46 protein-coding genes and 2 pseudogenes (1 of these 48 cut by a window edge) are annotated in these 47,474 nt (G+C 71.4%); 23 read left to right on the top strand and 25 right to left on the bottom strand.

Features of this window, described 5'->3' with window-relative positions; translation table 11 throughout:
- Window positions 1–85: 85 nt before the first annotated feature.
- The 6 genes and pseudogenes from ABZ490_RS03650 to ABZ490_RS03625 all read right to left on the bottom strand — a co-directional run bounded on the left by ABZ490_RS03650 (window position 86) and on the right by ABZ490_RS03625 (window position 5,530).
- Window positions 86–679 carry a hypothetical protein gene (locus ABZ490_RS03650; protein WP_358983586.1) on the bottom strand — a complete coding sequence of 198 codons (594 nt, stop codon included), beginning with the start codon at window positions 677–679 and terminating at the stop codon, window positions 86–88.
- A gap of 103 nt (window positions 680–782) precedes the next feature.
- Window positions 783–1,769, bottom strand: a complete 987-nt coding sequence (locus ABZ490_RS03645) for an ATP-binding protein (RefSeq protein ID WP_358983584.1) — start codon at window positions 1,767–1,769, stop codon at window positions 783–785.
- A gap of 127 nt (window positions 1,770–1,896) precedes the next feature.
- Window positions 1,897–2,238 (bottom strand): hypothetical protein, encoded by a 342-nt coding sequence (locus tag ABZ490_RS03640; RefSeq protein WP_358983583.1) that lies wholly within the window; start codon window positions 2,236–2,238, stop codon window positions 1,897–1,899.
- 775 nt (window positions 2,239–3,013) lie between these two features.
- Window positions 3,014–3,217, bottom strand: a complete 204-nt coding sequence (locus tag ABZ490_RS03635) for a hypothetical protein (protein ID WP_358983581.1) — start codon at window positions 3,215–3,217, stop codon at window positions 3,014–3,016.
- Between the two features lie 106 nt (window positions 3,218–3,323).
- Window positions 3,324–4,088 (bottom strand): annotated as a pseudogene (locus tag ABZ490_RS03630) (solute carrier family 23 protein); the annotation flags it as partial.
- Between the two features lie 50 nt (window positions 4,089–4,138).
- Window positions 4,139–5,530 carry an FAD-dependent oxidoreductase gene (locus tag ABZ490_RS03625; protein WP_358983579.1) on the bottom strand — a complete coding sequence of 464 codons (1,392 nt, stop codon included), beginning with the start codon at window positions 5,528–5,530 and terminating at the stop codon, window positions 4,139–4,141.
- Window positions 5,531–5,740: 210 nt separating this feature from the next.
- On the opposite strand from ABZ490_RS03625, the gene ABZ490_RS03620 reads away from it, so the two are divergent.
- Complete coding sequence (locus ABZ490_RS03620; protein WP_358983577.1) at window positions 5,741–6,226, top strand: DUF6214 family protein; 486 nt, start codon at window positions 5,741–5,743, stop codon at window positions 6,224–6,226.
- A gap of 26 nt (window positions 6,227–6,252) precedes the next feature.
- On the opposite strand, the gene ABZ490_RS03615 is transcribed toward ABZ490_RS03620, so the two are convergent.
- A complete protein-coding gene (locus ABZ490_RS03615) occupies window positions 6,253–6,891 on the bottom strand; it encodes a DUF305 domain-containing protein (RefSeq protein WP_358983575.1) in 639 nt (212 codons plus the stop codon).
- A 200-nt stretch (window positions 6,892–7,091) separates the two neighbouring features.
- Between ABZ490_RS03615 and ABZ490_RS03610 the strand changes: the two genes are divergently transcribed.
- The gene (locus tag ABZ490_RS03610; RefSeq protein WP_358983572.1) at window positions 7,092–8,594 is read left to right on the top strand and encodes a hypothetical protein; all 1,503 of its coding nucleotides are present in this window, start codon (window positions 7,092–7,094) and stop codon (window positions 8,592–8,594) included.
- On the opposite strand, the gene ABZ490_RS03605 is transcribed toward ABZ490_RS03610, so the two are convergent.
- The 6 genes from ABZ490_RS03605 to ABZ490_RS03580 all read right to left on the bottom strand — a co-directional run bounded on the left by ABZ490_RS03605 (window position 8,582) and on the right by ABZ490_RS03580 (window position 14,012).
- Window positions 8,582–9,256, bottom strand: a complete 675-nt coding sequence (locus tag ABZ490_RS03605; protein ID WP_358983569.1) for a helix-turn-helix domain-containing protein — start codon at window positions 9,254–9,256, stop codon at window positions 8,582–8,584. The two genes, ABZ490_RS03610 and ABZ490_RS03605, sit on opposite strands and share 13 nt — an antisense overlap.
- Before the next feature lie 982 nt (window positions 9,257–10,238).
- Window positions 10,239–10,952, bottom strand: a complete 714-nt coding sequence (locus ABZ490_RS03600) for an HAD-IA family hydrolase (protein ID WP_358983567.1) — start codon at window positions 10,950–10,952, stop codon at window positions 10,239–10,241.
- Between the two features lie 10 nt (window positions 10,953–10,962).
- Window positions 10,963–11,478: a hypothetical protein gene (locus tag ABZ490_RS03595; protein WP_358983565.1), complete on the bottom strand. Its 516-nt coding sequence runs from the start codon at window positions 11,476–11,478 to the stop codon at window positions 10,963–10,965.
- Entirely contained in the window at window positions 11,475–12,146 is a 672-nt protein-coding gene (locus ABZ490_RS03590; RefSeq protein ID WP_358983563.1) for a phosphatase PAP2 family protein, read from the bottom strand. The genes ABZ490_RS03595 and ABZ490_RS03590 overlap by 4 nt, the downstream gene beginning before the upstream one ends.
- 243 nt (window positions 12,147–12,389) lie before the next feature.
- Entirely contained in the window at window positions 12,390–13,325 is a 936-nt protein-coding gene (locus ABZ490_RS03585; protein ID WP_358983561.1) for a M56 family metallopeptidase, read from the bottom strand.
- Window positions 13,326–13,418: 93 nt separating this feature from the next.
- Entirely contained in the window at window positions 13,419–14,012 is a 594-nt protein-coding gene (locus ABZ490_RS03580) for a DUF5134 domain-containing protein (RefSeq protein WP_358983559.1), read from the bottom strand.
- 176 nt (window positions 14,013–14,188) lie between these two features.
- Here ABZ490_RS03580 and ABZ490_RS03575 point away from each other — a divergent pair, with 176 nt between their 5' ends.
- Both ABZ490_RS03575 and ABZ490_RS03570 read left to right on the top strand, forming a co-directional pair.
- Complete coding sequence (locus ABZ490_RS03575) at window positions 14,189–16,096, top strand: FUSC family protein (RefSeq protein WP_358983557.1); 1,908 nt, start codon at window positions 14,189–14,191, stop codon at window positions 16,094–16,096.
- Window positions 16,093–16,638, top strand: a complete 546-nt coding sequence (locus tag ABZ490_RS03570; RefSeq protein WP_358983555.1) for a MarR family transcriptional regulator — start codon at window positions 16,093–16,095, stop codon at window positions 16,636–16,638. Before ABZ490_RS03575 ends, ABZ490_RS03570 begins: the two co-directional genes overlap by 4 nt.
- 30 nt (window positions 16,639–16,668) lie before the next feature.
- Here the strand turns inward: ABZ490_RS03570 and ABZ490_RS03565 are convergent, their stop codons facing one another.
- Window positions 16,669–17,433: a VOC family protein gene (locus ABZ490_RS03565; RefSeq protein ID WP_358983553.1), complete on the bottom strand. Its 765-nt coding sequence runs from the start codon at window positions 17,431–17,433 to the stop codon at window positions 16,669–16,671.
- Window positions 17,434–17,534: 101 nt separating this feature from the next.
- Window positions 17,535–17,927: a VOC family protein gene (locus tag ABZ490_RS03560; protein WP_358983551.1), complete on the bottom strand. Its 393-nt coding sequence runs from the start codon at window positions 17,925–17,927 to the stop codon at window positions 17,535–17,537.
- Between the two features lie 110 nt (window positions 17,928–18,037).
- Here ABZ490_RS03560 and ABZ490_RS03555 point away from each other — a divergent pair, with 110 nt between their 5' ends.
- A complete protein-coding gene (locus tag ABZ490_RS03555; RefSeq protein ID WP_358983549.1) occupies window positions 18,038–18,586 on the top strand; it encodes a GNAT family N-acetyltransferase in 549 nt (182 codons plus the stop codon).
- Window positions 18,587–18,631: 45 nt separating this feature from the next.
- Here ABZ490_RS03555 and ABZ490_RS03550 read toward each other — a convergent pair whose 3' ends face one another.
- A complete protein-coding gene (locus ABZ490_RS03550) occupies window positions 18,632–19,315 on the bottom strand; it encodes a glycerophosphodiester phosphodiesterase family protein (protein ID WP_358983547.1) in 684 nt (227 codons plus the stop codon).
- A 259-nt stretch (window positions 19,316–19,574) separates the two neighbouring features.
- Between ABZ490_RS03550 and ABZ490_RS03545 the strand changes: the two genes are divergently transcribed.
- The 4 genes from ABZ490_RS03545 to ABZ490_RS03530 all read left to right on the top strand — a co-directional run bounded on the left by ABZ490_RS03545 (window position 19,575) and on the right by ABZ490_RS03530 (window position 23,506).
- A complete protein-coding gene (locus tag ABZ490_RS03545; RefSeq protein ID WP_358983545.1) occupies window positions 19,575–20,972 on the top strand; it encodes a DUF6421 family protein in 1,398 nt (465 codons plus the stop codon).
- Window positions 20,973–21,007: 35 nt separating this feature from the next.
- Window positions 21,008–21,754: an SDR family NAD(P)-dependent oxidoreductase gene (locus ABZ490_RS03540; RefSeq protein WP_358983543.1), complete on the top strand. Its 747-nt coding sequence runs from the start codon at window positions 21,008–21,010 to the stop codon at window positions 21,752–21,754.
- Window positions 21,751–22,821 carry a low specificity L-threonine aldolase gene (locus ABZ490_RS03535; protein WP_358983541.1) on the top strand — a complete coding sequence of 357 codons (1,071 nt, stop codon included), beginning with the start codon at window positions 21,751–21,753 and terminating at the stop codon, window positions 22,819–22,821. The genes ABZ490_RS03540 and ABZ490_RS03535 overlap by 4 nt, the downstream gene beginning before the upstream one ends.
- Before the next feature lie 88 nt (window positions 22,822–22,909).
- Window positions 22,910–23,506, top strand: a complete 597-nt coding sequence (locus ABZ490_RS03530; RefSeq protein ID WP_358983539.1) for a transglutaminase family protein — start codon at window positions 22,910–22,912, stop codon at window positions 23,504–23,506.
- 18 nt (window positions 23,507–23,524) lie between these two features.
- On the opposite strand, the gene ABZ490_RS03525 is transcribed toward ABZ490_RS03530, so the two are convergent.
- Together ABZ490_RS03525 and ABZ490_RS03520 are read right to left on the bottom strand one after the other, a co-directional pair.
- A complete protein-coding gene (locus tag ABZ490_RS03525) occupies window positions 23,525–24,253 on the bottom strand; it encodes a lysophospholipid acyltransferase family protein (protein ID WP_358983537.1) in 729 nt (242 codons plus the stop codon).
- 185 nt (window positions 24,254–24,438) lie between these two features.
- Window positions 24,439–24,855: a DUF4395 domain-containing protein gene (locus ABZ490_RS03520; protein WP_358983535.1), complete on the bottom strand. Its 417-nt coding sequence runs from the start codon at window positions 24,853–24,855 to the stop codon at window positions 24,439–24,441.
- A 75-nt stretch (window positions 24,856–24,930) separates the two neighbouring features.
- Here ABZ490_RS03520 and ABZ490_RS03515 point away from each other — a divergent pair, with 75 nt between their 5' ends.
- The 4 genes from ABZ490_RS03515 (at window position 24,931) to ABZ490_RS03500 (ending at window position 28,087) form a co-directional block, all read left to right on the top strand.
- Complete coding sequence (locus ABZ490_RS03515; protein ID WP_358983533.1) at window positions 24,931–25,344, top strand: thioredoxin family protein; 414 nt, start codon at window positions 24,931–24,933, stop codon at window positions 25,342–25,344.
- Between the two features lie 211 nt (window positions 25,345–25,555).
- Window positions 25,556–26,065 (top strand): flavin reductase family protein, encoded by a 510-nt coding sequence (locus ABZ490_RS03510; RefSeq protein ID WP_358983531.1) that lies wholly within the window; start codon window positions 25,556–25,558, stop codon window positions 26,063–26,065.
- Window positions 26,066–26,283: 218 nt separating this feature from the next.
- Complete coding sequence (locus tag ABZ490_RS03505) at window positions 26,284–27,072, top strand: electron transfer flavoprotein subunit beta/FixA family protein (RefSeq protein WP_358983529.1); 789 nt, start codon at window positions 26,284–26,286, stop codon at window positions 27,070–27,072.
- 52 nt (window positions 27,073–27,124) lie between these two features.
- Window positions 27,125–28,087, top strand: coding sequence for an electron transfer flavoprotein subunit alpha/FixB family protein (locus ABZ490_RS03500; RefSeq protein ID WP_358983527.1), 963 nt, complete (start codon window positions 27,125–27,127; stop codon window positions 28,085–28,087).
- A gap of 64 nt (window positions 28,088–28,151) precedes the next feature.
- Here ABZ490_RS03500 and ABZ490_RS03495 read toward each other — a convergent pair whose 3' ends face one another.
- The gene (locus ABZ490_RS03495) at window positions 28,152–29,069 is read right to left on the bottom strand and encodes an endonuclease/exonuclease/phosphatase family protein (protein ID WP_358983525.1); all 918 of its coding nucleotides are present in this window, start codon (window positions 29,067–29,069) and stop codon (window positions 28,152–28,154) included.
- Window positions 29,070–29,322: 253 nt separating this feature from the next.
- Between ABZ490_RS03495 and ABZ490_RS03490 the strand changes: the two genes are divergently transcribed.
- Window positions 29,323–30,627 (top strand): aldolase/citrate lyase family protein, encoded by a 1,305-nt coding sequence (locus ABZ490_RS03490; RefSeq protein ID WP_358983523.1) that lies wholly within the window; start codon window positions 29,323–29,325, stop codon window positions 30,625–30,627.
- A 25-nt stretch (window positions 30,628–30,652) separates the two neighbouring features.
- Here ABZ490_RS03490 and ABZ490_RS03485 read toward each other — a convergent pair.
- The 4 genes and pseudogenes from ABZ490_RS03485 to ABZ490_RS03470 all read right to left on the bottom strand — a co-directional run.
- Window positions 30,653–30,946 (bottom strand): annotated as a pseudogene (locus ABZ490_RS03485) (VOC family protein); the annotation flags it as partial.
- Between the two features lie 112 nt (window positions 30,947–31,058).
- Window positions 31,059–32,453: an FG-GAP and VCBS repeat-containing protein gene (locus ABZ490_RS03480; RefSeq protein ID WP_358983521.1), complete on the bottom strand. Its 1,395-nt coding sequence runs from the start codon at window positions 32,451–32,453 to the stop codon at window positions 31,059–31,061.
- A gap of 110 nt (window positions 32,454–32,563) precedes the next feature.
- A complete protein-coding gene (locus ABZ490_RS03475; protein WP_358983519.1) occupies window positions 32,564–33,301 on the bottom strand; it encodes a hypothetical protein in 738 nt (245 codons plus the stop codon).
- Window positions 33,302–33,317: 16 nt separating this feature from the next.
- Complete coding sequence (locus ABZ490_RS03470) at window positions 33,318–34,355, bottom strand: LacI family DNA-binding transcriptional regulator (protein WP_358983517.1); 1,038 nt, start codon at window positions 34,353–34,355, stop codon at window positions 33,318–33,320.
- A gap of 236 nt (window positions 34,356–34,591) precedes the next feature.
- On the opposite strand from ABZ490_RS03470, the gene ABZ490_RS03465 reads away from it, so the two are divergent.
- The 8 genes from ABZ490_RS03465 to ABZ490_RS03430 all read left to right on the top strand — a co-directional run bounded on the left by ABZ490_RS03465 (window position 34,592) and on the right by ABZ490_RS03430 (window position 43,760).
- The gene (locus ABZ490_RS03465; protein WP_358983515.1) at window positions 34,592–35,536 is read left to right on the top strand and encodes an ROK family protein; all 945 of its coding nucleotides are present in this window, start codon (window positions 34,592–34,594) and stop codon (window positions 35,534–35,536) included.
- Between the two features lie 526 nt (window positions 35,537–36,062).
- Complete coding sequence (locus tag ABZ490_RS03460) at window positions 36,063–36,257, top strand: hypothetical protein (protein ID WP_358983513.1); 195 nt, start codon at window positions 36,063–36,065, stop codon at window positions 36,255–36,257.
- 157 nt (window positions 36,258–36,414) lie between these two features.
- A complete protein-coding gene (locus ABZ490_RS03455) occupies window positions 36,415–37,458 on the top strand; it encodes an NUDIX domain-containing protein (protein ID WP_358983511.1) in 1,044 nt (347 codons plus the stop codon).
- Window positions 37,459–37,696: 238 nt separating this feature from the next.
- Window positions 37,697–39,514, top strand: a complete 1,818-nt coding sequence (locus ABZ490_RS03450; RefSeq protein ID WP_358983509.1) for an ABC transporter family substrate-binding protein — start codon at window positions 37,697–37,699, stop codon at window positions 39,512–39,514.
- Window positions 39,515–39,597: 83 nt separating this feature from the next.
- Window positions 39,598–40,584 (top strand): ABC transporter permease, encoded by a 987-nt coding sequence (locus tag ABZ490_RS03445; RefSeq protein ID WP_358983507.1) that lies wholly within the window; start codon window positions 39,598–39,600, stop codon window positions 40,582–40,584.
- Window positions 40,577–41,497: an ABC transporter permease gene (locus tag ABZ490_RS03440; protein WP_358983505.1), complete on the top strand. Its 921-nt coding sequence runs from the start codon at window positions 40,577–40,579 to the stop codon at window positions 41,495–41,497. The genes ABZ490_RS03445 and ABZ490_RS03440 overlap by 8 nt, the downstream gene beginning before the upstream one ends.
- Window positions 41,494–42,690 (top strand): ABC transporter ATP-binding protein, encoded by a 1,197-nt coding sequence (locus ABZ490_RS03435; protein WP_358983503.1) that lies wholly within the window; start codon window positions 41,494–41,496, stop codon window positions 42,688–42,690. The genes ABZ490_RS03440 and ABZ490_RS03435 overlap by 4 nt, the downstream gene beginning before the upstream one ends.
- Window positions 42,687–43,760 carry an oligopeptide/dipeptide ABC transporter ATP-binding protein gene (locus ABZ490_RS03430; protein WP_358983501.1) on the top strand — a complete coding sequence of 358 codons (1,074 nt, stop codon included), beginning with the start codon at window positions 42,687–42,689 and terminating at the stop codon, window positions 43,758–43,760. The genes ABZ490_RS03435 and ABZ490_RS03430 overlap by 4 nt, the downstream gene beginning before the upstream one ends.
- Here ABZ490_RS03430 and ABZ490_RS03425 read toward each other — a convergent pair.
- Together ABZ490_RS03425 and ABZ490_RS03420 are read right to left on the bottom strand one after the other, a co-directional pair.
- A complete protein-coding gene (locus ABZ490_RS03425) occupies window positions 43,733–44,785 on the bottom strand; it encodes a protein kinase family protein (protein WP_358983498.1) in 1,053 nt (350 codons plus the stop codon). The genes ABZ490_RS03430 and ABZ490_RS03425 overlap by 28 nt on opposite strands.
- A 75-nt stretch (window positions 44,786–44,860) precedes the next feature.
- Window positions 44,861–46,216 carry a dipeptidase gene (locus tag ABZ490_RS03420; RefSeq protein ID WP_358983496.1) on the bottom strand — a complete coding sequence of 452 codons (1,356 nt, stop codon included), beginning with the start codon at window positions 46,214–46,216 and terminating at the stop codon, window positions 44,861–44,863.
- Window positions 46,217–46,420: 204 nt separating this feature from the next.
- Here ABZ490_RS03420 and ABZ490_RS03415 point away from each other — a divergent pair, with 204 nt between their 5' ends.
- Window positions 46,421–47,474, top strand: the 5' portion of a protein-coding gene (locus ABZ490_RS03415; RefSeq protein WP_340384220.1) for a geranylgeranyl reductase family protein. Its footprint extends 197 nt past the window's final position; only the first 1,054 of its 1,251 coding nucleotides appear in the window; its start codon is at window positions 46,421–46,423; its stop codon lies off the right edge, out of view.

Here is a 47,474-nt window from a genome sequence, read left to right as displayed (position 1 = left end):
TCGCCGCCCTCGGCCTCGACATCACCGTCACCCCGCGAGAAGAGACCGCTTGACCTCTACCAACGCGCATCAACTCAGGCCATTTTCAAGAGAGCAGGGCGGTCAGCTGCTGCCCGGTCGCCGCGACATGCGCGACAAGGCGTTCACCTACTTGGATCGCCCGCCCGCTGATCCGCCACTGCCGCTCCTGGGCCACGGCCCGCAAAGTGATGAGAGGATCTGTCGGTGAGATCCGCGGGTCGAACCACAGCTCCCACCACCGCTCCTCATCCAGCGACGGGAACTCCTGCTGCTCCTGCCACAGATTCTCCAGCACCGCCCGGTGGATCTGCTCCATGTTGGCGACCAGCGCGGCCTGCTGGGGATGGCCCCCTTCTGTGTCCTCGGTGAAGGCGGCAATCCGCTCCGTGAACGAGGCAACCTTGTCGAAGGGCACCCATACCAACGCATCCTGCGGCTCGTCTTCCGTTTGCGGGTGGCTGCTCATCAGCGTCAGACCCGCCCCGTCGAGACGTTCGAGCAAAAGCGGGTGATCACGCGCAGCCTTGATCCGCACGGCGAAACCATCGGGCTGGAGGGCCGCGGCTGTCTCCTGGACGAGCTGCGCCGATTCCTGCTCAGCCGTTTCCAAGCCGGTCACCAGAGCGGTTGAGTGGCCGAGCCGGTCCTCACGGTTCACCAGTTCTGGTCCGCCTCCGCCCGAGGGCTCGGGCCGTGGGATCAGCGTTTCGGCCCGCCACGGGACCACCAGGTGGGGAGTCGACCTCCCGGGCACGGATCTGTCAGGCATGGTGGGATGCGTGCCGCTCGGTCAGCGCTTCCAGCAGCAGCTCTTCGTCGACCGCATCGCGCTCGGTCAGAATGGCTTGCTTGGCTGCTGCTTCCGCCGCTTTGACCAGCTCGGCGTGACTCAATCCAGATGCACTATCTGTCACGGTGCCCCACCGTACTGTGCTGGTGTCCATCCCAGCTAGCCGTCTGCGCATTACCTGAATGGCCTGGTCCGGAGTGGGAGGACCGTATGTGGCGATCATGTCGAAGCGGCGGAACAGTGCACGGTCCAGGAGCTGATGGTGGTTCGTGCCGGCCACGACCAAGCTTTCCGAGGGGGCTTCGTCCAGGAACAGCAGGAACGAATTCAAGATCCTTCGAGCCTCGCCGACATCGTTGCCCGCAGCCCGCTCGGCACCCAGCGCATCGAACTCATCGAACAGATAGACCGCTCTCGTCTGAGCCACGGCATCGAAGACCAAGCGGAGCTTCGCAGCCGTCTCGCCCATGAAACGGCTGATCAGACCATCCAGGCGGATGGTGAACAACGGCAGTTTCAGCTCTCCCGCCAACGCGGCGGCCGTCATACTCTTGCCCGTGCCAGGAGGTCCCGACAACAGGATGCGATGCACCGGAGTGAACCCGAACCGTTCCAGCCGGGCTCGCTGACGCTGTTCGTGAAGCACCCGGTCGAGCGATGCCCGCAGCCCTGCGTCCAGCGTCATGTCGTCCAGCTGGGTATCGGGATATCCGGCGGTCAGCAGATTCGACAGCTCACCGCGAGGTTGCACTACCGGCGTCGCAGACCGCTGGCCGCCGGCGGTGCCCTGTTTGCGCCGTACGGTCTCGACCAGTTCTCGCAGCTCTAGAGCGAACTTTCCCTGCCCCTGCCGGGCAGACTTCGCGGCAACCTGCAGAGCCACGCTGTAGAAGCGATCGTCATCGGCTTCGGCGTGCGCGCGCACCAGGGCTTTCAGGTGCTCGGCGTTCGCTGTCATACGCCTTTCACCCTTCCGATGCCCGCTTGGCAGTACTTAGATCTGCCCCGATCTCTGACTGGGAGCCTATGAGCACCCTGCCGGTGCATCGTACGGCTCTCCGCAGTGTGCTGCCGCCCGTACGGCATCACTTCGGGCCCTCTTGCGTGAGTTCTGGTGGGTAGCCCTGGGCTCGCAGAAAGACGTCGAGGGCGAGGGCGGTGATGTCACCGTGTTGGAGGCTGCTGTCTGCGTTGTAGCGGTGGATGCGGTGTTGCAGTTGCAGGTCCTCGGGAACGGCGTAGTTGAGCTGGCCGCGCGTTGTATGGCGGTAGTCGGGAACTTGGGGAAACGGGACCCAGGCCAAGGGCGGCTCCGCGTCGAGCAGGCCGCTCGGCGTAGCGGTATGTGCGGTGAAGGCGGCGATCGCCCCGTCGCGATGGGGCCGCATCGCTGGCGGCGGCCGGGAAGCAGTCGGTGACTGCGCCAAGGCGGAAGGCCCCTGAGGTGGCCATCACGCCCGCGAGGCGCCACGCAGCAGCACGTCCAGGCCCGTCAGGTCGCCGACGACGCAGCGTTTCAGTCGCTCGGCATCGGGCTCTCGGTGGCACCGATAGAAGGCTGGGTGGAGATCCGCCCAGCCTCCGGTGCCTCGACGGGCAAGCCACCCGGCCGGCCGGAGTTCTGCGCAGGGCCGGTCGGAGCGGGGCGTTCCACCGCACCGGCGACCTGCCAGGATTCAGCGCGACCAGGTAGCTCTTCGTCTCACCTCGTCTCACGCATTTCTCACAGACGAGAGCACACGGGAGCACACGGGAGTCCCTGACCTGGGCATTTGATGTCGGGCACTGACCACGGTGGACGAGGTAGACGCGCCGTATGCTCGGGTCAGCGAGCTGGAGCATGAACCGGCCCCGGCCAGTGCCGCTCTTGGTGTCCCAGGCGAGGTGCTGGACGGCCTCTCGGGCTTGCGTGAACGGCTGCGCCAGAGCGGCTCTGAAGCGATCTTCGTCGCTGACTTCAGTGGGGCGTGGAAAAACCCCAGGGTGACCGTATGGGTCGGTTCCTGGGGCCGGAAGCCGACCACGGCTCGGGAGTGCCTTCTTGAGGCGCTTGATCGGATCCGCCAATGCGGCACCCCGTTCATGACGAAGGCCGCCACGAGGGCGGCCAGGATGATCACCTTGTGTGTGATCGGCAGGTCCACGGCCTCCTCCGGGGAGGACGGATGCAGGGATAGGCCCTCTTGCAGAACGGGCAGACCATCAGCCCTCCTCCGTCGTCGTGCGGCGGGCGGCGTAGCCGGACTGGCTGCGCCCGGCCATGAGGCCGCGCTGGTAGGCGGCCTCATTGTGGACCAGGACGAGATCCATCCCGGCCTCGGTGAGGCTGGCGCCGCTGACCGCGGCTCGCTCGGTGACGGCCTCCAAGGTTCCGCGCAGATCGGCCGTCCAGGTGGCCTCGGACATGGTTTCTCCCATGACGAAGCCCTCCGCCGGGGGCAGGGGCCTTGAAGTTCGCGCTGGTCAGGCGGCAAGCGGATGATTTTTAGGGATCATGGTGTAACCGAACACACATGGTCACCAGCGCCACCACCAGCATCGACACGATCGCCGAGACCTCGAAGGAGGGCGCCCCGAAATGGAACGGCGTGCTGATCCCCAGCCAGTCGGCGTCCCGTACCCCGCCGAAGTCGGTGAAGCCGAACGGCACCGCGACCGCGAGCCCCACCACGATGCCGATCAGCACCGCGATCCGGCTCAGGAAGGCGGGTGCGAACCGCTGCACCCCCAGCACCACGGCGAGGACGAACGCGGCCAGCGCGAGGTTCTTCGGCTCCCCGAAATCCTGTGAACCGACGCCGCCCGCCGCCCAGTTGCCGGCCACCGGCAGCAGCGAGAGACCGATGATCAGGATCACCGTGCCGGTGACCAGGGGAGGGAAGAACCGCAGCAGCCGGCCGAACACCGGGGCCAGCAGGACGATCGCGAGCCCCGCGACGATCACCGAGCCGTAGATCGCGGGCAGTCCGCCGCCCGTCGTCCCGATCAGCACCATCGGCGACACGGCGGCGAACGTACAGCCCTGCATGATCGGCAGCCGTACGCCGAAGCGCCAGAACCCGACGCACTGGATCAGCGTGGCGATGCCGCACACCAGCAGATCGGCCGTGATCAGATACGCCAGATCGGCGGGCGACATCTTCATCGCCCCGCCCACGATCAGCGGCACGGCCACCGCGCCGGCGTACATCGCGAGCACATGCTGAAGTCCGAAGGCGGCCAACTGCCGTACGGGGGGCACCTCGTCGACGGGGTGAACGGGTGCGGTCGTGGCCATGGGCACTCCTGAGCGGGGCGACATCCGAACAGCACGGGACGGTACGGGGATTAAACAGATTGTTGATTTCCGAGGTGTTGCCGCTGCGTGTAATCGTCAGCGATCTCTGCCCGGCCCGCGGCCGTCCGCAACGCCGCCCAGTCCGGCAGTTTCACCACGCCCCGCCCCAGCGAGGCCCCCAGCTCCGCCTCGGCCCGCTCGATCGCCAGCCACCCCCGCCACCCGACCGGCTCGGCCCCCGCCGCCCGCAGCGACGGCAGCACATCCTCCGGCACCGGCTTCCGTACGAGCAGCGAGGCGTCCGCCAGCAGCGAGGTCACCGTCTCCTTCGCGCACGGCCGGTTGGTGCCGATGACCCCGGTCGGCCCCCGCTTGATCCAGCCCGCCACGTACTCGCCCGGCGCCGCCGCGCCCGCGCGCACCACCCGCCCGGCCGCATGCGGCACCGTGCCCCGCGCGCCGTCGAACGGCAGCCCTTCCAGCGGCACCCCGCGATAGCCCACCGACCGCAGCACCAACTGCGCCTCGACCACCTCGTGGCGGCCGGTGCCCGTCACCCCGCCCCGGCCGTCGGGCACGGTCCGCTCGAACCGCACCCCGCCCACCCGGCCCCCGACGGCCAGCAGTTCGACCGGCCGCAGGAAGAAGCGGAGCCGGATCCGCCGCCGTGCCTCCCGTGGGGGCAGGGCCGTCCAGCCGCGCAGCACCTCCACATTGCGGCGCTGTGCCGCGGGCAGCCCGGACGGGTCGCCGTACGCCGGGTCGAGCGCCAGCTCCGCCGAGTCCACCAGTACGTCCGTGTCCGGCAGTGCGCCGAGTTCCCTCAGCTCCTTGGTGGTGAAGCGGGCCTGGGAGGGGCCGCGCCGGCCCACCGTGTGGATGTCCGTGACCCCGCTCGCGGCCAACGCGGTCAGCGCGGCCTCGGGCATGTCGGTGGGGCTCAGCTCGGCCGCGCCGCGCGCCAGGATCCGGGTGACGTCCACCGCGACGTTCCCCACACCCACCACGACCGCGGAGCGGACACCCCGCAGAAAGCCCTCGCCCGCCGCGTCCGGATGCGCGCTGTACCAGGAGACGAACTCCGTCGCCGACCAGCTGCCCGGCAGCTCCTCGCCCGGGATGCCCAGCCGGCGGTCGGCCGCCGCGCCCACGCAGTACACCACCGCGTGGTACAGCTCGCGCAGCCGGGATACCGGTACCCCGCCCGCGCCGACCTCGACCCCGCCGAGGAACCGCACCCGCTCGTGCTCCAGCACCGTGCGCAGGTTCCGCTGGAGCGACTTGATCTTCTCGTGGTCGGGCGCCACGCCGTACCGCACCAGGCCGTACGGGCAGGGCAGCCGGTCCAGCACGTCGACCCGCACCTCGGGATCCTGCTGGACGAGGCTCTGGGCGGTGTAGACCCCGCTCGGCCCGGAACCGACCACGGCGACACGCAGCACGGCGTGACCCCTTACCCGCACGACACCCGTGCGACGGAGGAGAGCGCTGGTGCCTCCAGCATCGCACCGCGGATGCTCCGCTGACAGGGTGCCGTCACCGCGAGCCGCGCGCGTGTCCGTTCGTATGGAAAGTGATCATGCGGTTACGTTGCGTGTGTGCTAGAAGCATCTTTCCTTAATCTTTCTGATCGTTCCGCCGAGGACGGGACCGTGTCCGTGCGGCCGGCGTGGGAGCTGCGGGAGAACGGCGACCCCGCCGTGACCTGGTTCGACGTCCGGCTCGCCTTCGCCGACGGGGCCGGGGTGGACCTGCTGGCCGTGGTGTCCGGGGGCTGTGTGTCCTTCGAGGACGTCCATGCCCGGCCGCCCCTGTCCCTCGTCGACCTGACGGAGCTCGCGGACTGGATCGAGGGCCCGCTCCTCGACGGCTGCGCGGGAGGTACCGGGGCGGAGAGCGGGGAGGACGGGGAGGGCGCCGCATCGCCGGGCGGCGCCCGACGCGCCCGCCCGGCCTGGCCGCGCGGGAGCGAGGGGCGCCGGCTCGTCGCCCAGGAGTACCGTGCGGCCCAGTGGCAGGGCGTGGACCCCGTCCTCGCGGTGATGTCCGCGACGGGGCACAGCCGCCGCGGGTCCCTGCGCCTGATCGCCCAGGCGCGGGACGCGGGCTATCTGACACCACGTCACGCGAAACGCTGAGCGGGGACCGGGAGGTCCTCTCCCGGTCAGCCCATCTGCCGCATCCGGGTGATCTCGCTCGTCTGCTGCGCCACGACGTCGTCCGCCATCTCCTCGATCCGCAGGTTGTTGCCCTGCGCCTTGACCTCGGTGGCCATGGTGATCGCACCCTCGTGATGCGTGATCATCAGGCTGAGGAAGAGGGTGTCGAAGGCCTTCCCGTGCGCCGCGCGCAGCTTCTTCAGCTGGGCCTCGCTCGCCATGCCGGGCATGGCGGCGTGGTCGTGCGGACTGCCGGTCTCGGCCTTGTCGTACGACCCGAGCCAGGCCTTCATCGCCTCGATCTCCGGCCCCTGTGCGGCCGCGATCCGCAGCGCGAGGCGCTCGACATCGGCCGACTCGGCCCGCTCCGGGACGAGTTCGGTCATCTCCAGGGCCTGGGCGTGGTGCCGGATCATCATCCGGGCGTACGACACGTCCGCCGAGTTGGGGGAGTCGTCCTCGGCCCGCTGCTCGGCCGCCTCCTGGGCGGAGAGCGTCCGGTTGCCCTCGCCCGGCTTGCCCGGCGCGATCACCGCAGGGCCGCTCGCCGCGCTCGACGTGTCCTGCGTGCCGGAGTCGCAGCCCGCGAGGGCGAGCACGAGCAGCGCGGCCGCGGCGGCGAGGGATGCGCGGCGGTGGGGCACAACGACCTCCTGGGGCAGGCGGGTTGGGGACCTGGACCGTCCACCTCGGGCTCCGGCGGGACGCGTCCTTCGGATCTTCGCACTACTGACCGGAAAGATTCATGACGAGTACGTTGCCAGCCTTTGATATGTGCATGATGAAGACGATACTTCAGGGAACCGTGATCCGTTCCACAGGAACGGCAACGAGGGAGGACGCAGTGACCCTGTCGAACGATCCCCGAACGCGGCGCAGACGGCTGGGCGTCGCCGCCGCCTGTACCGGGCTCCTGGCCGCGCTGCTCACGGCGGTCCCGGCCGCCGCCACCCCCGACCCGGGGGACGCACCGGCCGCGGAGCGCGAGATCTCCCGAAGCGCCCAGGCCGGAGCCGCCGCCGCGATCGCGGACGGCGAGATACCCGGACAGGACGAGATCGTCCACTCCGACAACATCGAGCACCTCACCAACATCCCCAAGGGCGCGCTGTCCGGAACCAATTCGGACCTCGCCTTCCAGGGCAAGTACGCCTTCGCCGGCAACTACGACGGCTTCCGCATCTTCGACATCAGCAACCCGAAGTCCCCGAAGACCGTCTCCCAGGTGCTCTGCCCCGGCTCGCAGAACGACATCTCCGTCTCCGGGGACCTGCTCTTCCTCTCCACCGACTCCTCGCGCAGCGACAGCAGTTGCAACAGCACCACCCAGCCCGCGACCGAGAAGTCCTCCTGGGAGGGCATGAAGGTCTTCGACATCAGCGACAAGAAGAACCCCAAGTACGTCGCCGCCGTCGAGACCGCCTGCGGCTCGCACACCCACTCCCTGGTGCCCGAGCGCAAGAACGTGTACATCTACGTCTCCTCGTACTCGCCGAGCGCCACCTACCCCGACTGCCAGCCCCCGCACGACGGCATCTCCGTCATCAAGGTGCCGCGCAAGGCGCCCGAGACGGCGGCGGTCGTGAACTTCCCCGTCCTCTTCCCGGGCGAGGGCCCGGACGGCGGCGGCAACCCCGGCTCGCCCACCAACCCGGGCGTCTCCAAGACCACCGGCTGCCACGACATCACGGTGCTCCCGGAGAAGGACCTCGCGGCCGGCGCCTGCATGGGCGACGGCATCCTCTTCTCCATCAAGGACCCGGAGAACCCCAAGGTCATTGATCAGGTCCAGGACAACGTGAACTTCGCGTTCTGGCACTCGGCGACCTTCAACCAGAAGGCGAACAAGGTCGTCTTCACCGACGAGCTGGGCGGCGGCGGAGCGGCCACCTGCAACGCGGCGATCGGCCCGAACCGCGGCGCCGACGGCATCTACGACATCGTCGGCAAGGGCGACAAGCGCAAGCTCGTCTTCCGCAGCTACTACAAGATCCCGCGCCACCAGGCGGACACGGAGAACTGTGTCGCCCACAACGGCTCGCTGATCCCGGTCAAGGGCAAGGACATCATGGTCCAGGCCTGGTACCAGGGCGGCGTCTCCGTCTGGGACTTCACCGACTCCTCCGCCCCGAAGGAGATCGCCTGGTTCGAGCGCGGCCCGCTGAGCACGACGGCGCTGTCGGTGGGCGGCGCGTGGTCGGCGTACTACTACAACGGCTACATCTACTCCAACGACATCGCCAAGGGCTTCGACGTGCTGAAGCTCAGTGACCGGCGTACGGATCCGGCCAAGCGGATCCACCTGCGGGAGCTCAACGTCCAGACCCAGCCGGACTACTTCGACTGATCCCCCGCGGACGGCTCCGTCGCGAAGAAGCGCGACAGATCCGCCGCACACCTCCCGCCGGGCGCCTCGGCGCCCGGCGGGACCCCCGACTCCCAGTCCAGCCGGTAGCGTTCGAACAGCTCGGCACGCAACGTGGCCAGCGGCAAAGGCACGTTGGGCAGCACGAGCGCGTACACGGCGCCCATGAGCTGCGAACGCAGCATCGGATAGTCGTGGTCGACGTCCTGCGAGCCGTGCCGGAGGGACGTCTCCCGCAGCAGCTCGGCCAGCCGCTGCTGCTCAGGGCACTGCACGAACCCCTCGGCCTGGAGCAGGCCGGCCATGTGCTGGCGCATCAGCACCGTACGGTCCCGGGCCAGTCCGAGGATCGCGTCGATGGCCCGCGCCATCCGCTCCCGGCCGTCCTCGGTGCACGGCTCCCGCTCCAGGGCCTCCTCGAGCGTACGGTGCATCAGCCGGTGCACCGCCGACTGGACCAACTGCCGCTTGCCGGGGAAGTAGTAGGACACCAGACCGCGCGCCGAACCCGCCCGGTCCGCGATGTCGCCGAGCGTCGTCGCCTCGTACCCGCGCTCGCCCACCAGCTCCAGGGCCGCCTGCAACAGCCGCTCCCGCGAACGCCGCCGCAATTCTTCATTGACCGAGGCGCTGCGCGGGGACATCCTGTAACTCCTGCGTTGACTGGCTATCAGCCAACTATACTCAGGGCATCCCGGACGACTCCGCACGGAGCGGTTCCGGGCTGCGGCCCGCTCTGGGCGACGCGGGGGATCGTCCAGAGTGGGCGCGCCTCCGCCCCGATGGTGGCCTCGGGCTACCGACCTGTGGGGGTGCGGGGGGTCGGCCGCGGTTCTCCGGCCCTGCCGACGCGGGCCCGCGCGGCCGCCGACCCGGCCACGGCCTCCGGACCTCGGGCCCACGCCAACGGCACCCAGCCGGCCACCGTCACCCGGTCCGGCCACCGTCACGCGGTCCGGCCACCATCGCCTGACCTGGCTATCGCAGCTTGGGTCGGCTTCTGCTTTCCGGCCTGGCTTGCGCCTTCCGGCCCGGCTTGCGCCCGTCCGGCCTGACTTCCGTGTCCGGCCGGGCTGCCTGCCGCCTGGCCCGGCTCGCCGCCACCGGTCCGGGTTCCGCCACCCAACCGGCCACCGTCGCCCAACTGACCATTGTCGCCCGGTCCGGCCCGGCTTCCGCCACCCTGTCCGGCCACCGCCTCCGGCCGGGCTTCCCTCCTCGGTCCGGCCCCCCGCCACCCGACCTGGTTCCGCAGTCCGGCCCGGCTACTAGCCGCCTGGCTCGGCCACGCGCCCCTCTGTCCGGGCGCCCGCCAACGGCCTGGCTTCCGCTGTCTGGCCGGGCTGCCTGCCGCTTTGCCCGGCCCCCGCCACCGGCCCGGCTTCCGCCACCCGGTCCGGCCTCCGTCAACGGCTTGGCTTCCGTGTCCGGGCCGGCTGACTGGCGCTCGGCCCAGCTCGCCGCCATCGGTCCGGCTTCCGCCGCCCGGTTCGGCCGCCGCCGTCCGGCCTGGCTTCCGCCACCCGGCCCGGCTACTTGGCGCCTGGCTCGGCCACGCGCCGGTCGGCGTGGCTGGCCGCTGCTCGGCCCGGCTGGCCGCCGGCCGGGCCGGTTGGTGCCCAGCGGCTACCGCCCACCCGCTTTCCCGCCGTGGCCCACCAGGTCCAGGACCGGGCGTAGTCCGTCCGGGCGTTCGGCCGCCGGGAGATGGTCCACGAAGTGCACCGCGCAGCCCAGCGCCGCCGCCCCGCCGTCCGCCCGCCGGTCGTCCCCGACCATCAGGGCCGCGCGCGGATCGACCCCGAGCGCCTCGCAGGCCAGCGCGAACAGCCGGGGGTCCGGCTTCTGCACGCCGTGCTCGTACGACAGCACATACGCGTCGACGAACCGGTCCAGCCCGTGCGCACGGAACACCGGCCGCAGATCCCAGCCGATGTTGCTGACCACGCCCACCCCGATCCCCGACTCCCGCAGCCCGCTCAGCACATCGAGGGCGTCGGGGTACGGCGCCCAGGCCGCCGGGGTCATGTGCCGCTCGTACAGCGCGTCGTGCAGCTCCGGGTCCGGCAGCACCACCTGACGGGAGAGCCCGGTGTACGCCGCCCGGTGCGCCGCGGCGCTCTCGTCCCGCACCCGCCACACCCCGGCCACCTCCTCGGGCACCCGCCCCGGAGCCGCCCCGCCCGGCAGCGCCCCGGCCAGCTCCAGCGCCCGCGCCGTGGCCGTCACTTCTCCCTCCGGCAGTCCGGTCCCGGCCTCCTCCAGCACGGCACGAAACCAGGCCTCGGCGGACTCGATCCGGAAGAGGGTCCCGGAGAAGTCGAACAGAACGGCAGTCATGCGTCCGATCCTAGGAACCCGGACGATCTCGCGGGGTGACGTTCCACAAGAGGGGCAGCTCCTCGTCGCAGAACACACAGACGTACACCCCTTCCCGCACCACGTTGATCTCCCGGCACCGCTCGCACCTCCGGAACACCAGGGCGTACGTGAACCCGGCGGGCCGCGCGACCCCCGACCGGTCCAGGGCGGCCGCGACCGCCGGCCAGCAGTCGGGGTCGGGGCAGTAGCCGGTGGACTGGTTGCTGACCTCGTGGACCTCCCAGCCGCCGCGCCCGGTGCGCCGGAACGAGATCTCCCCCGCGCCGAGCACGGCACCACCGCCCGCACAGGCCACGTGCTCGCTGCGCCGAGGTGCCAGGCGCAGCCATCCGTCGAGTCCGACGACGTACGTGTACGGCTCCCCGTCCTCCGCCCCGAACGCGGTCAGGCCGGCGAGGTCGCGCACCACGTACCCCTCGGTGCCCGGTACGACGGCCCGCAGGATGTCCTCGGGCCCGGCGTAGGGGTACGGCGGCACGATCACGGGCGCCAGTGCCGGTGCGCCATGATGGCCAGCGTCACCAGCAGGGCGCCCAGCAGCCAGCCGCCGAGGACGTCCGAGGGCCAGTGGACGCCCAGCCAGATCCGGGTCAGGCCGACGCCGGCCACGGAGGCGACGGCCACCGTCACGGCCGTACGCCAGACCGGGCGGCTCACGCCGTGACGGTGCAGGAGCCACAGGAGGAGGCCCAGCACCACCGTGGCGGTCAGGGCGTGGCCGGAGGGATATGCCTGGTAGTGGGCGGAGTCGACGGGGTCGGGCCAGACCGGGCGGTCCCGGTCCACCGCCGCCTTCAGGCCCTGCTGGACCAGGGTCCCCACCGCCGACGTGACCACCAGCCAGCCCGCTGTCCACCACGCCGCGTGCCGCCACACCAGCCACACCGCCACTGAGGCCCCCAGCAGCCGCATCGTCACCGGATCCCACACCCAGTCCGAGAGGATGCGGCAGACATGCGTCAGGCCGGGCTCGGCCACGGCCCAGCGGTGGGTGGTGCGGGAGACGCCGCCGTCGACCGACATCAGCGGGTGCCACTCGGCCGCGACCAGGACGAGCAGGACGACCGAGCACAGACCGAGGACCGCGGCGAGGCGGGCGGCCGTGCGCCGGGCCGGTGGACGGGGCGGGGAGTCGACGGACCGGGTGTGCATGATGCGATCCTCGCCGACCCGTGGGGCCGGAGGCGAACCCGGGGTGTCGTGGAGCAGGCCCTGAGGGTTTCCCCGGGGCGGCATCGAGGTGATCGAGGTGATCGGGGTGATCGAGGTGTACGGGCCGACGCGCGCCGTCCGTGTCTCGCGCCGCCCCGCCCGCGCCCGCCCTCGGTCCGTCGCCCCGCCCCCGCCCGCGCCCGCCCTCGGTCCGCCGCCCCGCCCGCGCCCGCGGCCCCGCCCTCAGCCCATTGCCCTCAGCCCCGGCACCAGCGCCACCAGCACCGGGATCACCGGCACCAGCGAGGCCGCCGCCGTCAGACGCAGTCTGCGGGCGGGGGAGAGCCGGTCCGCCGGGGTGAGGAGCCGGTGCACCCGCTGCGGGACATGGGCCTGCGGGGTGGGGGAGGGGCCGAACACCCCGCGGTCCTCGTTGAGTTCGACCAGCGCCAGCGCGGTGGTCAGCCGGCCGAACCGCCGGGACGCCATGTCGTCGGCGGCCAGTTCCACCAGCCGGTGCATCTCGTCGCGGAACGCCGCGAACACCGGCACCTGCGGAAACCCGGTGGCCAGCGCGGACGACGAGTGCAGCAGCCAGTGGTGCCGGGCCTGCGCGTGCCCCTGCTCGTGGGCGAGCAGAGCGTCCAGCTGACGCCCCTTCAGGCGCTGCAACGCGGCCGTGGTGACGACGAGTCGGGGCGCCGCACCCGGCAGCCACCAGGCGTCGGGCCGCTCGCCCTCCAGGACGACGAGACGTCCCGCCGCCGGTTCCTCGCCCGGCAACAGCGGTGCGCGCAACCGCAGTTCGGCCCGGCGTGCCCGGCTGCGGGCCCGGGCGCGCGCCACCTCCCGTACGAGCATCGCCCCGCTCCACAGGCCTGCGCAGGCCAGCGCCACCGCGGTGGCCGCCGCCCAAGGGCCGGTCGAACCGAGGGCGTAGGCATCCACGACCGCCCGTGGCGCCGGCGCGAAGACATGACCGCGTACCGCCTGCCAGGCCGCCGCCGCACTGAGCGTCATCGACAGCGCACAGCACAGCAGGACCGCCGCCACCACACACTGCCACGCCCACAGCGCGACCACCGGTTCGCGGTCCGGCCAGTCGGCCCGGGCGAGCAGCCGGGGCGCTCCGACCGCGGTCAGGGCGCCGAGCAGCAGCAGGACCGCGGGGACCATCATGGACAGCACCCTATGAGCGGCGCACCGCTCAGGGGTACGGCTTGTCCCGGCAAAGTGACGCAGGCCACGGCCGAGTTGGGGTTCGGCACGGCCTCACATGGCCAGAAGCATCGCCAGCATGCCGATGCCCATCGACAGCCGGCACGCCCGCGCCAGCTCGGGACGGTCGCTCCAGCCGACGGCACCCCCGGCGGACGCGGAGGCCCGACCCGCCCCACCGGTCCCGCCGGCCACGGCCGTCCCCGTCAGCGGCAGCAGCCGCACCCCCGAGAGGAGGACGTACCCGGCGAAGTACAGCAGCAGCACGCCCGTGAGGAACGGGACGCCCGAGGCGGCCGCGCCGTGGGCGTGCGCGTGGGGCGGCGACAGGGCCATCGCGACCGCCATGTAGACCATCGCCGAGGTGCCGACCAGATGATGCAGATGGTGGGTGTGCGCCCGCGCCGCCCACAGGGCCCGCAACGCGGCCGCGCCGAACACCGCCGCGTAGGCGGGCCAGGCCCACGGGGGCGGGGTGAACACCGACGGCGGCACCGCCATCACCGCCATCCCGAACCCCATGAGCGCCTCGCCCCCGGCGGCTCTGCGCTGCTCCTCCACACGGCTGCGCATCCGCAGCAGACAGTAGGCACCGGTCGCCGCACACAGCGTGACCAGCAGCCAGCCGGGCGAAGTCGGTCCGTGCACGCGCACCTCCCCGCTCGTCGGTCGCGTCGAGAGATGCGATGCCCACGGCACGCGGCGCGCACGCGGCGCAACGATGTACACGGGGAGCATTCGAGGGAGCACACCGGGTGAGCGCTTGCCCGCCGCATATGGCGCATAAGTCGTTCACGAGTAAAACACATGCTAAATTGATGAGCATGCCCGGATCCCGCCTCCCGCTGGCCGGCGTGCTGCGCCTCGGCCGTCCCTCCGACATCTGGTTCAAGCCCGCCCTGAGCGTCGTCGCCGCGGTCGCCCCGCCGAACCTGATCCTGCTGGCGCTCGGCCGGCTCGACCTGGCGGCCTACACGATGGCGGGCTCCCTGTGCGCCCTCTACGCCCACAACCGCCCCTACGCCGCCCGCGCCCGGGTCCTCGCCCTGGTCGTCCTGGGCATGACCGGCGGCCTGGCCCTGGCGCTCCTGGCGGCCTCGCTCACCGCGGACCCGGTCCTGCTGGTCACCGTCGGCGCGCTGCTGGCCGCCGCCCAGAAGGCGCTCTGCGACGCGACCCGCCTCGGACCGCCCGCCAACGTCGTCCTCACCTTCGTCAGCTCCGCCGCGCTGTTCACCCCGCAGACCCTCGGCCAGGTCCCCGGCCATCTCGGCCTGGCACTGGCCGCGGGCGCCTGGGCCTGGCTGATCGGCATGGCGCCGGGCCTGCTGCGCCCGCACGGCCCGGAACGCCGGGCCACCGCCCACGCCCTGCGCACGACCGCCACATACGTCGCCGCCCACACGACCGCGTCCCAGACGACCGGCTCCCACACGACCGCGTCCTACAAGACCGGCTCCCACACGACCGCGTCCCACACGACCGCGTCCTACAAGACCGGCTCCCACAGGACCGGCTCCCACACGACCGCATCCCACGGCACCGCGCCCGACGCGACCGGCTCCCGTACGGCCGGTGCGCAGACGGCGGGTACGTACACCGTGGGAGCGCAAGCCGTGGGGACCCGCGCCGCGCCGCCGCCCGGCTCCGCCGAGAGCCGCGCCCGCGCCACCGCTGCCGCCGCCGTCCAAGCGGCCTGGCAGACCCTGCTCGCCGCCCGCACCCCGGGCCCGAGGCCCGCCGGCCGCCGCCGGGACGCCCACCGCGCCCTGGAACGGCTCCTCGTCCGGGCCGAGACCGCCCTCGCCGCGCCCGCCGACACCGACCCGGAACGCCTGCGGACCTGGGCCGGCGCCCTGCGCGGAACCGGCCCCGTCCCACGCCCCGACGACCTCCCCGACGACGACGAACTCCTCGGCATCGACGCCGAACTCGCCTCCGGCCCACCGTCGTCGTGGCGAAGGCTGGGCCCGCTCGCCCCCCTCGCGGCCCGCACCGCCCTCGGCTGCGCCCTCGCCGGATACGCCTCCCTCGCCCTCGGCGTCGGCCGCCCCTACTGGGCCCTCGTCACCGCCGCCTCCCTCTACCAGGCGAACGTCACCCTCACCTGGAACCGCGCCGTCCAGCGCGTCGTCGGCAATCTCGCCGGCGTCCTCGCCTTCGCCGTGCTCGTCCCCCTCGCCCACCTCCACCAGGCGGCCCTGGTCCTGGTCTGCCTCGCCCTGAACTTCGGCGCGGAGGCGCTGATCAGCCGCAACTACTGGCTCGGCAGCGTCTGCGTGACCCCGATGGCCCTGCTCATCACCGAGTTCGCCCACTACCAGGACGCGGGCCGGCTGATCACCGAGCGGCTGGTGGACACCCTCGTCGGCGCGGCCGTCGGCTTCGTCGCCGCGGTCGCCGTCACCAACCGCCGCTCCGGCGACCGCCTGGAGCAGTCGCTGACGGCCGTGTCGGAGGCCCGTGACCGCGCCGCACACCTCCTGGCACAGCCGCAGCCCGCCCCCGCCGCGTCCCTGGAATCCGCCCGCCGCGCCCTCGCCGCCGCGCTGGTGGACCTGCGGGCCACCGCCGACACCGCGTCCGGCGAGTGGCGGCGACGCGCCCTGCCCGAGGACCGGGTGATGGCGGCCGAGCGGTCCGGACACCGTACGCTCGCCGCGACGGTACGGCACCGGGGCCTGCCCCCGGGCCGGGACGCGACCACGAGAGCGGAGGGCGTACGGCGATGACGGCGACGCGGGGACCAGCGGCGGCCGGGGACGGGGCGGGGAGGGACACCGTCGCGGCGGTGGTGGGGCAGTGGCAGGCGGTGCGGCCCGACCTCGACACCGGACCCATGGAGATCATCGGCCGCGTCAACCGCTGCGCCGCCCTGCTCCAGCAGGCCGAGGACGCGCCCCTGCGCCGGGCGGGCCTGAGCCGCCCCGAGTTCGACCTGCTCGGCGCACTGCGCCGCACCGGCCATGAACTGACCCCCGGCGACCTGGCCCGCGAGACCTTCTCCTCCGGGGCGGCCGTCACCAAACGCCTCAAGCAGCTCACCGAACGCGGCCTGGTGGAACGCCGGGGCGACACCCGCGACCGCCGCGTCGCCCACCTGAGCCTCACCGACGCCGGCCGCGACCTCGTCGACGCCGTCCTCCCCGAGCAACTCGCCTACGAGCGGGCCGTACTGTCCGCCCTCGACGACGACCGCCAGGGCGAACTGGCCGGGCTGCTCGGTGAGTTGCTGAGCCGTCTGGAAGGGCACATGAGGACGGTCCGGGCCTGAGACGTCAACGGGGCTGGCGGATGACGGAGTTCACCTCTCGTCCCCGGCCCGGTACACCCCGAACACCGCGCCCTGCGGATCCCGCAGTACGGCGATCCGCGGACCGTCGGGCACCGACGTGGGCTCCATCAGCGCGGTGCCGCCCGCCGCCGTCGCCGTGGCGGCGGAGGCGTCCACGTCGGCCACCGCGAAGTACGGCAGCCAGTGCGGCGGCACCTCGGGCGGGAACTTCTCGTCCATCCTGATCATGCCGCCGAAGTCGGCGCCGCCGACCCCCCACTGCAGATAGTTCTCCGACGAGCTCACGGTCCAGCCGAAGACGGTGGTGTAGAAGGTCTCCGCCCGGTCCGGGTCGCGGGTCAGCAGCTCGACCCAGCCGAGCGAACCGGGCGCGTTGAACAGCCCGGCCCCCGGGAAGGCCCGCGCCTGCCAGAGCTGGAACGCGGCCCCGCCCGGATCGAGGGCGACCACGAAACGGCCCACGTCGAAGACGTCCATCGGGCCGACCAGCACCTTGCCGCCGGCCTCGGTGACCAGCCGGGCGCTGACATCGGCGTCGGTCACCGCGAACGACACGTTCCAGGCGCACGGCTGCGCCTTCTGGTAGAGGGGGGTCAGTGCGGCGACGGCCGCCTCGCCGAGGTGCGCGACGGTGTAGCCGCCGGCCTCCTGCCGGGGATCCGTCTCCGCCCGCCAGCCGAACAGCTCCGCGTAGAACCGCTTCGCCGCCTCCGGATCACTGGTCCCCAGCTCGGCCCAGCAGGGCCCGCCGGGCACCGGCGCGTCGAGCTTCATGACGTTCCCTCCAGAAAACTTCCAGAAACCAGAAACCAGAAAAGGGGACCCCTCCAGCACGCTAAGCCCGCCCTGCCCGCCCGGCATCCGCTCACCGGCCCTCAGATCCCGGGCCGGTACCTGATCGGATGATCCGCCGGCACCTCCACCACCACGATCGGGGTCCCGTCCGGATCCTCGATCCACATCTCCACCAGCCCCCACGGCTCCTTCACCGGCGCCCGCACGACAGCGACCCCCTTCGCCCGCAGTTCCTCGTACGCCGCCGTCACGTCCGCGACCTGCAACCACAGCCGTACGGCGGGGTCCGGCGGTGTCTGCGAGCGCCCCGAGAGCTCCAGGAAACCGCCGCCGAGGAAGTAGACGACGCCGCGCTCCGGCCCCGTACCGAACTCGCGGTAGACCCCGAGGCCGAGCTGCTCGCCGTAGAAGACACGCGAGCGCTCGGGGTCGGTGGGGCGGAGGAGGACCCTACTGCTGAGTACATGCACCATGCGTCGGGAGCCTAGTGTCAGGTCGCCCGCCGAGCGGCCGGACGGGCCCGGGACGGGTGGGGATACCCTCGTCCGAGTCCCAGCCGTGCCACACACCGGAGACCGCCCGCATGGACACCGCCGCCACCGCCGCCACCGCCCCCACCTTCCGTGACGCCACCGACGCCGACGTGGACGAGCTGGTCGCGCTGGTCGAGTCGGCCTACCGCGGGGAGTCCAGCCGGGCGGGCTGGACCACGGAGGCGGACATCCTCCAGGGACAGCGCACCGACCCCCAGGGGGTCCTGGAGATCATCGGGTCGGCCGGCGGGCGGGTGCTCACGGTCGAGCAGGACGGCCGGATCGTCGCCTGCTGCCAGCTCGAACACCGCGGCGAGCACGCCTACTTCGGCATGTTCGCGGTCAGCCCCACGGCCCAGGGCGGCGGCCTCGGCCGGCTCGTCCTCGCCGAGGCCGAGCGGCAGGCCCGCGAGATCTGGGGCGCCACCGAGATGCACATGACGGTGATCTCCGTACGCGACGACCTCATCGCCTGGTACGAGCGCCGCGGCTACCGCCGCACCGGACGGATGACGCCCTTCCCCTACGGCGACGAGCGCTTCGGCATCCCGCAGCGCGACGACCTCCAGTTCGAGCTGCTCGTCAAGCCGCTGTCCTGACGCCCCCAAGCGGCGAAGGCGCCCGTCACGCGGTGAGGACACCCGTCACGCCGTGAAGCGCCCCGTGCGCCTGATCTCCGGGTAGTCGGTGGTCGCGCCGTCCAGCTCGAGCGCGCGCACCAGCCGCAGCTGGTACTGGGTGTTGACGACCCAGCCGATGATCCGCAGATCCCGTCTGCGGGCCTCCTCGACGATCTCCAGGGTGAGGCGTCGCAGATTCAGGCACACGGTCGCGGCCCCGGCGTCCGCGGCCCGGGAAACGATGTCGAGGCCGAAGCGGCTGCCGATCAGAGCGGTGCGCACTCCGGGCACCAGCCGGGCCATCTCGGCCACCGCCTCGTCGTGGAACGAGGACACCTCCACCCGGCCCACCAGATCCCGCTCGCGGAGCACCTCGGCCAGCGCCCGCGCCGCCTGCACGTCCTTGATCTCGGCCTGGAGCGGCAGCGTCACGGCGTCCAGGACCTCCTCGAACACCGGCACCCGTTCCCCGCGCCCCGCGTCCAGGGTCTTCAGCTCCGCGAGCGTCTGATCGGCGATGGGGCCCGTCCCGTCGGTCGTACGGTCCACGTCCGGATCGTGCATGACCACCAGGGCGCCGTCCTTGCTCAGATGCAGATCGAGTTCGATCGCATCGAGGCCGGCCTCCTCGGCGGCGACGAACGAGCGGAGGGTGTTCTCGGGCTCGACCCCCATGACACCGCGATGACCGATGGTGACGAAGTTCAAGACGGGACTCGCTTCCGTCGACGAGCGGGTGCGCAGATCCGCAGCCTAGTGGCCCGGGCTCGTCATGGACACGTGTAGACGCGGGTGATCGTCCTGTCTACCCACTCTGAGCGGAACCAAGCACTCCTCCGGTGTTGGACAGGAAAAACTCACGTGAAACTGCGAGTGCGCAGGATAATTTCCGGTGACCCCACTTGCTGAGGTAAACCTCGTATGCATACGGTGTCCATACGCGAGGTTCTCCCGTGGAGGATGGGATATGACGGAAATTCTTGTGCAGGCGGCGACGGGGGAGCGGGTTCCTCCCGGCACCAGGGTGGTGGAGCACCCGGCGTGGCCCGTGCTCAAGGATGCCGTGGAGCGGATCCGCCCCTGGCAGTCCAAGGACGGATCGATCGATTTCACGGCCGTCGACGCCCCCGAGCGCCCCGAGGCCGAGCGGGCCGTGCGGGACGTGATCGACGCGGTCGAGAAGCTGTCCCCGCTGCTCCCGCACGACGCCGACTACCACCGGGCCCTGATGAAGGACCTGCACCGCTGGGCCGAGGGCGGCTTCGAGGTGCCGGACTTCCTCGACTCGCTGCTGGCCTTCCAGCCCGCCGCGAACCGCGCCGACGGCCTCCAGCACCTGGTCGTCTTCCCGATGTACACGCAGAACGGCAACCCGGACCGCAACCTCGAGGCGGTCGTGCTGCGCATGGTCTGGCCCGACTGGCTGGCCGAGCTGGAGCGCACCCGCTACGACAACCCGCTGTTCTGCGGCATCAAGTTCGAGGACTTCACCTCCGGCTACGACACCAACTCGGCCGTGCTCTTCCCGGAGACCATCGCCGTCCGCGAGGCGCCGGAACGTTTCTCCTGGGGTGGGATCTTCTGCGACCGCGAGGCCGCCCGCTTCCGCCGGGTCACCGACGCCGCCGTCGGCATCCTGGGCCTGGAGCTCCCCGAGGACATCGCCGCCATGGTCCACGACCAGAAGCGCTGCGAGGAGGCCTTCGTCCTGTGGGACATGGTCCACGACCGCACCCACAGCCACGGCGACCTGCCCTTCGACCCCTTCATGATCAAGCAGCGGCAGCCGTTCTGGATGTACGGCCTGGAGGAGCTGCGCTGTGACCTCACCGCCTTCAAGGAGGCCGTGAAGCTCGAGGCCGACGGTGTCCCGCAGGCCCGTGACGTGCAGTACGCGGTCCTCTTCGACCGCATGTTCCGCTTCCCGGTCACCGGCGAGCGCGTCCGCAACTACGACGGCCTCGGCGGCCAGCTCCTCTTCGCCTACCTGCACCGGCACGATGTCATCCGCTGGACCGACAACAAGCTGCACATCGACTGGCAGCGCGCCCCGCAGGTCACCAACGAGCTGTGCGCCGAGATCGAGAAGCTGTACCGCGACGGCATCGACCGCCCCAAGCTGGTCCACTGGTTCGCCGGCTACGAGCTGGTCTCCACCTACCTCTCCCCGCACCCGGGCTCCCGCTGGGCCAAGGGCCCCGACGCCCTGGATCTCTCGCAGCCGCCGCGCAAACTCGTGGATGACGTGCTTCCCGACGAGTTTCCGCTGAGCATGTTCTATGAGGCACTGTCCAAGAAGCTCAAGAACGTGATCGCCTCGACCAAGGGCATTCGCGCGGACGGCGCCGAGAGGGTCGCCGCGTGAGCGACCGTACGGACACCGCTCAGCAGGAGGCAAGGATGGGGAACGGCGCTCTCAACGGTGCGGTGATCGCGGTGGCCGGCGCGGGAGGACCCGCCGGCCGTGCGGCACTGCTGCGGCTCGCCCGCGCGGGCGCGACCGTCGTCGGCTCGGACAACGACCCCGAGCGCCTGGCGGAGGCCGTCGACCACGCCCGCTACGAGGCCGGCGGCGCCACCGTCACCGGCGACACCGTCGACCTGCTCGACCTGAACTCCACCCGTGACTGGGCGAACCGCGTGGAGAAGGACTTCGGCCGCATCGACGGACTGGTCCATCTCGTCGGCGGCTGGCGCGGCAGCGAGACGTTCGTCAAGACCAGCCTGGACGACTGGGACTTCCTCGAACTGCTGCTCGTCAAGACCGTGCAGCACACGTCACTGGCGTTCTTCGAGGGCCTCCAGCGCAGCGAGCACGGACGGTACGTGCTGATCAGCGCGGCCGGCGCCTCGAACCCCACGGCGGGCAACGCCGCCTACGCCGCCGCCAAGGCCGCCGCCGAGGCCTGGACCCTCGCCCTCGCGGACGCCTTCCACAAGGCCGGGGGTGCCGCGGGACCGACCTCCGCGGCTGCCATCCTGGTGGTGAAGGCGCTGGTGCACGACGCGATGCGTGCCGACCGGCCCAACGCGAAGTTCGCCGGATTCACCGACGTCACGGACCTCGCCGAGGCGATCGCCGGCGTCTGGGAGAAGCCCGCACCCGAAGTGAACGGACAGCGTCTGTGGCTCACAGAGAAGCCGTGAACCCCCCGAAGACCGACGCCCGTCGCCATCACGACCCGGAGGTCCGCGGTTTCGCCAGCGACAACTACGCCGGGGCCCACCCGGAGGTGATGGCCGCCCTGGCCCTGGCCAACGGCGGCCATCAGGTCGCCTACGGCGAGGACGACTACACGGAGAACCTCCAGCGGATCGTCCGCGGCCACTTCGGGGCCACGGCCGAGGCGTTCCCGGTCTTCAACGGCACCGGCGCCAACGTCGTCGCGCTCCAGGCCGTCACCGACCGCTGGGGAGCGGTGATCTGCGCCGAGAGCGCCCATATCAACGTGGACGAGGGCGGTGCTCCGGAGCGGATGGGCGGCCTGAAGCTGCTCACCGTCGCCACGCCCGACGGCAAGCTCACCCCCGAGCTGATCGACCGGCAGGCCTGGGGCTGGGAGGACGAGCACCGCGCGATGCCGCAGGTCGTCTCGATCACCCAGAGCACGGAGCTCGGCACCCTCTACACCCCGGACGAGATCCGCGCGATCTGCGACCACGCCCACGCCCACGGCATGAAGGTGCACCTGGACGGCTCCCGCATAGCCAACGCGGCCGCCTCCCTGGACGTCCCGATGCGGACCTTCACCAACGCGGTCGGCGTCGACATCCTCTCCCTCGGCGGGACGAAGAACGGCGCGCTGTTCGGCGAGGCCGTCGTCGTGATCAACCAGGACGCCGTCCGCCGCATGAAGCATCTGCGCAAGCTGTCCATGCAGCTCGCCTCCAAGATGCGGTTCGTCTCGGTGCAACTGGAAGCACTGCTCGCGAAGGACCTGTGGCTGCGCAACGCCCGGCACGCCAACGAGATGGCCCAGCGGCTCGCCGAGGGCGTGCGCGCGGTGCACGGGGTGGAGATCCTCCACCCGGTCCAGGCCAACGGCGTGTTCGCCCGGCTGCCGCACGAGGTGAGCGTGCGGCTCCAGAAGCGGTTCCGCTTCTACTTCTGGGACGAGGCCGCGGGAGTCGTGCGCTGGATGTGCGCCTTCGACACCACCGAGGAGGACGTGGACGCGTTCGTCGCGGCGGTCAAGGAGGAGATGGCGCACTGACGCCGGCCCGGCAGGGCTCCTGCATAGATATGCGGTCACCCGAAAAGTCATTGACGGTCGGGTGGCCGCGTTCCTATGCTCTCCGATCATGGAGCTGATCCAGGAGAACCCCGACCTGTCCGCCTATCTGGCCGCCGACGAGGTCATCGACCACCATCACCCGCTCGTCCGGGAAACCGCCGCACGGCTCGCCGAGGACGCCATGGACTCGTATGCCTATGCACGCCTGGCCTTCGAGTTCGTGCGCGACACCATTCCCCACTCGTACGACTCGGGGGATCCGCGCGTCACCTGGCGCGCCTCCGACGTGCTGGAGCAGGGCACGGGCATCTGCTACGCCAAGGCCCACGCGCTCACCGCGCTGCTGCGGGCCGAGGACATCCCCACCGCGCTGTGCTACCAGCGCCTCGCGCACGACGCCGGCACGGGGCACTGTGTGCACGGACTGGTCGCCGTGCGCTTCCACGGCGCATGGCACCGCCAGGACCCGCGCGGCAACAAACCGGGGGTGGACGCGCGGTTCTCCCTGGACGGCGAACAGCTCGCCTTCCTCCCGGACGGGGAGGCGGGCGAGCTGGACTATCCGACGCTGTACGCGGCACCGCACCCGGCGGTCCTGGACGCGCTCAGGGCCGCCCCGGACCGGCCGTACCTCTGGCGGACGCTCCCGGCCGGGCTGGCCTGAGGCGCCCCCCGGCCGGCGTCAGTGCGCCTCGGCCTCGCGGACCTGCTCCGGCGTCGGCGCCGTACCGCCCAGATGCGCCGGCATCCACCAGGTGTCGTTCGCGTCCTTCGGGCGGACCGGATAGGCGCGCTGGGCGGCCTCCAGCAGCTCCTGCACCCGCTCGCGCAGCTGGCGGGTGATCGCGCCCGCGTACTTGTCCTTGGACGCCTCGATCGCCTCGCCGACGCGGATGGTGATCGGGGTGTGGCTGCGCTTGAAGTTGCGCGGGTGGCCCTTCGTCCACAGCCGCTGCGTCCCCCACACGGCCATCGGGATCAGCGGGACGCCCGCCTCCTGCGCGAGCCGCGCCGCACCCGACTTGAAGCTCTTCAGCGTGAACGACTGGGAGATCGTCGCCTCGGGGAACACCCCGACGATCTCGCCCGAGCGCAGCGAGGCCAGCGCGTGCTGGTAGGCCGCCTCGCCCTGGTTGCGGTCCACCGGGATGTGCTTCATCCCGCGCATCAGCGGACCGGAGATCTTGTGGCGGAACACCGACTCCTTCGCCATGAAACGAACGAGACGTTTCTGCGGGAGCGCGGCCAGGCCGTCGAAGATGAAGTCGAGGTAACTGATGTGATTGCTCACCAGCACGGCACCGCCCGAGCGCGGGATGTTCTCCGACCCCTTGCAGTCGATCTTGAGATCCCAGGCCTTGAACAACGTCAGGGCGAGGCCGACAGCGGGACGGTAGACAAGCTCTGCCATGGGCGGCGCGGACCCTTCCTTCTGCCCGGAAAGGGGTTCCCCTTCGGGCAAAGTTACGCTGCCGTAGGTTTACGGCATCTCGCAGATCGTGCCCGAAGAACGGCCGGGGGGCCAGTCCCCGTGCCCCACGACGACGAGATCCTCGTCACTCAGCCCGTGATCCACCTCGGTCTTTTAAGCCGCCTTTACTGCGCGCGCACCGCCACACGCCGCACGAGCAGGTACAACTCGCAGCCCAGGCAGTACCCGAAAGCGGCATTGAGGAAGGCGGCCGCGAGCGCCGCGCCGGTCGCCGCGAGCCCCAGCCAGCCGGGGCCCAGCGTCAGGCCCACCAGTCCCACGGCGGCGAAGACCAGCCCCACCGCCTGCGCGAACCGCGGCGGCTCCGGCGACTCGAACTCCGTCGGCGGTCCGATCCGCGGCCGTACGATCCTGCGGAACGCCCAGCCGTACGGCGAACGCCCCACCCCGCCCGCGGCGCCCAGGGCGAACGCCAGCGTCTGCCAGGCCAGCAGCCACACACTGCCGGTCACCAGCACGGCCGCCAGTACTACGGTCGTGACGGCGGCCCCGAGGCGCGGGCCCCTCACATCGATGTCCATGGAGCGAGCATTCCTCAGAAGAAACGATTCTTGGTGCGGGGAATCTTTGCAGTCTCATGAACGCTGGAGCAGCTGGTGACCGGACTGGTGGTGTGCGTGGCGGTGCTCGCGGCGGCGAGCGCCTACGGAGTGCTGCAGCGGCGGCGGAACGGGAGGGTGCGGGTGCGCGGGCGCGACGACGGAAAGCTGCTCGATGCCGACCGGCTCGGCGGCGCACTGGGGGAGCGGGCCACCCTCGTGCAGTTCTCCAGCGCCTTCTGCGCCCCCTGCCGGGCCACCCGCAGGGTCCTCGGCGAAGTCGCGGACATGGTGCCCGGCGTCACCCACATCGAGATCGACGCCGAGGCGCACCTGGACCTCGTCCGCGAGCTCGACATCCTCAAGACGCCGACCGTCCTGGTCCTCGACGCCGACGGCCGCATCGTCCGGCGCGCCACCGGGCAGCCCCGCCGGGCCGACGTCATCGCCGCCCTGGGAGAGGCCGTGTGACCTGCCGCCGGGTGAGGGTGAGGCAGCTTTCAGATTGCGGAACGTACTTGACTGGGCACGCCACCTATCGTCAGCCTGACCCCATGCCAGAGGAACTCCTTCTCCACGGGCGGGTCCACGTCGACCTGGTCCGTACCGCGAGCGCGCGCTGTCCGGGCCGTTGACCGCCCCCGGACCCTCCCGCCGCTCCCTCCAGAAGGACGACAACTCCATGACGGCCTCGCCCGACCTCGGTACCGCCCGGCTCGCCTCTCCCGACCTCCTGCGCTCCGTCTTCCGCCGGCATGCCGCGGGAGTCGCCGTGATCACCGCTCCGGGCGCCTCCGGCCCGGTCGGCTTCACCGCCACCTCCCTCACCTCCGTCTCCGCCGAACCCCCGATGCTCTCCTTCGGCGTCGGCACGGGCGCCTCCAGCTGGCCCGCGATATCCGGGGCGGAGCACGTGGGAGTGCATCTGCTCGGCGAGCACCAGCAGGAGCTGGCCGCCACCTTCGCCCGCAGCGGCGCCGACCGCTTCGCCGCGCCCACCGCCTGGCGCGAGGGCCCCGAAGGTGTTCCCGTCCTCGACGACGTCCTCGCGTGGCTGGTGTGCCGCGTCGTCGCGCGCGTCCCCGCCGGGGACCACCGGATCGTGCTGGCCGAGGTCGTCCTCGGCGATCCGGCGGGCGCGGGCCGGCCGTTGCTCTACCACCAGGGCCGGTTCACCGCTCTGCGGGATTGATCACTGCCCGGCTCTCCTGCGAAGCCGTCGAGTTCCGGTTACGCTGCGTTGCAGAGGTCACAGTTCAAAGCGCTTGCTTAGCGGGCAGGAACTGGGTGTACTGACGAGTAATATTTCGTTCGGAGCGCAGGCCGCCCCGATCGGGATCGGCCGCTTGTGGCGCCTATGCTGCCTGAAAGAAGGCAGCCGAGAACTGACGATGCAGTAGGAGAGCCGGCGTGAGCTTGAGGATCGTTGTCACTGTGAAGTACGTGCCCGACGCCACTGGCGACCGGCACTTCGCCGATGACCTGACCGTCGACCGGGACGACGTGGACGGTCTGCTCTCCGAGCTCGACGAGTACGCCGTCGAACAGGCGCTGCAGATCTCCGAGAACTCCGACGACGACGTGGAGATCACCGTTCTCACGGTGGGCCCCGAGGACGCCAAGGACGCGCTGCGCAAGGCGCTGTCGATGGGCGCGGACAAGGCGATCCACGTCGAGGACGACGACCTCCACGGCACCGACGCCATCGGCACCTCCCTCGTGCTGGCCAAGGCCATCGAGAAGGCCGGCTACGACCTGGTGATCTCCGGCATGGCCTCCACCGACGGCACCGCCGGCATCGTCCCGGCCCTGCTCGCCGAGCGCCTGGGCGTCCCGCAGGTCACCCTGCTCTCCGAGGTCTCCGTCGAGGACGGCACGGTCAAGGGCCGCCGCGACGGCGACGCCGCGAGCGAGCAGCTTCAGGCCTCCCTCCCGGCGGTCGTGTCCGTCACCGACCAGTCCGGCGAGGCCCGTTACCCGTCCTTCAAGGGCATCATGGCGGCCAAGAAGAAGCCGGTGCAGGCCTGGGACCTGTCCGACCTCGACATCGAGGCGGAGGAGGTCGGCCTCGAGGGCGCCTGGACCAAGGTCGAGGACGCCGCCGCGCGCCCGGCCCGCACCGCCGGCACGATCGTCAAGGACGAGGGCGAGGGCGGCAAGCAGCTCGCCGAGTACCTCGCGAGCCAGAAGTTCATCTAAGGCTCGACACGCCGACCGCCCCCTCAACTTCGTTTCGCAGGAGAGCAATCCCATGGCTGAAGTCCTCGTCTACGTCGACCACGTGGACGGTGCCGTCCGCAAGCCGACCCTGGAGCTGCTGACGCTGGCCCGCCGCATCGGCGAGCCCGTCGCCGTCGCGCTCGGCGCCGGTGCCGAGAACACCGCCGCCGCGCTCGCCGAGCACGGCGCCGTCAAGGTCCTCACGCACGACGCCTCCGAGTACGCCGACTACCTCGTCGTACCGAAGGTGGACGCGCTGCAGGCCGCCGTCGCCGCCGTCTCCCCGGCCGCCGTGCTGGTCCCCTCCTCCGCGGAGGGCAAGGAGATCGCCGCCCGCCTCGCGCTGCGCATCGGCTCCGGCATCATCACCGACGCCGTCGACCTCGAGGCCGGCGACGAGGGCCCGGTGGCCACCCAGTCGGTGTTCGCCGCGTCCTTCACCACCAAGTCCCGCATCGCCAAGGGCACCCCGGTCATCACCGTCAAGCCCAACAGCGCCGCCGTCGAGGCCGCCCCCGCCGCCGGTGCGGTCGAGGCCCTCGCCGTGACCTTCTCCGCCGCCGCGACCGGCACCAAGGTCACCGGCCGCACCCCGCGCGAGTCCACCGGCCGCCCCGAGCTGACCGAGGCCGCGATCGTCGTCTCCGGTGGCCGCGGCGTCAACGGCGCCGAGAACTTCGCGATCATCGAGGCCCTCGCCGACTCCCTCGGCGCGGCCGTCGGCGCCTCCCGCGCCGCGGTGGACGCCGGCTGGTACCCGCACACCAACCAGGTCGGCCAGACCGGCAAGTCCGTCTCGCCGCAGCTCTACATCGCCAACGGCATCTCCGGCGCCATCCAGCACCGCGCCGGCATGCAGACCTCGAAGACCATCGTGGCCGTCAACAAGGACGCCGAGGCCCCGATCTTCGACCTCGTGGACTACGGCATCGTCGGCGACCTCTTCGACGTCGTCCCGCAGCTCACCGAGGAGATCAAGACCCGCAAGGGCTGATCACCCGGCCGGCGCAGTCGCCCGAGGCCCCCGTGACCCCAGCGGTCACGGGGGCCTCGGGCGTTCACTGCAGGCTCACCGACGCCAGCACCGGCAGATGGTCGCTCGGATAGCGGCCGTCCACCGTGAACGGATCGGCCCACGCCCGGTGGACCGTGACATCGGGGGTCGACAGGATCCAGTCGATGCGCTCCCCGTCGGGCTTGAGCGCCTTCCAGCCGTTGAACGTCCCGAACACCGGACCGGTCTCCCGCGCGGTGTCCCAGGTGTCGACGAGTCCGGAGTGCAGCAGCGTGCCGTAGGCCGGGTCCGTGGGGGCGACGGCGTTGAAGTCGCCGGTCAGCAGGACCGGGCGGGAGGGGCCGAGCCCCCTGATCCGTTCGGCGATCAGCTGGGCCGCCCGCACGCGCGCGTACGCGCTGCGGTGGTCGAGGTGCGTGTTGAGGACGTGGAACTCCCGTCCCGGGTCCCGCCGGTCGCGGAAGAGCACCCGGGTCACCAGCCGGGGGAAGGCCGCCCCCCAGGTGTTGGAGCCCGGGACGTTCGGCGTGTCGGAGAGCCGGAAGACATCGTGGGCGAGCGGTTCGAGCCGGCGGACGTCGTAGTAGACCGCCACCGACTCCTCGTCACCGCTGCCCGGGGTGCCGATCCAGTCGTAGTGCGGGCCCAGGTCGGCCCAGACGGCCTGGAGCTGCTTGAACTGCCCCTCCTGGGTGCCCATGACATGCGGTGCGGTCTCCTGCAGCAGTGCCCGCATCACCGGGCGCCGGTGGACCCAGCTGTTGCCGTCCTGGTCGACCGGGACCCGGAGGTTGAAGGTCATGATCCTCAGCGGGGGCACGGACTGCGGCTTCCGGGCCGGTGAGGGGACCGAGCGGCGCGGCTCGGCCGCCCCGACCGCGGCGAACAGCGGGACCGCGACGGCTGCCGAGACCATCGCTCTCAGTCCCGCCCGCCGCGTCGGTCCCGTGATGCCTGTCATGTGTCCCCTCTCGCCTCGTGAGCCAGGATGAAGGTGTGCGGGTCTGTGCGGAAGAGGGGGAAGGTGCGGAAGTGATCACACAGGACGACGGCCCGGTGATCACACAGGACGGCGGTGTGCGCCGGGTGACCAGGGCGTGGACGGGGTGTTGACCCGCCGGAACATCCACGGATAGCTTCGCTCTACGGATTATCGATTCCGGAATGCGGAAACCGTCGTACGGAACAGTGGTACGAAAACAGGAGGCTGTGGGATGGGCCAGGGCCAGCAGGAGACGGTGTCGACGAGCCTCGCGGGCGCCGTCAGCGAGGAGATCAGTGCTTCCCTCGCCCCCGTCGACGCCGAACTCGACCGCCGCTACCCCGGCGACCCCGGCACCCGTCAGCCCGTCCACACCGTCTACGTCCCCGCGGACGCCTTCACCGCCGACACCGTCCGCTCCTGGGGCGACCGCGCCCTCGCCGCCCTCGACGAACACGCCCCCGACGCCGCCTCCTTCGCCGCCTGCCTCGGTCTCCCCGACCACCTCGCCGAACCCGTCCACACGCGCGTACGGGCCAAACTGGAGCGCGAGCCGGTGGAAGACCTGCGCATCGACTTCGAGGACGGCTACGGCCCCCGCCCCGACCCCGAGGAGGACGAGACCGCCGCCCGCGCCGCCCGGCTCGTCGCCGAGGCGTACACGAAGGGCACGGCCGCCCCGTACATGGGCATCCGCATGAAATGCCTGGAGGCCGCCGTCCGCGACCGCGGCATCCGCACCCTCGACATCTTCCTCACCGGCCTGCTGGCGGCCGGCGGCCTCCCCGAGGGCCTGGTGCTGACCCTGCCCAAGGTCACCTACCCCGAGCAGGTCACCGCCATGGTGCGGCTCCTGGAGGCCTTCGAGAAGGCGCACGGACTCGCACCCGGCCGGCTCGGCTTCGAGATCCAGATCGAGACCAGCCAGGCCATCCTCGCCACGGACGGCACCGCGACCGTCGCCCGGATGATCCAGGCCGCCGAGGGCCGCGCCACCGGCCTGCACTACGGCACCTTCGACTACAGCGCCTGCCTCGGCGTCTCCGCCGCGTACCAGGCCAGCGACCACCCGGCCGCCGACCACGCCAAGGCGGTCATGCAGGTCGCCGCGGCAGGCACCGGCGTCCGCGTCTCCGACGGCTCCACCAACGTCCTGCCCGTCGGCCCCACCGCGAAGGTCCACGACGCCTGGCGGCTGCACTACGGCCTCACCCGCCGTGCCCTGGCCCGCGCCTACTACCAGGGCTGGGACATGCACCCCGCCCACATCCCCACCCGCTACGCGGCCGTCTACGCCTTCTACCGGGAGGGATTCGCCCAGGCCGCCGAACGCCTCGCCCGTTACGCGAACCGGGCCGGCGGCGATGTGATGGACGAACCGGCCACCGCCAAGGCCCTCAGCGGCTATCTGCTGCGCGGCCTGGACTGCGGGGCCCTCGACCTCGCCGAGGTGACCGGCGCGACCGGGCTGTCCCGGGCGGCCCTGGAGGGCTTCGCGGCCCCTCGGCGAGGCGATCTGACGGCTTCGGCACCCTGACCGGGACCGGCCGGGCGCCCGGCGCCTACTGCTCGGGGAACGTGTACGGGCGCGTGATGATCTCCATCCCGTGCCCGGCCGGATCCATGAAGTACAGGCCCCGGCCGCCGTGGTGACGGTTGATCTCACCCGGCTGCTTCCCGTGCGGATCCGCGAAGTACGTGATCCCCGCCGCCCGGATCCGGGCGAACGAGGCATCGAACTCCGCGTCCGAGACGAGGAACGCGTAGTGCTGCGTCACGATGGACTCCGCCGGCACGGTGACGAAGTCCAAGGTGACTTTGTTGGCGGTGTCGACGGGGACGAACGGCCCCCATTCCGCAAGGCAATCTCACGGGCACCTCCATGCTTCACCCGGCCGGTGACCGACACGCGATGCCGTACGACGATCTTACCGCCCGCTCCCGATCCGGCCGCGGTCGCGCCCGGGGTCACTGGGGGAAGGTCGGCCACACGCCCAGTGAGGTCACGGCGGTGGTGGTGATGCCGGAGGGCCCGCCCGGCAGGAGCAGGCTCGTCTGCTCGTAGTCGTTGTCGCCGATCACCAGGTCCGCGTCGCCGTCCCGGTCGGTGTCCCGCAGCCGGATGTTCAGCCCGAACCTCTCGTACGCCGTGGGGTCCCCGGGGACTCCGGCGGTGGCGCGGGTGAACCACTGCGAACCGGCGCCGGTCAGGCCCTTCGTCCCGCCGCGCAGGATGTGGACGCCGCCCGCCGAGGCGGCCGAGCCGACCTTCTCCTCCTCCGAGCCGACCGCGAGGTCGGGGTAGCCGTCGCGGTTGGTGTCGCCGGCGGAGAGCGTGCCGCCGAAGCCGTCGTTCTTGGTGGCGGCCGTGGCGACACCCGAAGTGGACTGGGAGAGACGGTACTTGGTGGTGGGGCCGGACGTTCCGCCACGTACGACGACGACCGAGCCGGCGCCGTTGCCGTAGCGGGTGTCGCCGACGGCCAGATCGCCGTAACCGTTCTTGTCGAAGTCCGCGACAACGCCCGTGGGGCTGTAGTCGGGGCCCGTGCTGTTGATCGGCGTGACCTTGGCGGCGGGCTTGACGGTGGTCCCGCCCCGCAGGAACCAGGCGTCCAGGGTCATCTTGCCGTTGCGGTAGCCCTGACCGAGGACGTACAGGTCGGTGGCCTTGTCCTTGGTGACCTTCCCGGCGACCAGCCCGGCGGGTTCGAGGATGTCGGACGAGCTCGCGGGCAGACGGTGCTTGGTGACCTTGCCGGTCGTCCCGGCCTTGGAGAAACCGCCCCGGAAGACGTACGCCGTGTCGAGGCCGTCCACGACCGCCAGGTCCGCCTTGCCGTCACCGTTGAAGTCACCGGTCTCGACGGCCTTGCCGAAGCCCCGTTGCCTGACCGCGCCCACGGGGAGCCGGGTCGCCTTGGTGCCGAGGCCGGACTTCGCACCCCACATGATGGTGACCGCCCCCGCGCCGACCTTCCCGCTCACCTTCTCGGTGAAGTCGGTGACCGCGAGGTCGGCGTAGCCGTCGCGGTCGAGGTCGGCGGCCGCCAGGTCCTCACCGAAGGCGTCCGCGAAGCCGCCGGCGTCCCCGGCGGTCCCGGGAACGCCCGAGCTGTTCTGCGTGAACGTCTTCGTCACGGTGCCGGGACCGGTCGCGGTCCCGTACGTCACGGTGAAGGAACCGCCGAGGGAGGCCTGGGCGTAGTCCCGGTAGCCGTCGCCGTTGAAGTCGTCGGCGTACTTCGCGGGCGCGGCCACCGCCGTCCCGGAGAGGGACAGCAGCCCGCCGCCCGTGAGGGACACGGCGGCGGCGGTCGCGAGAGCGAGCCGGAGCGGACGGGACATCCTGCGCGTGAACATGCGTCTCCTGCGTGCGCACGGGACCGGCCGGGGGCCGATCCCCGTTGATCTTGTGGTGCGGGGTACAGGGGAGACGCACCAGGTGGGAAGAGGGTTGTACGAGCAGGCCGCTAAGACGCACGCAAATGCTCCAGCCCGGAGTGCGTCACCCGGTTCTCCTCCGCGAGCAGTCGTGTGCCACGCTCACAGAGCCGTACGTCGGACCGGGCGCGCGCCACGAACTCCTCCGGTGTCGCACCGAAGAGCCTCCTCAACGCCGTTGACGCGGCGAGGAGTTCGGTGATGAGCGGGCGCTGGCCGGGGTGACTGCGCGGGGAGCCGCGGCCGTTGTCCAGGACGCCGTGCCGATTCACGTACGAGAACACGCCGTCGAGCGGCTCGCCGTTCTCCAGCTCGACCCGGAACCGGGGCGCGGGCAGGGCGACCCGGTCGTAGTTCGGCTCGGTCGCGTCGACGGCGGCGAGCTGCTCGTCGTCCAGCCAGATGACGAACAACTCCCGTGCCGCCCCCGGGGCGTCGACGGGAGAGGCGGACATGTACCCCAGGCGGCTGACATGAGCCGAGACGCCCACGTCGATACCGGTCACCCGGGTCCGCACCATCGGGATCGGCGAGGTGATCCCCAACACGGCCATCTTGTACCGCAGTTGGCCCGGCGAGGCGTTGGAACCGACGGCCAGGACCGGACTGCGGCCGGGATGCGTGAGGCGGTCCAGGGGCAGCAGCAGATCACCGGCGAGCAGACCCGACTCGGGCGGCCACACACCCGGGTAACCGAGCGGATGGTCGCGCGGCGCACGAGCCAGACCCAGCGCCTCCAGCGTGCGGTGGTCCCGGCGTCCGTCCATCTGAGCCCAGTCTGCCTCAGTCCGCGGGCGGCAGCTCGCCCGAACCGCGCCTGATCAGCCGGGTCGGCAGTTCGATGCGCTCCGGCACGACGAGCGTGCCCTCCAGCTGCCGGAACAGCCGCTCCGCGGCGGTCCGGCCCAGCGCCGCCGCGTCCTGCGCGACGACGGTCACCCCCGGATCCAGCAGATCGGCCAGCTCCAGATCGTCGAAGGCCACCAGCGCCACCCGGCGGGCCCGCTCCGCGAGGACCCGGATCACGGTGACCGTCACCCGGTTGTTGCCCGAGAACACCGCCGTGACCGGCTCCGGACCGGACAGCATCTCCTCGGCCGCCCGGCGCACCCGGTCCGGATCGGTGGTACCCAGCGAGACCCAGCCGTCCGCGACCTCTATCCCCGCGTCCTCCATCGCCGTCCGGTAGCCGCGCAGCCGCTCCGCGGCGGTGTGGATACGCGGCATGTCACCGACGAAACCGATCCGCCGGTGCCCGTGCGCGATGAGATGGGCCACGCCCTCGCGGGCCCCGCCGAAGTTGTCCGACAGCACGCAGTCGGCGTCGATCTGCCCCGCGGGCCGGTCCACGAACACCGTCGCCACGCCCGCCTTGACCTCCGGCTCCAGATATCGGTGGTCGTCACCGGCCGGGATCACCACGAGACCGTCCACCCGCCGGGCGCACAGCGCCAGCGCCAGCTCCTGCTCGCGGTCCGGGTCCTCGGCGCTGGAACCGTTGATCAGCAGCGCCCCGTGGGCCCGGGCCACCTCCTCCACCGCCCGGCTGAGCGGGCCGTAGAACGGGTCCGCGAGATCCTCCAGGACCAGACCGATGCTCGCGGTACGCCCCTTGCGCAGCACCCGCGCGCTGTCGTTGCGGCGGAACCCCAGTGCGTCGATGGCCTCCTGGACGCGGCGCTCGGTCTCGGGGGTGACCCCCGGCTCACCGTTCACCACCCGGGAGACCGTCTTCAGACCGACCCCGGCGCGTGCCGCGACGTCCTTCATGGTGGGACGGTTGCCGTAACGGCTGTCGGGGCGGCGCGGCGTCTCGGGCACGATGCGGGGTCCTGTTCCAGTCGTCCACGGGACGGCGGCCACGGCGGCGACCGGGAGATGGTGCCGAAGGGGTGGAGGGGTCCCTGGGTTTGTATGAGGATGTGGCGTCGAGCATAGAGCCTGGACAACGTTGTCAGATGCGAGAGAGACTGTCCAGCGACAAACTCCGGCCCACGTCCCCCACCACAGGCCGGCCGGCCCCTTTTCCAAGGTTGACGGGGAGAACCGAGACTTTGATGCAGACCGACCTCGTGGCCGCGCTCGACATGGGCGGCACCAAGATCGCCGGAGCCCTGGTGGACGGCGACGGCACGATCCTGGTCCGCTCCCAGCGGCCCACACCCGCGCAGGAGGACGGCGACACCGTCATGGCGGCCGTCGAGGAGGTGCTGAAGGAGCTGACCGCCTCGCCGCTGTGGCCGCGCGTGTACGCCGTCGGCATCGGCAGCGCCGGCCCGGTGGACGCCTCCGCCGGCACGGTCAGCCCGGTCAACGTGCCCGGCTGGCGCGACTACCCGCTCGTCGACCGCGTCCGCGCCGCCACCGGCAACCTGCCCGTCGAACTGATCGGCGACGGCGTGGCCATCACGGCCGCCGAGCACTGGCAGGGCGCCGCCCGCGGCCACGACAACGCCCTGTGCATGGTGGTCTCCACCGGGGTGGGCGGAGGCCTCGTCCTCGGCGGGCGCCTGCACCCGGGCCCCACCGGCAACGCCGGCCACATCGGTCACATCAGCGTCGACCTCGACGGCGATCCCTGCCCGTGCGGGGCGCGCGGCTGCGTGGAGCGCATCGCCAGCGGCCCGCACATCGCCCGGCGCGCCCTGGAGAACGGCTGGCGGCCCGGCCCCGACGGCGACACCTCCGCGGCCGCCGTGGCCGCCGCCGCCCGGGCCGGCGACCCGGTGGCCGTCGCCTCCTTCGACCGCGCCGCCCAGGCCCTCGCCGCAGGCATCGCCGCCACCGCGACCCTCGTCGAGATCGACATCGCGGTGATCGGCGGGGGAGTGGGCAAGGCCGGCGACATCCTCTTCACCCCGCTGCGCCGGTCCCTCGCCGACTACGCCACGCTCTCCTTCGTCCAGCGCCTGAAGGTGGTTCCGGCCCAGATGGGAACGGACGCCGGACTGGTCGGAGCGGCCGCGGCGGCACTGGCGAAGGCGGGGGCGGTACGGGTGTGAGCCACGCCCGGCGCACGGACCGCGAGCGATGCGCTGTCCGGAGGGCACTGGTCGGCCTCCGGCGCCATGCTCTCCGGTGAGGGCGGCGCTCTGTCCTGAGCGCGCCGCTCTGCCGCGAGGTCGGCGCTCGGTTCCGAGAGCGGGGCTGGGCCTCGAGTGGGGCGCCGGATCCTGAGGGTGCTGCTCTCCCGTGGCTCCAGCTCCGCAGGAACGTTCAGGTGGTTCAGGCGGGGCCGCTGGGGTCGATGGAGCCGATGGGCCGAGAGGGGCTGATGGGAACGGGAGGGGCTGACGGGAGCCGACGGGATTCTGCGGGTCCGGCGAGTCCGGTGGGTTCGCCAGGACCCGGTGAGGTCCCATGGGGCCAGCGGGGCCAGCGGGGCCAGCGGGGTCAGCGGGGTCAGCGGGGCCGATGAGGCTGGCGTTCTCGTCGGCTCCGTGCACCGAGCCTCTCGGCCGGGCCCCCGGCCGAGAGGGGGGAGTGGGCGGGGCGTGACCTCTGGCGTGTCATGCCGTTGGAGTGGGCATGAAGAAGCGCAGCATGCTCGCCATCGCCTCCCTCGCCACCGGGTTCGTCGTCGCGGCCATCACTCCCTCCCACGGCCTGGGCGCCGACGACCTCGACGACCTGAACGTCCGTGACACCGTCGGCAGCCTCGACCACACCATCGCCAGCGAGAGCCTGGCGATCGACGACAACGCCCTGGGCCAGAGCGACTGACGCCAGGCGCGGCACGCCGCACGCATCGGGCCGTGGCGCCGGCGCCCCCGCACGGGAGCACCGGCGCCACGGCCTTCGTGCGCCCTCTTCGCGGAGGTGGTTTCCATGGCAGGGTGGAGCGGGCAAGCCACAGGGGGCCACCAGAAGAGGGGGAAATGTGACCGTCGTTTGGATCAACGGCGCGTTCGGTGCGGGCAAGACCACGACCGCACGGGAACTGATCGACCTGATCCCGAACAGCACGCTCTTCGACCCCGAGGTGATCGGCGGAGCGCTCCCGCACCTCTTGCCGCCCAAGCGCCTCGCGGAGGTCGGGGACCAGCAGGACCTGCCGATCTGGCGCCGACTCGTGATCGACACCGCGGCCGCACTCCTCGCCGAGGTCGGCGGCACCCTCGTCGTCCCCATGACCCTGCTGCGCCAGGAGTACCGCGACGAGATCTTCGGCGCCCTCGCCGCCCGCCGGATACCGGTCCACCACGTCCTCCTCGCTCCGGCGGAAACGATCCTGCGCGGGCGTATGGCGGGTCGCGAGGTCCCGCCCGACCTCCCCGACGGCGGGATCCGCGTCCGCCAGTGGTCCGACGACCACATCGAGCCCTACCGCGCCGCCCTCGCCTCCTGGCTCACGGCCGACGCCCACCTCGTCGACACCAGCCACCTCAGCCCGTACGAGACCGCCGTCCGCATAGCCGACGCGGTCGGCACCGGCGCCGTGCCCGCCTGCGACATCGTCCAGACCCCCGAACCCACCGGTGAGACCCTCGCCTCCGGGGTCCTGCTCTTCGACGAGCACGACCGGGTGCTGCTCGTCGACCCGACCTACAAACCCGGCTGGGAGTTCCCCGGCGGGGTCGTGGAACCCGGCGAGGCACCCGCCCGCGCCGGGATGCGCGAGGTCGAGGAGGAGACCGGCGTCCACCTGGACGACGTACCCCGGCTGCTCGTCGTCGACTGGGAACGGCCCGCACCCCCCGCTTACGGCGGACTGCGCCTCCTCTTCGACGGGGGCCGCCTCGACACGGCGGCCGTCGAGGGCCTGCTGCTGCCCGGTCCCGAACTGCGCGGCTGGCGGTTCGTCACCGAGGCGGAGGCGGCCGATCTCCTGCCGCCGGTCCGATACGAGCGGCTGCGCTGGGCGCTGAGGGCACGGGAGCGCGGCGCCGCCCTGTACCTGGAGGCCGGCGTCCCGGTCGGCTGACCCTTTGCCGAATCCCCGCCATGTTGGCGGGGATTTTGCGCTTTCTGAGTGGCTATCAGAGCGTTTTGCGCGGCCCGGAAAGAACCGAGGGGAAAGCGAGGGGGAATCGTCGCCGTCCCGGTATGCACGGGAATGTGAAGGTGGTGCACGGCAGTTCTACCGTCTTTGCGCAGCTCGACTTCCTCGCGGCCGACGGCCGCTGTGTAAGGGCCGGACATCCACCGGCCGAAGGAGGGACATGCGCGCGCAATCATCGGCCCTCACGAGGGGACTGGCACTGGCCGCCGGGCTCGCCCTGGCGCTCACCGCCTGCAGCAGCGGCGGCGGGGGAGGCGGCGGCACCGGCACCACCGCCTCCGCCGGCCTCACCTCCTGCTCCACCCAGGGCAAGGCCAACACCTGTAACTCCGCCGCCACCAGGACCGGCGGCACGTTCACCTATGTCCTCGAGAAGAACATCCAGCAGTGGAACGTGCAGGACACCAACGGCAACACCTTCGAGAACGCCGAGGCGTTGGAAGTCGTCCTGCCCTCGGTCTACGTTCCGCAGCCGGACTTCACCGTCGCTCTCGACACGGACCTCGTGACCTCGGCGACCCAGACGAGCGCCGGCCCCCAGACCATCGTCTACAAGATCAACCCCAAGGCGTCCTGGAACGACGGAACGCCGATCACCGCCGACGACTTCGTCTACTACTGGCGCACCAACGACGGCAGGGACTGCCCGCCGCCCCCCGCCTCCGACTCCACCCAGACCAAGGGCTGTCTGCCGCAGTCCACCGCCGGCTACGACCGGATCAAGTCCGTCACCGGCTCCGACCACGGCAAGACGGTCACCATGGTGATGTCCAAGCCCTACGCGGACTGGAAGTCGCTGTTCGGAGCCGGGTATCCGCTCTACCCCGCGCACGTCGCCGAGAAGGTGTCCGGTGCCAAGGCCGGGGACGCCGCGCACATGACGGCCACTCAGATGACCGAGGGCTGGCAGTACTTCCAGAAGAACCCGCCCACCAAGTACGCCACCGCCGGGCCCTACCGGATGACGCAGTGGGCGGACAACGACCACGCCACCTACCAGCCCGACCCCAAGTGGTGGGGCCGGAAGGCGCCGTTGCAGCGGCTGATCTTCAAAGTGATCTCGGACGCCACCCAGGAACCGATCGCGCTGCGCAACAACGAGGTCCAGGGCATCTACCCGCAACCCGAGGTCGACCTCGTCAACCAGGTGAAGGCCATCCCCCACGTCACCTACACCATCGGTGACGGACTGACCTGGGAACACTTCGACCTCAACCTGCACGATCCCGTGATCGGCAAGTATCTCGCCCTGCGGCAGGCGATGTTCACGGCCATCAGCGTCAAGGACATCATGGCCAAGACGGTCGCCCAGTTCGACCCCTCGGTGAAGCAGCTCTACAACCACAACTTCGTTCCCGGACAGACCGGTTACCAGGACGTGGTCAGCGCGAGCGGCCAGGGGTCGGGTGACCTCGCCAAGGCCGAGAAGTACCTGACCGACGCCAAGTTCACCGGAGTCGGCACCGCGCTCAAGACCCCGGACGGCAAGACGGTCGGGCCCTTCGACTGCCGCTACACCACCGGTAACCAGATCCGGCAGAGCGAGTGCCAGATCCTCCAGAGCGACCTCGCCCAACTGGGCATCAAAATCACGATCAAGCCGATCGGCGCCGCCGACCTCGGCACGGTCCTGGCCGGCCACCAGTACGACATCATCGTCTTCGCCTGGGTCGCCTCACCGTTCCCCGTCAGCGGCGCCCAGCAGCTGTGGACGACCGGCGCCGGCGGCAACTACGGCGGCTACAGCAACAAGCAGGTCGACTCCCTGATCAGCACGGCCATCGGCGAGACGGACCAGACCAAGGCCGACGACCTGCTCAATCAGGCCGACCGGATCATGGTGAACGCCGCGTACGTCCTGCCCCTGTACCAGAAGCCGACCTTCCTCGCGGTGCAGACGCGGTTCGCCGACATGCGCAACAACGCCACCAACGTCGGACCGCCGTACAACGTCGGCGCGTGGGGCCTGAGGAAGTAGCCCCGCCGGAGCCCGCCGGAGTCCCACCGGCCCGGCCCCGGCACCCCCGGGGCCGGGCCTCCGCCTTCGCGAGAGAAGTCCGCATGCTCGCCTACACCGTGCGCCGCATCCTCGTCTCGATCCCCGTCCTGATCGCCTCGACGTTCATCGTGTTCCTGGTCGTCGTCAACTCCGGTGACCCGGTGGCCAACTTCGCCACCTCGCGGCAGCCGCCCCCCAGCAAGGCCGCCGTGACCGCCTTCGCCCGGCACATCCACGCCGACGAACCGGCCGTGGTCCGCTACTGGAACTGGATCACCGGCGTCCTGCACGGCGACTGGGGGCCGTCCGTACAGCCCAACCTCGACATCGGGCACGACCTGTTCACCCGCTTCAGGGTGACGGTCACCCTGGTCGCCACCGCGATGCTGCTGGCCCTGGTGATGTCCGTGGTGTGCGGGGTGTTCAGCGCGATCCGCCAGTACAGTGCCGCCGACTACACCATCACCTTCTTCGGCTTCCTGTTCCTCGCCATGCCGGTGTTCTGGTTCGCGGTGCTGCTCAAACAGGCCGGGATCTGGTTCAACCAGGAGACCGGCAGCCAGTTCCTCGGCACCATCGGCGAGAAATCCCCGTACCTCGTCGTCGACACCCCGTGGAACGCGTTCGTCGACCGCGTCGGCCATCTCGTCCTGCCCACCATCACCCTGGCCCTGGTCTCCTTCGCCTCCTGGACCCGCTACACCCGCGCCTCCCTGCTCGAAGTCCTGGACAGCGACTACGTACGCCTCGCCCGCGCCAAGGGACTGCGCCGCGGCACGGTGCTCACCCGGCACGCCCTGCGCACCGCGCTCATCCCGCTCGCCACCGTCACCGCCCTCGACATCGCGATCATCCTGGGCGGCGCGGTCATCACGGAGACGATCTTCCAGTGGCACGGCATGGGCGAGATGCTCGTCCAGGCCGCGACCACCCTCGACGTCTACCGCACCATGGCCTGGTTGCTGCTGTCCGCCGTCGTCGTCATCGCGTTCAACCTGATCGCCGACCTGCTCTACGCCGTTCTCGACCCGAGGATCCGCTATGACTGACATCGGGGCACTCGGGCCGGCCGGCACGCACCTACCGTCCGACGAGCACGAGTTCACCGTGGCGCAGCGCACCCAGACCCAGCTCGTGCTGCGCCGCTTCCTGCGCCACCGGGCCGCCATGATCAGCCTGGTCGTGTTCGTGCTGATCGTGCTGTGGGCGTTCGCCGGACCCCACTTCTGGCACTACTCCTACGGCAGATTCACCCCCGACAACTCCCGGCCACCGTCCTGGAAACACCCCTTCGGCACCGACTCCTCCGGGTACGACGCCTACGCGCAGGTGATGCGCGGCACCCAGACCTCGCTGAAGATCGCCCTCCTGATCGCCCTCGGATCCACCCTGGCCGGCGCCGTGTGGGGCGCCGTCGCCGGCTTCTACCGGGGGTTCGTGGACGCGCTGATGATGCGCATCGCCGATCTGGTGCTGACACTCCCGCTGTTCGCGATCGCCCTGGTGATCTCCTCGCGCAGCGGCGGCTCCTGGTACTGGATCGCGGTCGTGATCGCCGGACTCACCTGGGCCTACGTCGCCCGGGTGGTGCGCTCCTCCGTCCTGTCCCTGCGGGAGAAGGAGTTCGTGGAGGCGGCCCGCGCCCTGGGCGCCTCCGACACCCGGATCATCTTCCGGCACCTGCTGCCCAACACACTCGGCCCGATCATCGTCAACGCGACGATCCTCGTCGCCACCGGCATCCTCACCGAGACCGCCCTGTCCTTCCTCGGCTTCGGCGTCCAACCGCCCGACACCTCCCTGGGGCTGCTGGTCGCCCAGGCGCAGACGGCGGTCGACACCCGGCCCTGGCTCTTCTACATCCCCGGCGCCTTCATCATCGCGATCGCCCTCACCATCAACTTCATCGGTGACGGACTGCGTGACGCCTTCGACCCCCGGCAGCAAAGGGTGCGACAGTGACCGCCACCGACAAAGGCACCGACAAAGGCATCGGCAAAGGCACCGACAAGGGCACCGGCAACACGGCCGGCAGCGGGGCCGACGACGCCCTGGGCGGGTCCGCGGACACCGCCGCGATCCTCGAAGTCGAAGCCCTGAACGTGGAGTTCCCGACCGAGGACGGCCCCGTACGAGCCGTCCGCGGCGTCGGCTACCGGCTCGGCCCCGGCGAATCCCTGGGCATCGTCGGCGAGTCCGGCTCCGGCAAGTCCGTCACCGCCCTCGCGGTGATGGGACTGCTGCCCGGCTCCGCCCGGGTGCACGGCTCCGTACGGTTCGACGGCACCGAACTCCTCGGCCTGTCCGACGCCCGTCTGTCACAGGTCCGGGGCAGCGGCATCGCCATGGTGTTCCAGGACCCGATGACCTCCCTCAACCCGGTCCACACCGTCGGCCACCAGATCGCCGAGACCCTCCGCAGACACGATCCGGGCCTCGGCAGACGCGCGGCCCGCACCCGCGTCGTGGAACTCCTCGGCACGGTCGGCATCCCCGGCCCCGAACGGCGCGTCGACAGCTACCCCCACGAACTCTCCGGCGGGATGCGCCAACGCGTCGTCATCGCCATCGCCATGGCCAACAACCCCGCCGTCATCATCTCCGACGAACCCACCACCGCCCTCGACGTCACCGTCCAGGCCCAGATACTCGACGCCCTGGAACACGTCCGCGCCGAGACCGGCGCCGCCCTCGTCCTCATCACCCACGACCTCGGCGTGGTCGCCGGCCACTGCGACCGCGTGGCCGTCATGTACGCCGGCCGGATCGTGGAGACCGGCACCGTCGACGACATCTTCTACACCCCGCGCATGCCCTACACCCTCGGACTGCTCGGCTCCCTGCCCCGCCTGGACCGCGAGGAGGAACGCCTCACCCCCATCACCGGCTCCCCGCCCTCCCTGCTGAACCTGCCGCCCGGCTGCCCCTTCGCCCCACGCTGCCCCCTGCGCCGCGACCTGTGCGACCACACCGAGCCGGCCCTGCGCCCGGCCGGGCATCACCCGCTCCACCTCAGCGCCTGCCACTTCACCGACGATCTCGTCGGCACCGGCGCCGCCGAGGTGTTCGACGCGACCGGCGCCGACACCGCGGCACTGGCCCGCTTCGCAGACACCGCACCGTCGTCGGGCAACGACGAGGAGAACCCCGTATGAGCGCCCCCACCCCGCCCGCCGCCGCGGCCCTGCCCCCACTGCCCGGCCACGGCGGCCACGGCACACCCGTCCTCCAGGTCCGCGACCTCGTCACCCACTTCCCGGTCATGTCCAAGGGTGTGGTCCGCCGCCGCGTCGGCGACGTGCACGCCGTGTGCGGGGTCTCCTTCGACCTGTTCGAGAACGAGACGCTCGGCCTGGTGGGCGAGTCCGGCTCGGGCAAGACCACCACCGCCCGCACCCTCCTCGGCCTGGAGTCCGCCACCTCCGGCCAGGTCCGCTACCGCGGCACCGAACTCACCGCGCTGAACCGACGCCGCATGCGGCCGCTCCGCCGCGAGCTGCAGATCGTCTTCCAGGACCCCTACGCCTCCCTCGACCCGCGCGTCTCCGTGCACGAGATCGTCGCCGAACCCCTGCGCATCCACGGCCGTTACGGCCCCGGCGGGAAGGACGAGGTACGCGAACTGCTGCGCCTGGTCGGCCTCAACCCCGAGCACGGCAACCGCTACGCCCACGAGTTCTCCGGCGGACAGCGCCAACGCATCGGCATCGCCCGCGCGTTGGCCCTGCGCCCCAAGGTGATCGTGCTCGACGAGCCCGTGTCGGCGCTCGACGTGTCGATCCAGGCAGGCGTCCTCAATCTGCTGATGGACCTCCAGAGCGAGCTGTCGCTGTCGTTCCTCTTCGTCGCCCACGACCTGTCGGTGATGCGCCACGTGGCCGGCCGGGTGGCGGTGATGTACCTGGGCCGCCTGGTCGAGATCGCCCCCGCCCGGCGCCTGTTCACCGCCCCCGCCCACCCCTACACCCAGGCCCTGGTCTCCGCCATCCCGCTCCCGGACCCGCGCAAGGAACGCGCCCGCACCCGCGTCCTCGTCCAGGGCGACATCCCGAGCCCCGTCCGCCCGCCGAGCGGCTGCCGCTTCCGCACCCGCTGCCCCACGTTCGCGCACCGGCTCACCGACACCGAGCGCACGGCCTGCGTCGAGGAGGTGCCGCAGCTGATCGACCGGGGCGGCGGCAACCCGGTCGCCTGCCACTACGCGGAGAACGTGGAGCTGCTGTAGGCGAGGCGCAGCTCCTCGTACGGGTACGGGGTCAGCCGGCTCTCCTGCCGCAGCCTGCCGAAGAAGCCGTTGAACACCGCCGTCAGGCGCGCGTCGCGGGCGATGACGGCGGCGGCCGCCTGCGGGACGCCGTCGGGCCGGGCCCCGACGGCACAGGCCCGCACGAACGCCTCCCGCTCCCGCCGGTCGTACCCGTACAGGGCGGTGACGAGCCAGTTCACCAGGTGGGCCCGGGCGTAGACCATGTCGTAGTCGCGGTGCCGGTCGAGGAAGGCGCGCTCCTGCCGGGCGAGCCGGAAGCGGGGGCTGAGGGCGAGGCCGTAGTCGGCGAGGAAGAAGTCCTCGCCGTCGGTCAGCACGTTCGCGAAGTGGGCGTCGCAGTGGAGGAGTCCGTGTTCCCGCAGGAAGGCGGTCAGCGTGCCCAGCCATGCGTCGACACGCGCGCAGGTCCGGTCCACCGCGTCCGTGCGCACCTGGGTGTCGAACCAGTCGTGCAGCGTGTGCGGAAAGTACTCCAGGAACAGCGCCAGGCTCGCGGACGCCGTGCGCAGCCCCTCGATGCGCTCGCGCACCGGCGGGGCGCCGCCCCAGAAGGCGACCACCGCTTCCACATCGGCGAGTTCGTCCGGGAGGGGCCGCACCTCGTCCGGGAGCACCCGCCAGTGATGCATCAGCGGAAACCCGGCGAAGCGGTCGGACAGCACCCAGTTCGTCGTCATCGTGTGCACGGCGAGCTCGCGCCAGGCGCCGAAACCGGGTCCGCCGATGCCGTAGTGGCAGCGGGACGGCATCCCGAACACATTCGCCGTGGACCGCACGTTCTCGGGCAGCAACTCGACGTCCGTGAGCGGAACCCGCTTGACGAACACCCGCCGGCCGGCGATCTCGACCACCGTCGACCGCCCGCCGATCCCGGCACCGGCGGGTGTCCCCGACGCCACGAGGTCCGCCAGCTCCCGGTCGCTGAGGAGGGCGAGACCGACGGCGAGGTCGGCGTGGGCGGCGCGCCGCAGGGCAGAGCACATGGCCCCCATGGTGGGGGAGGGACCCGGTGCCTGTCCGGCGATCACGCCGGACAGGGCTCGGCAGGGCTGCTCAGCTCAGCTTGCCGCGTAGTTCCGCAGGAACAGTGCTTCCGCGACGGACAGCCGCTCCAACTCCTGCGGCGACACGCTCTCGTTGACCGCGTGGATCTGGGCCTCCGGCTCGCTCAGCCCGATGAGGAGGATCTCCGCCGCCGGGTACAGGGCCGCGAGGGTGTTGCACAGCGGGATCGAGCCGCCCTGGCCGGCGTACTGCATCTCCTGGCCCGGGTAGGCGACGGCCATCGCGTCGGCCATCGCCGCGTACGCCGGGCTGGTGGTGTCGGCGCTGAACGGCTGGCCCTGGCCGATCTGCTCGGTGCTCACCCGCGCGCCCCACGGCGTGTGCGCCTCCAGGTGCGCCTGGAGCAGCTTGGTCGCCTCGGCCGCGTCCACGCCCGGCGGGACCCGCAGGCTGATCAGCGCACGGGCGCTCGCCTGCACGGACGGGGTGGCGCCGACCACCGGCGGGCAGTCGATGCCGAGGACCGTGACGGCCGGCCGGGCCCAGACACGGTCCGCGACCGTGCCGGAGCCGATCAGCCCGACGCCGTCCAGCACCTTGGCGTCCCGGCGGAACTGCTCCTCCTCGTACTGCAGCCCCTGCCAGTGCGCGTCCCCGGTCAGCCCGTCGACCGTCGTCGAGCCGTCCTCGGCCCGCAGCGAGTCCAGTACGCGGATCAGGGCGCCCAGCGCGTCGGGGGCCGCGCCGCCGAACTGGCCCGAGTGCAGGTTGCCCTCGAGTGTGTCGATCTTCACGCGCAGCATCGTCATGCCGCGCAGGGTGGAGGTGGCCGTGGGCAGGCCGACCCGGAAGTTGCCGGAGTCGCCGATCACGATCGCGTCGGCGGCCAGCAGGTCCGGGTGCTGCTCGGCGTACCGCTCGAGGCCGCCGGTGCCCTGCTCCTCCGAGCCCTCCACGATCACCTTCACGTGCACCGGGACTCCGCCGTTCGCCTTCAGGGCGCGCAGCGCGAGCAGATGCATGAGGAGGCCGCCCTTGCAGTCGGCGGTGCCGCGGCCGTACCAGCGGCCCTCGCGCTCGGTCAGCTCGAACGGCGGAGTGGTCCAGCCCGCCTCGTCCAGCGGCGGCTGCACGTCGTAGTGCGCGTACAGCAGCACGGTCCGCGCGCCCTCCGGGCCCGCCAGCCGGCCGTACACCGACTGCGTGCCGTCGGGCGTGTCGAGCACCGCCACGTCCTCGAAGCCCTCGGCCTCCAGCGCGGCCGTGATCCAGTTCGCGGCGGCCTCGCTCTCGCTGCGGGGGAACTGGTCGAAGTCCGCCACCGACTTGAAGGCCACCAGCTCGGCGAGCTCCGCCTTCGCCCTGGGCAGCAGCGAGGCGACGGTCTCGGCGACCGGATTCGACGACATGGGCACGCTCCTTGTGGGTGCGACGTTGTACGGGGTGGCACTGGTCCGTTGTTCGGGGACCGTGCGAGCGTACGCGCCGCCGGGTCGGGGTCGCGCACCTCGCCGATCTTTCCACAGCGGACCGTCATCGGGCCGTGACGATCTCCGCCGTAGGATGCGGGGGACAGGTGCGGCAGGCGGCTTGATCGGGAGCAGTAGACCATCGTGAGCAGCGAGAACTCTTCGGCGGACGACGTGCGGCAGGTGTGGGACGTCGTCGTGGTGGGCGCGGGACCCGCGGGGGCTTCGGCCGCCTACGCGGCGGCGGTCACGGGACGGCGCGTCCTGTTGCTGGAGAAGGCGGAGCTGCCCCGCTACAAGACGTGCGGCGGCGGCATCATCGGCCCTTCTCGGGACGCGCTGCCCCCCGGTTTCGATCTGCCCTTCCGCGACCGGGTGCACGCGGTGACCTTCTCCAACAACGGGCGCTTCACCCGGACGCGCCGCTCTCGGCAGATGCTGTTCGGGCTGATCAACCGGCCCGAGTTCGACCAGCAGCTGGTCGAGCACGCCCAGAAGGCGGGCGCCGAACTGCGGACGGGTGTCACGGTCACCCGCGTCGAGCAGCACGGCTCGGCGGTCCCCGACCGGCGCACGGTGGCGGTCGTCCTCCAGGGCGGCGAGACCGTGCTGGCGCGCGCGGTGGTGGGTGCGGACGGCAGTGCCAGCCGCATAGGGGCGCACGTCGGGGTGAAGCTCGACCAGGTGGACCTCGGTCTGGAGGCGGAGATCCCGGTGCCGGACACGGTCGCCGAGGACTGGCGGGGCCGCGTCCTCATCGACTGGGGCCCCATGCCCGGCAGCTACGGCTGGGTGTTCCCCAAGGACGACACGCTGACGGTCGGTGTGATTTCCGCGCGCGGCGAGGGCGCCGCCACCAAGCGGTATCTCGAGGACTTCATCGGGCGGCTGGGCCTGGCCGGCTTCGAGCCGAGCATCTCCTCCGGCCACCTCACGCGCTGCCGCGCCGACGACTCGCCGCTCTCCCGCGGGCGCGTGCTGGTCTGCGGGGACGCGGCCGGCCTGCTGGAGCCGTGGACCCGTGAGGGCATCTCCTTCGCGCTGCGCTCGGGCCGTCTCGCGGGCGAGTGGGCGGTCCGCATCGCGGAGGCGCACGACGCGGTGGACACCCGCCGGCAGGCCCTGAACTACGCGTTCGCGATCAAGGCGGGCCTCGGGGTCGAGATGGCGGTCGGCAAGCGCATGCTGGCGGCCTTCG

This window comes from Streptomyces sp. NPDC005811, assembly GCF_040630405.1.
GTDB lineage: Bacteria > Actinomycetota > Actinomycetes > Streptomycetales > Streptomycetaceae > Streptomyces.
This window is presented reverse-complemented; position numbering and strand designations above follow the sequence as displayed.

Coding starts and splice junctions, on each gene's coding strand:
- ABZ490_RS03645 (WP_358983584.1), bottom strand. CDS start 1,769: ATGACAGCGAACGCCGAGCACCTGAAAGCCCTGGTGCGCGCGCACGCC.
- ABZ490_RS03635 (WP_358983581.1), bottom strand. CDS start 3,217: ATGTCCGAGGCCACCTGGACGGCCGATCTGCGCGGAACCTTGGAGGCC.
- ABZ490_RS03605 (WP_358983569.1), bottom strand. CDS start 9,256: ATGTCCCCGCGCAGCGCCTCGGTCAATGAAGAATTGCGGCGGCGTTCG.
- ABZ490_RS03600 (WP_358983567.1), bottom strand. CDS start 10,952: ATGACTGCCGTTCTGTTCGACTTCTCCGGGACCCTCTTCCGGATCGAG.
- ABZ490_RS03590 (WP_358983563.1), bottom strand. CDS start 12,146: ATGCACACCCGGTCCGTCGACTCCCCGCCCCGTCCACCGGCCCGGCGC.
- ABZ490_RS03585 (WP_358983561.1), bottom strand. CDS start 13,325: ATGATGGTCCCCGCGGTCCTGCTGCTGCTCGGCGCCCTGACCGCGGTC.
- ABZ490_RS03575 (WP_358983557.1), top strand. CDS start 14,189: ATGCCCGGATCCCGCCTCCCGCTGGCCGGCGTGCTGCGCCTCGGCCGT.
- ABZ490_RS03570 (WP_358983555.1), top strand. CDS start 16,093: ATGACGGCGACGCGGGGACCAGCGGCGGCCGGGGACGGGGCGGGGAGG.
- ABZ490_RS03565 (WP_358983553.1), bottom strand. CDS start 17,433: ATGAAGCTCGACGCGCCGGTGCCCGGCGGGCCCTGCTGGGCCGAGCTG.
- ABZ490_RS03560 (WP_358983551.1), bottom strand. CDS start 17,927: ATGGTGCATGTACTCAGCAGTAGGGTCCTCCTCCGCCCCACCGACCCC.
- ABZ490_RS03555 (WP_358983549.1), top strand. CDS start 18,038: ATGGACACCGCCGCCACCGCCGCCACCGCCCCCACCTTCCGTGACGCC.
- ABZ490_RS03545 (WP_358983545.1), top strand. CDS start 19,575: ATGACGGAAATTCTTGTGCAGGCGGCGACGGGGGAGCGGGTTCCTCCC.
- ABZ490_RS03540 (WP_358983543.1), top strand. CDS start 21,008: ATGGGGAACGGCGCTCTCAACGGTGCGGTGATCGCGGTGGCCGGCGCG.
- ABZ490_RS03530 (WP_358983539.1), top strand. CDS start 22,910: ATGGAGCTGATCCAGGAGAACCCCGACCTGTCCGCCTATCTGGCCGCC.
- ABZ490_RS03525 (WP_358983537.1), bottom strand. CDS start 24,253: ATGGCAGAGCTTGTCTACCGTCCCGCTGTCGGCCTCGCCCTGACGTTG.
- ABZ490_RS03520 (WP_358983535.1), bottom strand. CDS start 24,855: ATGGACATCGATGTGAGGGGCCCGCGCCTCGGGGCCGCCGTCACGACC.
- ABZ490_RS03510 (WP_358983531.1), top strand. CDS start 25,556: ATGACGGCCTCGCCCGACCTCGGTACCGCCCGGCTCGCCTCTCCCGAC.
- ABZ490_RS03500 (WP_358983527.1), top strand. CDS start 27,125: ATGGCTGAAGTCCTCGTCTACGTCGACCACGTGGACGGTGCCGTCCGC.
- ABZ490_RS03495 (WP_358983525.1), bottom strand. CDS start 29,069: ATGACAGGCATCACGGGACCGACGCGGCGGGCGGGACTGAGAGCGATG.
- ABZ490_RS03490 (WP_358983523.1), top strand. CDS start 29,323: ATGGGCCAGGGCCAGCAGGAGACGGTGTCGACGAGCCTCGCGGGCGCC.
- ABZ490_RS03480 (WP_358983521.1), bottom strand. CDS start 32,453: ATGTTCACGCGCAGGATGTCCCGTCCGCTCCGGCTCGCTCTCGCGACC.
- ABZ490_RS03475 (WP_358983519.1), bottom strand. CDS start 33,301: ATGGACGGACGCCGGGACCACCGCACGCTGGAGGCGCTGGGTCTGGCT.
- ABZ490_RS03465 (WP_358983515.1), top strand. CDS start 34,592: ATGCAGACCGACCTCGTGGCCGCGCTCGACATGGGCGGCACCAAGATC.
- ABZ490_RS03460 (WP_358983513.1), top strand. CDS start 36,063: ATGAAGAAGCGCAGCATGCTCGCCATCGCCTCCCTCGCCACCGGGTTC.
- ABZ490_RS03450 (WP_358983509.1), top strand. CDS start 37,697: ATGCGCGCGCAATCATCGGCCCTCACGAGGGGACTGGCACTGGCCGCC.
- ABZ490_RS03445 (WP_358983507.1), top strand. CDS start 39,598: ATGCTCGCCTACACCGTGCGCCGCATCCTCGTCTCGATCCCCGTCCTG.
- ABZ490_RS03440 (WP_358983505.1), top strand. CDS start 40,577: ATGACTGACATCGGGGCACTCGGGCCGGCCGGCACGCACCTACCGTCC.
- ABZ490_RS03430 (WP_358983501.1), top strand. CDS start 42,687: ATGAGCGCCCCCACCCCGCCCGCCGCCGCGGCCCTGCCCCCACTGCCC.
- ABZ490_RS03425 (WP_358983498.1), bottom strand. CDS start 44,785: ATGTGCTCTGCCCTGCGGCGCGCCGCCCACGCCGACCTCGCCGTCGGT.
- ABZ490_RS03420 (WP_358983496.1), bottom strand. CDS start 46,216: ATGTCGTCGAATCCGGTCGCCGAGACCGTCGCCTCGCTGCTGCCCAGG.